The organism is Micromonospora sp. NBC_01392, assembly GCF_045040125.1.
Taxonomy (GTDB): Bacteria; Actinomycetota; Actinomycetes; order Mycobacteriales; family Micromonosporaceae; genus Micromonospora.
The window spans coordinates 6,675,204-6,730,304 of the sequence record NZ_CP109549.1; the positions used below are offsets into that span (position 1 = coordinate 6,675,204).

60 protein-coding genes (2 of these 60 running past the window's edge) are annotated in these 55,101 nt (G+C 73.7%); 25 read left to right on the top strand and 35 right to left on the bottom strand.

From position 1 onward, the window contains the following. From OG767_RS29200 to OG767_RS29210, 3 genes are all read left to right on the top strand, one after another. On the top strand, window positions 1-846 hold the 3' portion of the coding sequence (locus OG767_RS29200) for an ECF subfamily RNA polymerase sigma factor, BldN family (protein ID WP_405091344.1). 126 nt of this gene lie to the left of the window's left edge; the window shows 846 of its 972 coding nt (coding positions 127-972); its start codon lies off the left edge, out of view; it ends in the stop codon at window positions 844-846. A gap of 292 nt (window positions 847-1,138) precedes the next feature. Next, window positions 1,139-1,999, top strand: coding sequence for a DUF5667 domain-containing protein (locus tag OG767_RS29205; protein ID WP_405091345.1), 861 nt, complete (start codon window positions 1,139-1,141; stop codon window positions 1,997-1,999). Window positions 2,000-2,101: 102 nt separating this feature from the next. After that, a complete protein-coding gene (locus tag OG767_RS29210; protein ID WP_281938306.1) occupies window positions 2,102-2,977 on the top strand; it encodes an HAD family phosphatase in 876 nt (291 codons plus the stop codon). An 8-nt stretch (window positions 2,978-2,985) separates the two neighbouring features. Here OG767_RS29210 and OG767_RS29215 read toward each other — a convergent pair whose 3' ends face one another. From OG767_RS29215 to OG767_RS29265, 11 genes are all read right to left on the bottom strand, one after another. Continuing rightward, the gene (locus tag OG767_RS29215) at window positions 2,986-3,843 is read right to left on the bottom strand and encodes a lysophospholipid acyltransferase family protein (RefSeq protein ID WP_281938619.1); all 858 of its coding nucleotides are present in this window, start codon (window positions 3,841-3,843) and stop codon (window positions 2,986-2,988) included. A gap of 302 nt (window positions 3,844-4,145) precedes the next feature. Continuing rightward, window positions 4,146-5,219 carry an NAD-dependent epimerase/dehydratase family protein gene (locus OG767_RS29220; RefSeq protein ID WP_405091346.1) on the bottom strand — a complete coding sequence of 358 codons (1,074 nt, stop codon included), beginning with the start codon at window positions 5,217-5,219 and terminating at the stop codon, window positions 4,146-4,148. Window positions 5,220-5,338: 119 nt separating this feature from the next. Next, window positions 5,339-5,440 carry a 30S ribosomal protein bS22 gene (locus OG767_RS29225; RefSeq protein ID WP_007465623.1) on the bottom strand — a complete coding sequence of 34 codons (102 nt, stop codon included), beginning with the start codon at window positions 5,438-5,440 and terminating at the stop codon, window positions 5,339-5,341. Window positions 5,441-5,659: 219 nt separating this feature from the next. Then, window positions 5,660-5,869, bottom strand: coding sequence for a helix-turn-helix domain-containing protein (locus OG767_RS29230; protein ID WP_013288759.1), 210 nt, complete (start codon window positions 5,867-5,869; stop codon window positions 5,660-5,662). A 191-nt stretch (window positions 5,870-6,060) separates the two neighbouring features. Next, complete coding sequence (locus OG767_RS29235; protein ID WP_107162558.1) at window positions 6,061-7,245, bottom strand: ABC transporter permease; 1,185 nt, start codon at window positions 7,243-7,245, stop codon at window positions 6,061-6,063. After that, entirely contained in the window at window positions 7,242-8,099 is an 858-nt protein-coding gene (locus tag OG767_RS29240) for an ABC transporter ATP-binding protein (protein ID WP_405091347.1), read from the bottom strand. The genes OG767_RS29235 and OG767_RS29240 overlap by 4 nt, the downstream gene beginning before the upstream one ends. Then, complete coding sequence (locus OG767_RS29245; RefSeq protein ID WP_405091348.1) at window positions 8,096-9,493, bottom strand: efflux RND transporter periplasmic adaptor subunit; 1,398 nt, start codon at window positions 9,491-9,493, stop codon at window positions 8,096-8,098. Before OG767_RS29245 ends, OG767_RS29240 begins: the two co-directional genes overlap by 4 nt. A gap of 49 nt (window positions 9,494-9,542) precedes the next feature. After that, window positions 9,543-10,892: a hypothetical protein gene (locus tag OG767_RS29250; RefSeq protein WP_405091349.1), complete on the bottom strand. Its 1,350-nt coding sequence runs from the start codon at window positions 10,890-10,892 to the stop codon at window positions 9,543-9,545. A gap of 518 nt (window positions 10,893-11,410) precedes the next feature. After that, window positions 11,411-11,878 (bottom strand): YrdB family protein, encoded by a 468-nt coding sequence (locus OG767_RS29255; protein WP_405091350.1) that lies wholly within the window; start codon window positions 11,876-11,878, stop codon window positions 11,411-11,413. Continuing rightward, entirely contained in the window at window positions 11,875-12,444 is a 570-nt protein-coding gene (locus OG767_RS29260; protein ID WP_357298334.1) for a WHG domain-containing protein, read from the bottom strand. The genes OG767_RS29255 and OG767_RS29260 overlap by 4 nt, the downstream gene beginning before the upstream one ends. Next, entirely contained in the window at window positions 12,437-13,231 is a 795-nt protein-coding gene (locus tag OG767_RS29265; protein WP_405091351.1) for an alpha/beta fold hydrolase, read from the bottom strand. The genes OG767_RS29260 and OG767_RS29265 overlap by 8 nt, the downstream gene beginning before the upstream one ends. Before the next feature lie 77 nt (window positions 13,232-13,308). Between OG767_RS29265 and OG767_RS29270 the strand changes: the two genes are divergently transcribed. Continuing rightward, window positions 13,309-13,713: a VOC family protein gene (locus OG767_RS29270; protein ID WP_405091352.1), complete on the top strand. Its 405-nt coding sequence runs from the start codon at window positions 13,309-13,311 to the stop codon at window positions 13,711-13,713. A gap of 1 nt (window position 13,714) precedes the next feature. On the opposite strand, the gene OG767_RS29275 is transcribed toward OG767_RS29270, so the two are convergent. Continuing rightward, window positions 13,715-14,635, bottom strand: a complete 921-nt coding sequence (locus OG767_RS29275; protein ID WP_405091353.1) for a proline dehydrogenase family protein — start codon at window positions 14,633-14,635, stop codon at window positions 13,715-13,717. 130 nt (window positions 14,636-14,765) lie between these two features. Between OG767_RS29275 and OG767_RS29280 the strand changes: the two genes are divergently transcribed. The 3 genes from OG767_RS29280 to OG767_RS29290 are packed head-to-tail and all read left to right on the top strand — an operon-like array spanning window position 14,766 to window position 16,792. After that, window positions 14,766-15,038 carry a hypothetical protein gene (locus tag OG767_RS29280; RefSeq protein ID WP_405091354.1) on the top strand — a complete coding sequence of 91 codons (273 nt, stop codon included), beginning with the start codon at window positions 14,766-14,768 and terminating at the stop codon, window positions 15,036-15,038. A gap of 1 nt (window position 15,039) precedes the next feature. Further along, window positions 15,040-16,206 carry a glutathionylspermidine synthase family protein gene (locus OG767_RS29285; RefSeq protein WP_405091355.1) on the top strand — a complete coding sequence of 389 codons (1,167 nt, stop codon included), beginning with the start codon at window positions 15,040-15,042 and terminating at the stop codon, window positions 16,204-16,206. A 19-nt stretch (window positions 16,207-16,225) separates the two neighbouring features. After that, window positions 16,226-16,792, top strand: coding sequence for a CGNR zinc finger domain-containing protein (locus tag OG767_RS29290; RefSeq protein ID WP_405091356.1), 567 nt, complete (start codon window positions 16,226-16,228; stop codon window positions 16,790-16,792). A 169-nt stretch (window positions 16,793-16,961) separates the two neighbouring features. Here OG767_RS29290 and OG767_RS29295 read toward each other — a convergent pair whose 3' ends face one another. Continuing rightward, a complete protein-coding gene (locus OG767_RS29295) occupies window positions 16,962-17,768 on the bottom strand; it encodes a sugar phosphate isomerase/epimerase (RefSeq protein ID WP_199199899.1) in 807 nt (268 codons plus the stop codon). A 76-nt stretch (window positions 17,769-17,844) separates the two neighbouring features. Then, window positions 17,845-18,789: a Ppx/GppA phosphatase family protein gene (locus tag OG767_RS29300; RefSeq protein WP_405091357.1), complete on the bottom strand. Its 945-nt coding sequence runs from the start codon at window positions 18,787-18,789 to the stop codon at window positions 17,845-17,847. A 74-nt stretch (window positions 18,790-18,863) separates the two neighbouring features. On the opposite strand from OG767_RS29300, the gene OG767_RS29305 reads away from it, so the two are divergent. Beyond that, window positions 18,864-19,670, top strand: coding sequence for a hypothetical protein (locus tag OG767_RS29305; protein WP_107160412.1), 807 nt, complete (start codon window positions 18,864-18,866; stop codon window positions 19,668-19,670). A 45-nt stretch (window positions 19,671-19,715) separates the two neighbouring features. On the opposite strand, the gene OG767_RS29310 is transcribed toward OG767_RS29305, so the two are convergent. After that, window positions 19,716-20,294: a TetR/AcrR family transcriptional regulator gene (locus tag OG767_RS29310; RefSeq protein ID WP_405091358.1), complete on the bottom strand. Its 579-nt coding sequence runs from the start codon at window positions 20,292-20,294 to the stop codon at window positions 19,716-19,718. Window positions 20,295-20,433: 139 nt separating this feature from the next. On the opposite strand from OG767_RS29310, the gene OG767_RS29315 reads away from it, so the two are divergent. Then, window positions 20,434-21,087, top strand: coding sequence for an NADPH-dependent F420 reductase (locus tag OG767_RS29315; protein ID WP_405091359.1), 654 nt, complete (start codon window positions 20,434-20,436; stop codon window positions 21,085-21,087). A gap of 54 nt (window positions 21,088-21,141) precedes the next feature. Here OG767_RS29315 and OG767_RS29320 read toward each other — a convergent pair whose 3' ends face one another. The 3 genes from OG767_RS29320 to OG767_RS29330 all read right to left on the bottom strand — a co-directional run bounded on the left by OG767_RS29320 (window position 21,142) and on the right by OG767_RS29330 (window position 24,267). Beyond that, the gene (locus OG767_RS29320; RefSeq protein ID WP_405091360.1) at window positions 21,142-21,696 is read right to left on the bottom strand and encodes a hypothetical protein; all 555 of its coding nucleotides are present in this window, start codon (window positions 21,694-21,696) and stop codon (window positions 21,142-21,144) included. Window positions 21,697-22,281: 585 nt separating this feature from the next. Further along, complete coding sequence (locus tag OG767_RS29325) at window positions 22,282-22,965, bottom strand: response regulator (RefSeq protein WP_405091361.1); 684 nt, start codon at window positions 22,963-22,965, stop codon at window positions 22,282-22,284. 21 nt (window positions 22,966-22,986) lie between these two features. Further along, window positions 22,987-24,267, bottom strand: a complete 1,281-nt coding sequence (locus OG767_RS29330; RefSeq protein WP_405094342.1) for a sensor histidine kinase — start codon at window positions 24,265-24,267, stop codon at window positions 22,987-22,989. A gap of 190 nt (window positions 24,268-24,457) precedes the next feature. Between OG767_RS29330 and phoU the strand changes: the two genes are divergently transcribed. After that, window positions 24,458-25,102 carry a phosphate signaling complex protein PhoU gene (phoU, locus tag OG767_RS29335; RefSeq protein WP_281938341.1) on the top strand — a complete coding sequence of 215 codons (645 nt, stop codon included), beginning with the start codon at window positions 24,458-24,460 and terminating at the stop codon, window positions 25,100-25,102. Window positions 25,103-25,212: 110 nt separating this feature from the next. On the opposite strand, the gene OG767_RS29340 is transcribed toward phoU, so the two are convergent. Then, complete coding sequence (locus OG767_RS29340) at window positions 25,213-25,980, bottom strand: phosphoglyceromutase (RefSeq protein WP_405091362.1); 768 nt, start codon at window positions 25,978-25,980, stop codon at window positions 25,213-25,215. A gap of 150 nt (window positions 25,981-26,130) precedes the next feature. Between OG767_RS29340 and OG767_RS29345 the strand changes: the two genes are divergently transcribed. Together OG767_RS29345 and OG767_RS29350 are read left to right on the top strand one after the other, a co-directional pair. Next, complete coding sequence (locus OG767_RS29345; protein WP_405091363.1) at window positions 26,131-27,456, top strand: MDR family MFS transporter; 1,326 nt, start codon at window positions 26,131-26,133, stop codon at window positions 27,454-27,456. 80 nt (window positions 27,457-27,536) lie between these two features. Then, on the top strand, window positions 27,537-28,787 hold the full coding sequence (locus OG767_RS29350; protein ID WP_405091364.1) for an MFS transporter: 1,251 nt from the start codon (window positions 27,537-27,539) through the stop codon (window positions 28,785-28,787). A 369-nt stretch (window positions 28,788-29,156) separates the two neighbouring features. On the opposite strand, the gene OG767_RS29355 is transcribed toward OG767_RS29350, so the two are convergent. The 3 genes from OG767_RS29355 to mshA form a co-directional block, all read right to left on the bottom strand. After that, window positions 29,157-29,978, bottom strand: coding sequence for a hypothetical protein (locus OG767_RS29355; RefSeq protein WP_405094343.1), 822 nt, complete (start codon window positions 29,976-29,978; stop codon window positions 29,157-29,159). Window positions 29,979-30,166: 188 nt separating this feature from the next. After that, window positions 30,167-30,700 carry a YbjN domain-containing protein gene (locus tag OG767_RS29360; RefSeq protein ID WP_357300155.1) on the bottom strand — a complete coding sequence of 178 codons (534 nt, stop codon included), beginning with the start codon at window positions 30,698-30,700 and terminating at the stop codon, window positions 30,167-30,169. Window positions 30,701-30,745: 45 nt separating this feature from the next. Next, on the bottom strand, window positions 30,746-32,107 hold the full coding sequence (gene mshA, locus OG767_RS29365; protein WP_405091365.1) for a D-inositol-3-phosphate glycosyltransferase: 1,362 nt from the start codon (window positions 32,105-32,107) through the stop codon (window positions 30,746-30,748). A gap of 171 nt (window positions 32,108-32,278) precedes the next feature. Between mshA and OG767_RS29370 the strand changes: the two genes are divergently transcribed. Together OG767_RS29370 and OG767_RS29375 are read left to right on the top strand one after the other, a co-directional pair. Beyond that, window positions 32,279-33,040 (top strand): SDR family NAD(P)-dependent oxidoreductase, encoded by a 762-nt coding sequence (locus OG767_RS29370; RefSeq protein ID WP_405091366.1) that lies wholly within the window; start codon window positions 32,279-32,281, stop codon window positions 33,038-33,040. A gap of 62 nt (window positions 33,041-33,102) precedes the next feature. Then, window positions 33,103-33,903: a class I SAM-dependent methyltransferase gene (locus OG767_RS29375; protein WP_405091367.1), complete on the top strand. Its 801-nt coding sequence runs from the start codon at window positions 33,103-33,105 to the stop codon at window positions 33,901-33,903. Here OG767_RS29375 and OG767_RS29380 read toward each other — a convergent pair. Beyond that, window positions 33,887-34,927: a UDP-N-acetylmuramate dehydrogenase gene (locus tag OG767_RS29380; RefSeq protein WP_405094344.1), complete on the bottom strand. Its 1,041-nt coding sequence runs from the start codon at window positions 34,925-34,927 to the stop codon at window positions 33,887-33,889. The two genes, OG767_RS29375 and OG767_RS29380, sit on opposite strands and share 17 nt — an antisense overlap. A gap of 127 nt (window positions 34,928-35,054) precedes the next feature. Here OG767_RS29380 and OG767_RS29385 point away from each other — a divergent pair, with 127 nt between their 5' ends. From OG767_RS29385 to OG767_RS29415, 7 genes are all read left to right on the top strand, one after another. After that, on the top strand, window positions 35,055-35,810 hold the full coding sequence (locus OG767_RS29385; protein ID WP_405091368.1) for a maleylpyruvate isomerase family mycothiol-dependent enzyme: 756 nt from the start codon (window positions 35,055-35,057) through the stop codon (window positions 35,808-35,810). Between the two features lie 178 nt (window positions 35,811-35,988). Next, a complete protein-coding gene (locus tag OG767_RS29390; protein WP_405091369.1) occupies window positions 35,989-37,296 on the top strand; it encodes an extracellular solute-binding protein in 1,308 nt (435 codons plus the stop codon). Between the two features lie 68 nt (window positions 37,297-37,364). After that, complete coding sequence (locus OG767_RS29395) at window positions 37,365-38,354, top strand: carbohydrate ABC transporter permease (protein WP_107160442.1); 990 nt, start codon at window positions 37,365-37,367, stop codon at window positions 38,352-38,354. After that, entirely contained in the window at window positions 38,351-39,184 is an 834-nt protein-coding gene (locus tag OG767_RS29400) for a carbohydrate ABC transporter permease (protein WP_107160444.1), read from the top strand. Before OG767_RS29395 ends, OG767_RS29400 begins: the two co-directional genes overlap by 4 nt. After that, the gene (locus OG767_RS29405) at window positions 39,181-40,548 is read left to right on the top strand and encodes a GH1 family beta-glucosidase (protein WP_405091370.1); all 1,368 of its coding nucleotides are present in this window, start codon (window positions 39,181-39,183) and stop codon (window positions 40,546-40,548) included. The genes OG767_RS29400 and OG767_RS29405 overlap by 4 nt, the downstream gene beginning before the upstream one ends. Before the next feature lie 19 nt (window positions 40,549-40,567). After that, the gene (locus OG767_RS29410) at window positions 40,568-41,575 is read left to right on the top strand and encodes a LacI family DNA-binding transcriptional regulator (RefSeq protein WP_405091371.1); all 1,008 of its coding nucleotides are present in this window, start codon (window positions 40,568-40,570) and stop codon (window positions 41,573-41,575) included. Window positions 41,576-41,668: 93 nt separating this feature from the next. Continuing rightward, window positions 41,669-42,574, top strand: coding sequence for a GNAT family N-acetyltransferase (locus tag OG767_RS29415; protein WP_405091372.1), 906 nt, complete (start codon window positions 41,669-41,671; stop codon window positions 42,572-42,574). 65 nt (window positions 42,575-42,639) lie between these two features. Here OG767_RS29415 and OG767_RS29420 read toward each other — a convergent pair whose 3' ends face one another. Both OG767_RS29420 and OG767_RS29425 read right to left on the bottom strand, forming a co-directional pair. Then, window positions 42,640-43,155, bottom strand: coding sequence for an O-acetyl-ADP-ribose deacetylase (locus OG767_RS29420; RefSeq protein ID WP_405091373.1), 516 nt, complete (start codon window positions 43,153-43,155; stop codon window positions 42,640-42,642). 48 nt (window positions 43,156-43,203) lie between these two features. Further along, entirely contained in the window at window positions 43,204-43,995 is a 792-nt protein-coding gene (locus OG767_RS29425) for an EI24 domain-containing protein (RefSeq protein WP_405091374.1), read from the bottom strand. Between the two features lie 108 nt (window positions 43,996-44,103). Between OG767_RS29425 and OG767_RS29430 the strand changes: the two genes are divergently transcribed. Then, window positions 44,104-45,132, top strand: coding sequence for a helix-turn-helix transcriptional regulator (locus tag OG767_RS29430; protein WP_405091375.1), 1,029 nt, complete (start codon window positions 44,104-44,106; stop codon window positions 45,130-45,132). On the opposite strand, the gene OG767_RS29435 is transcribed toward OG767_RS29430, so the two are convergent. Then, window positions 45,123-46,037 carry an SDR family oxidoreductase gene (locus tag OG767_RS29435; protein WP_405091376.1) on the bottom strand — a complete coding sequence of 305 codons (915 nt, stop codon included), beginning with the start codon at window positions 46,035-46,037 and terminating at the stop codon, window positions 45,123-45,125. The genes OG767_RS29430 and OG767_RS29435 overlap by 10 nt on opposite strands. Before the next feature lie 75 nt (window positions 46,038-46,112). Here OG767_RS29435 and OG767_RS29440 point away from each other — a divergent pair, with 75 nt between their 5' ends. Next, window positions 46,113-46,784 (top strand): DNA polymerase beta superfamily protein, encoded by a 672-nt coding sequence (locus tag OG767_RS29440; protein WP_405091377.1) that lies wholly within the window; start codon window positions 46,113-46,115, stop codon window positions 46,782-46,784. A 1-nt stretch (window position 46,785) separates the two neighbouring features. On the opposite strand, the gene OG767_RS29445 is transcribed toward OG767_RS29440, so the two are convergent. The 5 genes from OG767_RS29445 to OG767_RS29465 form a co-directional block, all read right to left on the bottom strand. Next, a complete protein-coding gene (locus OG767_RS29445) occupies window positions 46,786-47,523 on the bottom strand; it encodes an alanyl-tRNA editing protein (RefSeq protein ID WP_107160463.1) in 738 nt (245 codons plus the stop codon). Between the two features lie 11 nt (window positions 47,524-47,534). Then, window positions 47,535-48,422, bottom strand: a complete 888-nt coding sequence (locus tag OG767_RS29450; RefSeq protein WP_405091378.1) for an alpha/beta fold hydrolase — start codon at window positions 48,420-48,422, stop codon at window positions 47,535-47,537. Further along, window positions 48,419-48,733 (bottom strand): DUF2516 family protein, encoded by a 315-nt coding sequence (locus tag OG767_RS29455; protein ID WP_396773706.1) that lies wholly within the window; start codon window positions 48,731-48,733, stop codon window positions 48,419-48,421. Before OG767_RS29455 ends, OG767_RS29450 begins: the two co-directional genes overlap by 4 nt. Before the next feature lie 72 nt (window positions 48,734-48,805). Continuing rightward, window positions 48,806-49,510 (bottom strand): hypothetical protein, encoded by a 705-nt coding sequence (locus tag OG767_RS29460; RefSeq protein ID WP_405091379.1) that lies wholly within the window; start codon window positions 49,508-49,510, stop codon window positions 48,806-48,808. Next, a complete protein-coding gene (locus OG767_RS29465; RefSeq protein WP_405091380.1) occupies window positions 49,507-50,163 on the bottom strand; it encodes a helix-turn-helix domain-containing protein in 657 nt (218 codons plus the stop codon). Before OG767_RS29465 ends, OG767_RS29460 begins: the two co-directional genes overlap by 4 nt. 112 nt (window positions 50,164-50,275) lie before the next feature. Here OG767_RS29465 and OG767_RS29470 point away from each other — a divergent pair, with 112 nt between their 5' ends. Beyond that, complete coding sequence (locus OG767_RS29470; protein ID WP_405091381.1) at window positions 50,276-51,073, top strand: alpha/beta fold hydrolase; 798 nt, start codon at window positions 50,276-50,278, stop codon at window positions 51,071-51,073. Window positions 51,074-51,159: 86 nt separating this feature from the next. Here the strand turns inward: OG767_RS29470 and OG767_RS29475 are convergent, their stop codons facing one another. From OG767_RS29475 to OG767_RS29490, 4 genes are all read right to left on the bottom strand, one after another. Then, window positions 51,160-52,119: an asparaginase gene (locus OG767_RS29475; RefSeq protein WP_405091382.1), complete on the bottom strand. Its 960-nt coding sequence runs from the start codon at window positions 52,117-52,119 to the stop codon at window positions 51,160-51,162. Window positions 52,120-52,213: 94 nt separating this feature from the next. Continuing rightward, window positions 52,214-53,041 (bottom strand): 3-keto-5-aminohexanoate cleavage protein, encoded by an 828-nt coding sequence (locus OG767_RS29480; protein WP_405091383.1) that lies wholly within the window; start codon window positions 53,039-53,041, stop codon window positions 52,214-52,216. A 112-nt stretch (window positions 53,042-53,153) separates the two neighbouring features. After that, the gene (locus OG767_RS29485; protein WP_405091384.1) at window positions 53,154-54,263 is read right to left on the bottom strand and encodes a YgfZ/GcvT domain-containing protein; all 1,110 of its coding nucleotides are present in this window, start codon (window positions 54,261-54,263) and stop codon (window positions 53,154-53,156) included. Next, a complete protein-coding gene (locus tag OG767_RS29490; protein WP_405091385.1) occupies window positions 54,260-54,691 on the bottom strand; it encodes a Fur family transcriptional regulator in 432 nt (143 codons plus the stop codon). The genes OG767_RS29485 and OG767_RS29490 overlap by 4 nt, the downstream gene beginning before the upstream one ends. Window positions 54,692-54,828: 137 nt before the next feature. Between OG767_RS29490 and OG767_RS29495 the strand changes: the two genes are divergently transcribed. Then, window positions 54,829-55,101, top strand: partial view of an aminotransferase class IV gene (locus tag OG767_RS29495; protein ID WP_405094345.1) — the start only. It continues 585 nt past the right edge of the window; 273 of the gene's 858 nt are visible here — the first part of the coding sequence; it begins with the start codon at window positions 54,829-54,831; the stop codon falls past the right edge of the window.

Sequence of the window (55,101 nt, forward strand, 5' to 3'; positions counted from 1 at the left end):
AGACGGACCCGCAGCCGCGCGCACCACGGCAACGAGGCGCCGCTGCGCCCGGCGTCCCCCGGCGGCAACGCGAAACCCTCCGCCGGGCGCGTCGGCGCCCCACCCCGCCCGGCCGTCCCGCCGGCCCAGGCCCGCCGCGGTGACGCGGCGACCAGCGCCGAGCCCCCCGCTGCCGAGACCGCGGTGCTGCCGGTGGTGACCGTCGGCGACACCGCGGTGCTGCCGGCCGTCCCGGCCGCCACGCCGGCCACCGGCTTTCCGAGCCGCCCCGACCCGTCCGACCCGGCCACCGAGGTCTGGACGCTCGTCGAGCGGGCGCAGGCCGGCGAGTCCGAGGCGTTCGGCCTGATCTACGACCGGTACGTCGACACCGTCTTCCGGTTCGTCTACTTCCGGGTCGGCAACCGCCAACTCGCCGAGGACCTCACCTCCGACACGTTCCTGCGGGCGCTCAAACGCATCGGCAGCTTCACCTGGCAGGGGCGCGACCTGGGCGCCTGGCTGGTCACCATCGCCCGCAACCTGGTCGCCGACCACTTCAAGTCCGGGCGTTACCGGCTGGAGGTGACCACCGGCGACGTCCTCGACGCCGACCGGGAGGACCGCGGTCCGGAGGGCAGCCCGGAGGCGGCGGTGGTCGAGCACATCACCAACGTCGCCCTGCTCACCGCCGTCAAGCAGCTCAACCCGGAGCAGCAGGAGTGCATCGTGCTCCGGTTCCTGCAAGGCTTCTCGGTCGCCGAGACGGCCCGTGCCATGGGCAAGAACGAGGGCGCCATCAAGGCTTTGCAATACCGGGCGGTACGGGCGCTGGCCCGGCTGCTGCCCGACGGCTTCCAAGCCTGACCCCGCCGCATCCCCGTCCCGCCCACCGGCCCGACGCCGGTGGCTGACGCGTGCCCGGCGCGCTCGCGACCGCCGTCACACCCGGTTATTTCGCCCCCGAACGGCCCGTAACCGGCGACCGGCGCGAACCGTTTCTCCGGGTGCGACCAGTGGTTGTCCCGGCGTCCCCCGGGCCCACCCGGTCCGGCGGGTCAGGTCGGCCGTCCCGGTCGGCACTCGGCCACACGCTGCCACGGGTCGCTGGTGACGACGACGGCCGCCCGGCCGTGACCAGCGAGAGGGGGTGCCCGCGGTGGACAGCGACCTCTTCTCCGGTCGGCGAGCCGAGCGCTTCGCGCAACTCCTCGACGAGGCCAACGGCGGACGCCGACACCACGTCCGGTCCCGCGCCGACGGCGAACTCACCGCGCTCGTGGGAGTGACCCGCCGGCTCACCGTCGAGCGGCCCACCGTCGAGGTCGACGCCGACTTCCGCACCGGCCTGCGCGCGATGCTGGTGGCCACCGCCGACCGTGAGGGCGTCCCCGCCACCACCGACGCCGGCGCCAGCACCGGCGGGCTCGGCGCGCTGCTGCCCGCCATCACCGGCCGCCGGGCGCGGGCCCGGGGCGCGATCCTGGTCGGCGTGGCCGCCGGCGCGATCGCCCTCTCCGGCATCTCCGCCGCCAGCGAGAACGCGCTTCCCGGCGACGCGCTGTACGGCATGAAGCGCTCCACCGAACGCGCCCAGCTCGCCCTGGCCAGCTCGGACATCAGCCGCGGTCAGCTCTTCCTCGACTTCGCCCGGACCCGGCTCGACGAGGCCGCCACGGTCCGCGACGACCGGCTCGGCTTCAGTGCCGTCCTGGACGACATGGACGCGGACACCCGCCAGGGCGTACGCCTGCTGACCACGGTGGCCGCGCAACGCTCCGACCCGACCGCGCTGGACGCCGTGGACACGTTCCTCGCCGGTCAGCGCCGGGTGGTCAGCGGCCTGCTCGCCCGGCCCGACCACGCCGACCGGGACCGCACCCGCCGCTCGCTGGCCCTGCTCGACGCCGCCGGCCGACGCGCCGACGCGCTGCGCGAGACGATCGCCTGCGGGCTGCCCGCGCCGACCGCCAGCGACACGCTCGGGCCGGCGCCGGCCACCTGCCCCGGCGAACGCTGAGCGCGCGGCCACACTTCCCCCGACGGACACCCGACCGTCACGAGACGCCGGATACGGTGGACGCGGCACGCGTACCAGGGTCGTCGAGGGAGGGAGGTCGCGGTGACCGGGTCCCGCAAGGTGACGGTCAGCACCGACGTCCACGGGCACACCGCCGGTTGGGCGGAGACCCCGGCGGCACCCGCGACCACGATCGCGCCGGACCCGACGGCCGCCGCCTTCTTCGACGTGGACAACACGATGATGCAGGGCGCGTCGATCTACTGGTTCGCCCGCGGGCTGGCCGCCCGGAACTACTTCACCGCCGGTGACCTGGCCCGGTTCGCCTGGCAGCAGGCCCGGTTCCGGCTGCTCGCCACCGAGCACGCCGGGACGATGTCCCAGGCCAAGGAGGCCGCGCTCGCCTTCGTGCAGGGCTGGCGGGTCGACGACGTGGAGCGGCTCACCGAGGAGATCTTCGACGAGCTGATGGCGCCGCGCATCTGGGCCGGCACCCGCCGGCTGGCCCAGCGTCACCTCGACGCGGGCGAGCGGGTCTGGCTGGTCAGCGCCGCCCCGGTGGAGATCGGCCGGGTGATCGCGGCCCGACTCGGCCTGACCGGCGCGATCGGCACGGTGGCCGAGGTGGTCGACGGGGCGTACACCGGCCGGCTGGTCGGCGATCTGATGCACGGGCCGGCGAAGGCGGAGGCGGTGACCCAGCTCGCCGCCGTGGAAGGGCTCGACCTGACCCGCTGCGCGGCCTACAGCGACTCCGCCAACGATCTGCCGATGCTGTCCGCGGTGGGCCGCGCGGTCGCGGTCAACCCCGACCCGGCGCTGTCGCGGCGGGCCCGGGAGCGGGGCTGGGAGGTCCGTGACTTCCGCACCGGCCGGCGGGCCGTCCGCATCGCCGTGCCCTCGACCGCCGCCGCCGGGCTGCTCGCCGGCGCGGTGACCGCCGGGCTGGCCCTGCACCGCCGCCGCCAGCGCGCCTGACCCGGCGCTCAGGGGCCGAACGGGTCCGGACGGCGTTCGAGCAGCTTGTGCAGCGTCTGCTGGATGGTCTCCCGCACCTGGTCGGCGAGGTTGAACACGACAAGCGGGTCGTCCGCGGAGTCCCGCAGGTGCGCGGTCGGGATCGGCGGGCAGAACTCGATCAGCCACTTGCTCGGCAGCGGCACCATGCCCAGCGGGCCCAGCCAGGGGAACGTCGGTGTCACCGGGAAGTACGGCAGCTTGAGCAGCCGGGCGAGCGGCTTGATGTCGGCGAGCATCGGATAGATCTCCTCGCCGCCGACGATGGCCACCGGCACGATCGGCGTGCCGGTGCGCAGCGCGGCGGAGACGAAGCCGCCCCGGCCGAAGCGCTGGAGCTTGTAGCGGTCGGAGTAGAGCTTGCCGATGCCCTTGAAGCCCTCCGGGAACACGCCGACCAGCTCGCCGTTGCCGAGCAGCCGTTCGGCGTCCGGGTTGCAGGCGACCGTGCCGCCGGTCTTGCGGGCCAGCTCGGACACCACGGGCATCCGGAAGACCAGGTCGGCGCCGAGCAGGCGAAGGTAGCGGTGGCTCGGATGCCGGTCGTGCAGCGCCGCGGAGAGGATCAACGCGTCCAGCGCCACGGTGCCGGAGTGGTTGCCCACCACCAGGCCGGCGCCCTCGGCCGGCACGTGCTCCAGGCCGCCCACCTCGGTGCGGAACCAGTCCCGGTAGAGCACCCGGACCAGCGGGTGGAAGACCGCGTCGGTGAGGTCCGGGTCGAAGCCGAACTCGTCCACCTCGTAGTCCCCGGCGAGCCGGCGGCGCAGGAACGCGAGCCCTCGCGCCACCCGGCGGTCCCACTGGTCCCCGGGCCGGTCGCCCACCGCCGGCCCGGACGGGCCGGTCCCGGGGGTGACGCTCTCCGCCACCGCCGGCCCCGCCACGGCCTTCTTCGCGACCGCCTTCTTCGCCACGGTCTTCTTCGCCACGGTCTTCTTCGCGACCGGGCGGGTGGTCGGCTCGTCGGCGGAGGTGTCCGGCTCGTCGGCCGGCTCCGGGGGCGCGGGCGGTCGGGCGGCCGGCGCGGTGACCGGCCGGTGCCCGTTGCGCCGCGCCGGCTCCGCGTCCGGCCCGGGCCCGGTCGGGGGTACGTCGAAGCGGGCGTCCCACCGCTCCGGTGTGCTGCTCACGAGCGCTCCCGAACGGTCGAGCGGACCTGACGGATGCTCTCCAGCACCAGTTGCTCGGCCGCGGCGAGCTGGTCGCGGGTCACCACCACCCCGCCGTGGTGGGCGCGGACGAAGTCGTCGAAGGCGGCGGCGGTCGAGCGGGGGGTGAAGCCGAACTCGCGCTCCAGCCGGGTGGTGTCCACCACCCGACCGTGCACGAAGAGGTCGACCTGGTCCAGCCCGTACCGGCCGAAGCCCAGGGTGCGGGCGACCGCGGCCACCCCGGCCAGGCCCGGTTCCAGCACCGGCACGGCCACCCGGCCGGCCCGGCGGATGGCCTGTGACAGCGACAGCACGCCCGGACCGGCCACGTTGAACGTCCCCGGGTGCTCCTCGGCGACCGACCGGTGCAGCACCGTCAGCGCGTCGTCGATGTGCAGGAACTGCAGGCGCGGGTCGCGGCCGAAGATGGTGGGCACCACCGGCTGCGCGAAGTAGCGGGTGAGCGTGGTGTCGGCCGTGTAGCCGATGAACGGCGCGAAGCGCAGCACGGTGGCGGTGACCTCGGGCCGGCGGCGGCGGAAGCCGCGAACGTACCCCTCGATGTCGAGGATGTCGCGGCCGAACCCGCCGCGCGGCACCTCGCGCGGCTCGGTCTCCTCGGTGAAGACGGCCGGGTCGCGGAACGACACCCCGTACGCGGCGGTCGACGAGCGGACCACCAGCCGGCGCAGGCGCGGCGCGCGCTGGGCGGCGGCGAGCAGCTGCATGGTGCCGATGACGTTCTGTTCCTTCATCGCCGCCCGACCGCCGTGCTGCGGGTCGGGCGCGGTGACCAGCGCCAGGTGCGCCACGGCGTCGACGTCGAGGTCGATCAGGAGACCGCCGAGCGAGTCGAGGTCGAGCCGGACCAGCTCGACGTCGGAGAGCAGGTCGGCCAGCTCGGGGTTCGGCGGGGCCGGGTCGACGCCGATGACCCGCTCGATGCGTGGGTCGGCGGCGAGCCGGGCGGCGAGGTTGGCGCCGAGGAACCGGCCGACCCCGGTGACGACGACGACCCCCGGGGCACCGGAGGTGCCACCGGGGGTCATGTCGTGCGCCTTGCGCGGCAGGCAGGATCGAGCCGGAACGTCCGCGGCCTGATCACCTGAGCCTCCGAGGGTCGACAGTTGGCAAGTGGTGCCGGTGCCGGGTCAGCGCCCGGCCCCGGTCACTTGCCGAGACGGCGACGCTGGACGCGGGTCTTGCGCAGCAGCTTGCGGTGCTTCTTCTTAGCCATGCGCTTGCGGCGCTTCTTGACCACCGAGCCCATACGACAGCCTTTCGATGCAACGTGCGGGGCGGACCGGGAGGCACCACCAACGCGGTGGCGCCGTGCCCGCTTGCGGACAACGGACCGGACCAGCGTGGTGGGCCGGGCACACCAGGAGCGATCACGGTCGGGCTCCAGGGTAGCCGGAGTGCGTCAGCAGGACCAACGCGCCCCCGTCGATGCCCCTTTTCGTCGCACTCGGCGGGCGTCACCGAGGGCTCAGGCGGACTCCTGGAACGCGCCCCGGAGATATTCGTGCACGGCGTGCTCGGGCACCCGGAACGAACGACCGACCCGCACCGCGGTCAGCTCACCGCTGTGCACGAGACGGTAGACCGTCATCTTGGAGACCCGCATGACCGTTGCCACCTCGGCGACGGTCAGGAACCTGACATCCGACAGCCGTGCGTCGGACTGCGACCCGGCCATGGCTCACCGACCCATTCCCGTGCCCGGCGCGTGCCACCGGGCAGGTGCTCCCGCCTCGACGAGCGACGCGCGTGTAATGAGTACGGTAGCGGGACGGCTGTGACCTGCGCGATCCCTTCCGTCCTTTGATCATGGCCGGGCGGGCGTCCGTCGGGGCTTTTTCGCCCGGACGGGTGGCGCGTCCGGATCGCCTACTCGGCGCGCAACGCCACCACCGGATCGAGCCGACCGGCCCGCTGCGCCGGCACCACGCCGAACACGATGCCCACCGCCGCCGAGACGCCGAACGCCAACGCCAGCGACCACCAGGTGATCGCGGCCGGGATCGGGGAGAACGCGTCGACGAGCAGCGCGGTGCCCACCCCGAGCGCCATCCCGGTCAGGCCACCGATCGAGGTGAGCAGCACCGCCTCCAGCAGGAACTGCACGCCGATGTCCCGGGGCCGGGCGCCGACCGCCTTGCGCAGGCCGATCTCGCGGGTGCGCTCGCGTACCGAGACCAGCATGATGTTGGAGACGCCGACGCCGCCGACCAGCAGCGAGATGCCGGCGATCGCGGCCAGCACGCCGGTGAGCACGCCCAGGATGTCGCCGAGCACACCGAGGATCTGCTGCTGGGTGACGGCGCTGAACTCGGTGTCCGGGTGCCGGCGGGACAGCTCCGCGACGATCCGCTCGCCGAGCTGGTCGATCCGCTCCCGGTCCGGCGCCTTGACCGCGATGCCGTCGATCCGCTGGGTGCCCCACAGCCGCTGCGCGGCGGTCACCGGGACGTGCACCTCGTCGTCCCGGTCCACGCCGAGGCTCTGCCCGAGCGGGGCGAAGACGCCGATCACCCGGAACCGTACGCCGGCCAGCGTGACCTGCTGGCCGAGCGGATCACGGTCGGGGAACAGCGTCCGGGCCACCGACGCGCCGAGCACCGCCACCCGGCGGCTGGTGTCCACGTCGGCCCCGGACAGGTAGCGGCCCCGGGCCAGCGACCGGGTGAACACCGACGGGGTGGTCTCCAGCACGCCCTGCACGGTGGTGAAGTCGGACCGGTTGCCGGCCCGCGCGGTCGCGCCGGAGGCCACCGTCACGGCCACCCGGCCGGGATCGCCGACCACCCGGGAGACGGCGTCGACGTCCTTGAGGTCCAGCGGCGACACCACCGGCGCGGTGCCCACCTCGATCTTCCCGGGCACCACCAGCAGCAGGTTCGAGCCGAGCCCCTCGACCTGCTGCTCGACCTGCCGCTTCGTGCCGGTGCCGATGGCCACCAGGATCACCACCGAGGCGACCCCGATGATCACGCCGAGCATGGTCAGCAGGCTGCGCATCCGGTTGGCGCGCAGCGCGTCCAGCGCCACCCGCCACGCCTCGGCCACCCTCACCGGGCCGCCCCGTCGCCGGCACGCGGAAGGCGTCCGGTGGCTCCGGTGGCGCCACCGGAGCCACCGGACGGGTGCCCCGGGCCGCTTCCGGACGCGGACCGGGGCTCCGCGCTGGGAGCGGGATCCAGTGTCGCAGGTCCGTCCGCGTCGTCCGACCCCGGTCGATCATGAGCGGTGTCGGACCGGATCAGCCCGTCCCGGACCGCGATCCGCCGACGTGCGCGGGCCGCCACCTCCTGGTCGTGCGTCACCATCACCAGCGCCACCCCGGACTCCGCGTTCAGCCGCTCCAGCAGCTCCAGCACCGCCTCGCCGGTGACGCTGTCGAGGTTGCCGGTGGGCTCGTCGGCGAGCAGCACCGCCGGCTCGGTGACCAGCGCCCGGGCGATCGCGACCCGCTGCTGCTCGCCCCCGGAGAGCTGGTTCGGCCGGTGGTGCAGCCGGTGCCCCAGCCCGACCCGGCCCAGCATCGCCGCCGCCCGTTCCCGCCGCTGCCGCGCCCCGACGCCCCGATAGACGAGCGGCAGCGCCACGTTGTCCACCGCGGACGTCCGGGCCAGCAGGTGGAACGCCTGGAAGACGAAGCCGATCGTCTCGTTGCGCAGCGTCGCCAGCTCCGGCGCGGTCAGCGTGGCCACGTCCCGGCCACCGATCACCAACCGGCCACCGGTGGGCCGGTCCAGCCCGCCCAGCAGGTGCATCAGCGTGGACTTGCCGGAGCCGGAGGGCCCGATCACGGCCACGTACTCGCCCTGGTCGATGGTGAGCGACACACCGCGCAGCGCGGACACCGACACCCCGTCCAGCTCGTACGCGCGCGAGACGTCGACCGCCTCGACCGCGGCGACGGTCACGGCAGCTCCTGGCCGTCGCGCACCTGGTCGGCGCCGCGCACCACGACCCGGTCGCCGGCCCGCACCCCGTCGACGATCTGCACCAGATCCTGCCCCTGCACGCCGACGGTCACCGGCACCCGGTCCGCCCGGCCGCCCCGCAGCACCCAGACCGCGTCCCGCCCGTCGGCGGAGAAGACCGCCGAGGCCGGCACCGCCACCGCGTCCGTCGCCTCCCGGACCCGGAGCCGGACCACCGCGTTCATGCCCGGACGGGGCGCCGGGGCGGCCTCCTCGCCGAGCCGGCCGGCGCCCAGGTCGAGCCGGACCCGGTAGGTGACACCGCCCCGGGCGGAACTGGTGGGCAGCACGTCGACCGAACGGACCGTCGCCTCGTACGTCGCGCCGGTCACCGCGTCCAGCTCGACCGAGGCGGGCACCCCGGCGCGGACCAGCAGCACGTCCGTCTCGTCCACCTCGGCGAGCAGGCCCAATCGGCCGATGTCCACCACGGTGAGCACCGGCGTGCCGGCGGTGACCCGGCCACCGGCCGGCACCGCGTCGTCGACCCCGGCCGGCGGGCCCCCACCCGACCCGGCCGCGCCCAACGCCGACGGGTCGAGGCCGGGCACCCCCGCGCCGCCGGCCGCGCCGAGCAACCCGGCCAGGTCGGTCGGCGTCGCCGCCCGGGTGCCGCCCGGCTGCACCACGCCGGCGATCGGGGCGCGCAGCGTCAACGCGTCGACTGTCGCCTTCGCCAGGTCGTACGCCTGCTGGGCCTGGAGGCGCTGCGCGGCCGACAACGCGCCGACGGCGCTGTTCAGGCCCGCCACGCCGCGCTGCACGGCGGCGACCGCGCGGTCGGCGGCGCGGGCGGCCGACGCGTACTGCCGCTGCGCGGACTCGACCTGGAGCAGCAGCGCGGCCCGGGCCTGCGGGTCGCCGACCTTGCCGGCAGCGGCCCGCGCGGCGGCGAACGCCTCGTCGGCGGCCCGGTCGGTGCCACGCCGGTTGCCGCCCAGGTCGCCGACGCCGACACCCCGGCCGGCCCGCTTCGCGGCGCGCAGCGCGTCCCGCGCCTGGGCGAGGCGCTCCCGCGCGGACGGCGAGTCGATCACCGCGAGCACCTGGCCCCGGGTGACCCGCTGTCCGGGCTGGACCTTCAGGCCGGCCACCGTGCCGTCGGCGGGGGCGGTGAGCGTCGCCGCGGCCCGCGCGGTGACGGTGGCCGGCGCGTCGATCACCTCGGTGACCGGCGCGCGCCCCACGGCGGCGACGCTGACCGCGGGCGTGTCGTCGCCGCACCTGGCGGCGGTGGTGCCGGTCAGCGCGACGGCGGCGAGGAGGGCGGTGACGAGACGGGGGCGGCGGGCCGCGGGCAGCCGCGGCGAGGGGGTGCGGGCCACCCGGCCCATGCTACGACCCGTCGACCGGTGTCGACGCCTCGGCGCGTCGGGTCGCCGCTCAGCCGGCGGCCGACCGGACGTAGGCGACGCAGTCGTCGTGCAGCGCCGGCCACGGATCGCCGAACACCTCGTCGGCGGCCTCGTCCGGGGCGCGGCGCTGGTGCACCACGGCCCGGAAGAAGTCCAGCACCCGCTGCTCGCCGTACCTGTCGACCAGGTGGCGCACCGCCAGGTACCCGACGCCGTAGGCGCCGCCGACCCGGTCGTCGGTCGCGTCGTCGGCCGGCGCCACCGCGTCCAGTCGGCCGGACCAGCCGCTCCGGAGCAGCTTGCGCACCTCGGCCAGCCCCTCGTAGCGGTCCACCGGCTGGCCGTCCGCGCCGGCGTACTCGGCCAGCCCCTCCACCAGCCACCAGTCCGCGCGGTCCGCGTAGCCCTGGTCGGGCAGCGAGGCGGCGTGCGTCAACTCGTGCCGGAGCAGGTCGTCGACGCCGGCCGGGGCGAGGCTCTGCGCGTTGAGCACGACGTCGTGGCGGCCCCCGCCGACACCCACCGCGTAACCGGCGGTCCACTTCGGCCGGCCACCGCCGTACCAGCGCTGCCACTCGGCCTTGCCGGCGTAGTAGACCAGGTACCGGTCCGGCGGCGGGCCGACCGCGTACCGGTCGGCGGCCCGGGCGGCGGCCTCGGCGCGGGCGAGCAGGCCGGGCAGCTTGGCCCGCTGGGCCGGCGTGGTGGCCACCAGCGCCCGCCTACCGACCGCCACCGCCAGGTCGTCCACCTCCCACGGGCGTACGCCGGTCGGGTCCGTCCGGGACGGCTCCACCGCCACCAGCCGCGGCTCCTCCCCCACCACCCGCCATCGGGTGCCCAGCTCCGCCGTGCTCGGCGCGCAACCCGGCACCACGAAGCAGTAGCCCACCGTCACGGTCAGCCGCCACTGGCCGGGCTGCCCGTCCACCGCCACCGGCACCCGTTCGGTGCCGGGCCGCCACGTCGTGACCCGGAGCGCCCGCAGCGCCGCGTACCGCCGGGTGAGCGCCGGCCGCGCGCTCGGCTCCGCCACGGCGAGGAAACCGGCCTTGTCGCCGCGCAGCAGCGCGCTGCCCTGCCGGTCGAGCTGCGTGACCATCCGCGCGGCGAGTTGCCGCTCGGCCGCCGTACCGGGCGCCTCCCGGCCCGCCGTCTGCTGGCCGGCCGCGTCCGGCGCGAGCTGCCGCAGGAGTACGCCGGGCACCGCGCCCGCGACCAGCCCCAGGGCCAGCCCGAGCACGGTCCAGAGCGGCCACCGCCGCCGCGTCCCGGTCGCCAGGGCCGGGGCGGGCACGACGGGTACGACGGCCGTCTGCGCCGCCGTCGGGGTGAGTGGGGCGGGCGGGGCGACGTCCGGCACGGCCGGGCTCGACACCGGCGCAGTCGGTGCCGGCGTGCTCGGTGCCGAAACGGTCGGCTCCGACGCAGACGGCTCCGACGCAGGTGGTGCCGTGGCAGGTGGTGCCGTGGCAGGTGGTGCCGTGGCAGGAAGCTCCGGGGCAGGAAGCTCCGGGGCAGGGGTCGGGTTCGGCTCCGGGGCCTCCGGCTTCTCAGCCGGCTCCGCACCGGGCAGGGGCGGAGCCGGCGTCACGGCGGGTCCGGATGCGCTCGCCTCGATGGCCACGACCGGGCTCGGGCCGGGGCCACCGGCCCCACTCGGGTCGGACGCGACCGGGCTCGGGCCCGCGGCCACCGACGGCGGGCCGGCCACGGTCGGTCGAGGGATGACCGGGTGCGACGGGGACGGATCGTCCGTCGAGGTTTCTGCTGCCGGAACGGGGTGTGTCGACGCCTCGTCGACATCGGCCTGTGGGCACTGCCCCGCGCCGTCATTCCCGGCGCTCGGCTCGTCGCCGTCGGCTACCCGGCCGGAGGGCTTGTCGTCGCCGTCGGTCACCGGCGAAGGGTACGACCAATCGGGCGTTCCGGGAAAGAGTCCTGCGAGTGTCCCTTCGCTCGCATCTCGCACCAGATCTTGGAAGGAAATGGCCCTCGCAGGGGCCCTCCGCTTCCAAGATCTGCCGTGCCCCGGTCGGGTGCGGCGCGGGTGAGGAGCATCTTGGTGACAGCCCAGAGGAGCACGAGCACCGCGCCCGCAGGGAAGTGGCCGGTCAGGGTCAGCAGGACTCCGCCGGTGAGGAAGCAGGCGGACTGGACGCCGAGCTTGGCCGGGGCCGGCAGCCGCACGGTGGCACGGGGCGAGCAGAACAGCCCCCAGACGACGGCCATGACCAGTGGGGCGCCCAGGCCTGCGAGCAGCCGCACCGGCCAGCCGGCGTCGAGCGTGCCGCCCCAGAAGCCGGCCGCGGCCAGCAGCGCCACCTCCAGCAGGAAGATGCCGCCCAGCAGCGCCGCCTTCACCGGGACCGCCAGCCGCGGTACGCGAGGTCGAGCCCGTCGATCATCCGGTCGAACGAGCGGTCGACGTCCCGGGGCAGGCCGAATCCGCCCGCCGCCTCGAGCGTGACGAACCCGTGCACGGTGGCCCGGAACATCCGGGTGGCGTCGACGGCGGCGTCCCCGTCGATGCCGTACCCGCGCAGGATCGCGAAGATCGCGTCGACCGCGCGTTCGGCGGCGGCCAGGTGCTCGGGGTCGGCCGGGTCGGGCGCGCGCTGGGTGGCCGGGTAGCGGCCGGGGTGCCGCCGGGCGTACCCCCGGTAGGCGGTGGCGACCGCGCGCAGCGCGTCGTCGCCGGCCCGGCCCGCGGCGGCGCTGGTCAGCACGTCGGCGATCTCGGTGGTGGCGAGCACGGCGAGCTTCTGGTGCAGCGCGTCCACGCCCCGCACGTGCTTGTAGAGGCTGGGCAGCGCGACGCCGAGCCGGCCGGCGAGCGCGGCCAGGGTGAGCCGGTCGTGGCCGACCTCGTCGGCCAGCACGGCGGCCTCCCGGACCACCGTCGCCGGGGTCAGGCCGGCCCTAGGCACGCGCCGTCACCGCCAGGAACTCGATCAGGTCGGCGGCGGTGGCGTCGGGCTGGTCGGCGTGCGGGTAGTGGCCGGAGTCGGCGATCATGCGCGCCTCGGCGACGGCGAACTGCCGGCGGGCGGCCCGTGCCTCGGCGCCGGGGTCGGGGAAGTCCGGGTCCTTCGTGCCCATCAGCACCAGCACCGGCTGCCGCACCGAGCGGGCCCGCGCGGTCCAGTGCGGGTCGACCGGCGCGACCACGCCGCGCACCGCGTCCATCCGGCCGCGCAGCTTGGCGACCAGTTCCTTCCGGTACGCGGCGTCGTCGGCCGGCCGGCCGCAGGGGAAGAGCGTGCGGTGGAACATCCCGAACAGTCGTGGGCTGCGCAGCACGGCGGCCTGGAGCGCGCGCATCACCGGGTTCGGCTTCGGCTGGCTCACGAACGGGCTGATCTGCACGATGCCACTGACCAGCTCCGGCGCGTCGGCGGCGGCGAAGACCACGCCCGCCCCGCTGGAGGAGCTGCCGACCAGCGTGGCCGGTCCGCCGTCCAGCTCGCGCACCACGGCGAGCAGGTCGCCGCCGACCTCGGCCGGGGCGTACGTGGGCCAGTGCGGGCTGGAGTCGCCGTGCCCGCGGACGTCGATCGAGGCGACCCGGTAGCCGGCCGCCACCAGCAGCGGCACCAGGTGGCGGAACGCCGCCCGGTTCTCCCCCATGCCGTGCGCGAGCACCACCAGCGGCCCTGCGCCGTGCACCTCGTACGCGATCGTCCCGCCGTCCCGCGCCACCTGGCTAATCTTCATAGCCAAAAGGCTAATGGCATTAGCTTTGCGCGTCAAGGCTTGACCTCAACCCGACCTGAGGTCGGACGATCACCGACATGCCGATCTCCGCCGACACCCACGTACGCCTGACGCGGCCCAGCCGCGACCTGGCCGCAGCCGTCCGGTTCTGGGCCGACGGCCTTGGCCTGGACGTGCTCTACCGGGGCGCGCCCGACGGGCCGGGCGAGCACGACCTGGTGATGCTCGGCCTCCCCGGCGCGGCCTGGCACCTGGAACTGGTGGGCGGCGCGACGCTGACCGTCGAACCCCGTCCCACCGAGGAGGACCTGTTCGTGCTCTACCTCGACGGCCCGGTGGAGGACGGCCTGGTGACGAGACTGGAACGGGCCGGCGGGACCAGGGTCTCCGCCGGCCCGTACTGGGACAGGTGGGGGATCACGTTCGCCGACCCGGACGGCTACCGCCTCGTGCTCTGCACCCGGACCTGGTCGAACGACTGACTCACTTCTTCGACATCACCGCACGGCCGAAGAACGCCAGGTTGGCCGGGCGCTCGGCCAGCCGGCGCATCAGGTAGCCGTACCACTGGTCGCCGTAGGGGACATAGGTGCGCACCGTGTAACCCTCGCCGACCAGACGCTGCTGCTCCTCCGGGCGGATGCCGTAGAGCATCTGGAACTCGAAGCGGCCCGGGTCGCGGTCGAACCAGCGGGCCCGGTCCTCGCCGATCGCGATCAGGCGCGGGTCGTGGGTGGCGAGCATCGGGTAGCCGTCGCCCGCCATCAGCACGTTCATGCAGCGCACGTACGACTTGTCCACCTCGCGGGCGGACTGGTACGCCACCGACTCCGGCTCCTTGTACGCGCCCTTGCACAACCGCACCCGGGACCCGGCGGCGGCCAGCTCGCGGCAGTCCGACTCGGTCCGCCGCAGGTACGCCTGGAGCACCGCGCCGGTCGCCGGGTGGTCCTTGCGCAGCTTGGCCAGCACGTCCAGCGTCGAGTCGGTGGTGGTGTGGTCCTCCATGTCCAGCGTGACGGTGGTGCCGGCCGCGTCGGCCGCCACGCAGATCTGCCGCGCGTTGTCGTACGCGAACTGCTCGTCGAACGCCTGGCCGAGCGCGGACAGCTTCACGCTGACCTCGGCGGCCGGGGTGAGGCCGGCGGCGCCGAGCAGACGCAGCAGGGTGAGGTATTCGTCCCGGGTGGCGTTCGCCTGCTCCGGGGTGGTGGTGTCCTCGCCCAGGTAGTCGAGGGTGACCGCTTGGCCGTCGCCGACGAGTGCGCGGGTCGCGCGCAACGCGTCGTCGGTGCCGGCGCCGGCGACGAACCGGCGGACGACGTCCCGGGTGAACGGGGCCGTCGCGACGAGCCGCTCCACCTGGGATGACCGGGAGGCGGCGAGGATGACGGAACGGAGCATGAGCCGAGCGTAACGCCCACCCCCACACCCGCGCCGGGCACGTGCAAGGAGGGGCCCCCTGTTATCGCTAGGCGATAACAGGGGGCCCCTCCAATCACACCGACTGGCGACGATCAGCTACAACGTTCACGTGGAACGACACCCCCGCCGCCGGCTCCGCTCCGCCACCGTGCAGCTCGGTGCGCTGACCGCGCTGGCGCTCGCGCTCTCCGGCTGCAACAACGGCTACGACGACGACGATGACGACTGCGCCCTCGGGCCGGCCGGCGGGGGCGGTGACACCGTCGCGGTGGCGCTGCGGGTCCCCGCGCCGGCCGCCGCGCGCGGCGACGTCGCCCCGACCACCGCCGCGCTGCCCGACCGCGGCGGCTTCGGCACCTTCCTCGCCTCCTGCGGCGGCTGACGTGCGCCGCGAGGCCAGCACGCCGCGCCCCGACTGGGACGACACCATCCGGGCCCAGGGCCTGGTGTACGTCGACACCGAGCTGCCCGACGGCGAGATCATGTCGTACTGGGACGAGACCGCGGCGTACGCGTTCACGCTGGACGAGGTGCTCCGGCTGGAGGAGGCGACCGAGGAACTGCACCGGATGTCGGTGGCCGCCGCCGAACACGTGGTGGCCCGCCGCCGCCACGCCGAGTTCGGCATCCCGGAGTGGGCCGCCGAGGCGGTCGCCCGCTCGCTGCGGGAGGCCCCGCCGACGCTCTACGGCCGCTTCGACCTCGCGTACGACGGCAGCTGGCCGCCGAAGATGCTGGAGTACAACGCGGACACCCCGACCGCGCTGGTCGAGGCCAGCATCGTGCAGTGGTACTGGCTGGAGCACACCCACCCGGACGCGGACCAGTGGAACAGCCTGCACGAACGGCTGGTCGGCGCGTGGGCCAAGATCGGCGCCGGGCTGCACGACCCGCGCGTGCACGTGCTCTGGTCGAACGAGGAGGAGTCGGGCGAGGACCAGATCACCGCCGGCTACCTCGCCGAGACGGCCCGCCAGGCGGGGCTGGACGTGACGCTCATGCCGATCCAGCGGGTCGGCTGGGACGGGCGGCGCTTCGTCGACGCCGACGACCGGCCGATCACCACCTGCTTCAAGCTCTACCCGTGGGAGTGGATGCTCGCCGAGCCGTACGGGCCGCCGGCGCTGGACCCGGGCACGCCGACCACCTGGATCGAGCCGGCCTGGAAGCTGCTGCTGTCGAACAAGGCGCTGCTGGCCGTGCTCTGGGAGCTGTACCCCGGGCACGAGCTGCTGCTGCCGGCGTACCTGGACTCGCCGCGCGGGATGTCCGAGTACGTGGCCAAGCCGTTGCTCGGCCGCGAGGGCGGCTCGGTACGCATCGTGACCGGCGACACCGAGATCACCAACCCGGGAATCTACGGCGACGAAGGCTTCTGCTTCCAGGAGTTCCGCGCGTTGCCCCAGTTCGACGGCAACCACATGGTGCTCGGAAGCTGGGTCGTCGACGGCGCGTCGGCCGGCGTGGGCGTACGCGAAAGCGAGAGCCTCATCACAGACGGTTACGCGCGGTTTCTGCCCCACTACATCGACGCGCCGCGTCCGCGCTGAGTCGTCTACCGTTGGTCCCGTGAACTTCGACGCGTACGCCCGGACCGGGGTCGAGCTCGTCAACGCCCGGCTGGACGACCTGGAGGGCCTGCGGGCCCTCTTCCCGGACGAGAACGCCTGGATGCGCGACGAGGTCGCGGAACGGGACCTGGCGATCTTCCGGCGGGCGCAGAAGCGCCTCCGGGACGTCTTCGAGTACGGCACGTCGGGGCGCGACGCCGACGCCGTCACGGAGTTGAACGCGCTGCTGGAGGCGTTCCCGGTGCAGCCCCGCATCTCCGGGCACGACTCCTCCGACTGGCACATGCACGTGACCAGCCGGGGCGCGTCGGTCTCCGCGGAATACCTGGCCGGCGCGGTCTGGGGCCTGTCGGTCTGGCTCTGCGAGTACGGCAGCGCCCGGTTCGGCGTCTGCGCGGACGAGCGCTGCGGCAACGTCTACCTGGACACCTCGTCGAACTGCTGCCGGCGGTTCTGCTCGGAGCGCTGCGCCACCCGCTCGCACGTGGCGGCGCACCGGGCCCGCAAGCGCGCCGCGGTCGGCGAGCAGCCGGTGCCAGCCCAGCCGCTCGCCCCGGTGAGCTGACCTCCGGGCCGGCGGCCGGTTCCGGGGCCGCCATGCCGGGTGCCGGTGAAGCCGACGAACCGGACGGCAGGCGTCGACCGGGACCGGCCGGTCAGGCGTCGACCGGGGAGGGGCCGGTCAGGCGTCGACCGGGGAGGGGCCGGTCAGGCGTCGACCGGGGAGGGGCCGGTCAGGCGTCGACCGGCGAGGGGGCGGTCAGGTTCGCGCGGGCGAACTCCAGCGCCTCGCGCAGATCCGCCTCACGGACCGCGCGGCTCTTCGCGCCCCGGGTGGTCACCTCCACCGCCACGGAGCCGGTGAAGCCGCGGCCGGCCAGCGAACGGAGCAGCTCCGCGCAGGGCTGGCCGCCCCGGCCGGGCACCAGGTGTTCGTCCCGCCCCTCGCCGGTGCCGTCACCCAGGTGCACGTGCGCCAGCCCGGCGCCCATCCGGTCGGCCATGGCCAACGCGTCGGTGTGCGAGGCCGCGCAGTGCGACAGGTCCAGCGTGTAGGAGGCGTAGCCGGTGTCGGTCGGGTCCCAGCCCGGCACGTACGGCACGAACTGCCGGCCGGCCATCCGCACCGGGAACATGTTCTCCACCGCGAAACGGAGCCCGCCGAACCGCCCGGCGGTGGCCTCCAGCCCGTCGCCGAACGTCCGCGCGTAGTCCCGCTGCCAGGTGAACGGCGGGTGCACCACCACGGTCGGCGCCTCCAGCGTCTCGGCCAGCTCGGCGGCCCGGCGCAGCCGCTCCCACGGGTCGGCGCTCCACACCCGCTGGGTGACCAGCAGGCACGGCGCGTGCACCGAGAGCACCGGGATGCCGTAGTGCTCGGCGAGGCCGCGCAGCGCGCCCGCGTCCTGGCTCACCGGGTCCGTCCAGACCATCACCTCGACGCCGTCGTAGCCGAGCGCGGCGGCGAGCTGGAACGCCGCCGCGGTCCGTTCGGGAAAGACCGAGGACGTGGACAGGAGCACCGGCACGCGGGAAGTCACACCCCTCAGGGTAGCCGCCCCCGCCAGGAGGCATCGGGACGAGCACCCGCAAAGCGCCCGAAGCGAGCGCCCCGGATCACATCGGCGCGAGCTGATCCAGCCGACGCAGGATGACCCCCTCCCGCAACGCCCACGGGCAGATGTCCAGGCTGTCGACGTCGAGCCGGCGCATCACCGCCTCGGCCACCACCGCACCGGCGAGGAGCTGGTGGGCCCGCTGCGTGCTGACCCCCTCCAGCTCGGGCAGGTGGGCCGGCGGGATGTGCCGGACGAACCCGAGCACCTGCCGCAGCCCGGTGCGGGTCAGGCTGCGCCGGGCCCAGAGACCGGCGCCGGACGGCGCGGCGCCGGCCAGCCGGGCCAGCGTGCGGAACGTCTTCGAGCTCGCCACCGGACGCTCCCAGCCCACCTCGGTCAACTGCTTCACCACCGGGTCGAGCTGCGCGTCCACGTACTCCCGCAGCCCTTCCACGGCCTCGGCGGACGGCGGCAGCAGGCCGGCCGGATCGACCGCCAGCCGCTCCCGGCTGAGCCGGCCCGCGCCGAGCGGCAGCGAGACCGCGACGTCCGGATGCTCGTCGATGCCGGCGGCCAGCTCCAGCGAGCCGCCGCCGATGTCCATCGCCAACAGCCGGCCGGCGGACCACCCGAACCACCGCCGCACCGCGAGGAACGTCATCCGCGCCTCGTCCGCGCCGGAGAGCACCTCCAGGCGTACGCCGGTCTCGTCGCGGACCCGGGCCAGCACCTCGCCCGCGTTGGTGGCGTCCCGGACCGCGCTGGTGGCGAACGCCAACAGGTCCTCGGCGCCCAGCCCGTCGGCCGCCGCCCGCGCCATGCCGACCGCCTTGACCAGCCCGTCCGCGCCCGCGTCGGTCAACGCGCCGTCCGGGCCGATCTGCTCGGCCAGCCGCAGCACCACCTTCTCGGAGTGCGCCGGCCAGGGGTGCGCGCCGTGGTGGGCGTCGACCACCAGGAGGTGCACCGTGTTGGAACCGACGTCGAGGACACCCAGTCGCATGGGAAAGACCCTAGGGGCAACACGTTTCGTCGGCTCGCCGGCCGGGCGGGGAGAGCACGCGTACGCTGGTCCGGGTGACAGGGCAGATCGAGCTTCGCGTGCTGGTGGACGACCCGGACGACCCGCGCAGCCGCGAGGTCGGGCTGGATTTCCCCCGGGAGTGGATCGAGTTCGTCGACCCGGCCGACCCGAAGCACGTCGTCCGCGCCGACCTGACCTGGCTGCTCTCCCGCTGGACGTGCATCTTCGGTCAGGGCTGCCACGGCATCGTCGCCGGGCGGGCCGCGGACGGGTGCTGCTCGCACGGCGCGTTCTTCACCGACTCCGACGACGAGAAGCGGGTCCGGGCGGCCGTCAAGCGGCTCACGCCGGAAACCTGGCAGCACTTCCGTCGTGGCTTCAAGAACTGGACCGAGAACGACACGGTCGACGGCAAGACGCCGGCCCGGCGCACCGCCACCCGGGACGTGGACGCGCCCTGCGTGTTCCTCAACGACGCCGACTTCCCGGCCGGCGGCGGCTGCGCGCTGCACGCCCAGGCGCTGCGCGACGGCGTGCACCCGCTGGAATACAAGCCCGACGTCTGCTGGCAACTGCCGGTCCGCCGGGACCAGGAGTGGCACAAGCGGCCGGACAACACCAAGGTGCTCATCTCCACGTTGGCCGAGTTCGACAGGCGCGGCTGGGGCGCGGGCGGGCACGACCTGGACTGGTGGTGCACCTCGTCCACGGACGCGCACGTCGGCGCCGAGCCGATGTACGTCTCCTACGGCCCGGAGCTGACCGCGCTGATCGGCGCCCCCGCGTACGCGAAGCTGGTCGAGCTGTGCGCCGCCCGCCACCGCCAGGGCCAGATCGCCCCCCACCCGGCCAGCGAGTAAGGCCGGGCCCCCTCTTAACGCCTCCGGTAGAGCAGCGCGCCCCGCTCAGCGTTTCGGGAGCGCCGCGTCGATCAGAGCGCGGGCGCTCCGCTTCGCCGCGTCGGCGATCGCCGGATCACCGTCGAGGACGCCGCCGGCCAGGCCGCCGTCGAGCAGCAGGGTGAGTTGGCGGGCCAGCGACTCCGGCTCGGCCGCGCCGGCCTGCCGGGCCAGGCTGGTCACCCAGTCCCGGACCGCGTTCTTGTGCGCGACGGTGCGGGCGTGCACCGGGCTGCCGGACGGTGTCTCCGCAGCGGTGTTGATGAACGCGCAACCGTGGTAGCCCTCCCGGCGACAGGCTCCGCCGAGCGCGTCGAACATGCCGACGAGCTGCTCGCGCGGGTCGGCCCCGGCGGCCTCCGCCGCTGCCCGCAGCGCCGCCGACCAGGCCAGGTCGACCTTGTCGAGGTACGCGAGCACCAGATCGTCCTTGCTCGGGAAGTGCTTGTAGAGCGTGGCCTTGGCGACGCCCGACTCGGCGATGACGGTGTCGACCCCGACGCCGCGCGGCCCGTACGCGTAGAACAGCCGGAACGCGGTCTCCAGGATGCGTTCCCGGGCAGCGCCGGCAGGGGTGCGGGCCATGGTTCCTCCTCGTTCTGCGCCGCAGAGTCTACAGACAGGTACGTCTCCTCGAGCCTGTTAGTAGACAGACCTGTCTGTTAGTCTGTGCGTACCGAGCACGTTCCGCGAAGCTCGGCCGAGACCGGAGGACGAATTCGACATGCGCATCGCAGTACTGGGCACCGGCATGGTGGGCCGGGCCATCGCCGCCCGCGCCGCCGAGCTGGGCCACGAGGTGACCGTCGGCACCCGGGATGTCGCCACCACCCGGGCCGGGAGTTGGGGTGAGTGGGCCAGCGGCCATCCGGGGATCGCCCTGGCCGGGTACGCCGACGCCACCGCCGGGGCGGACCTGGTCGTGAACGCCACCAACGGCGACGGATCCCTCCCCGCCCTCGACGCGGCGGGTGCGGAGAACCTGGCCGGCAAGATCCTGCTCGACATCGCCAACCCACTCGACTTCAGCCAGGGCTTCCCGCCCACCCTCTCGGTGCTCAACGACGACTCGCTCGGCGAGCGGATCCAACGGGCGTTCCCGCGTACCCGGGTGGTGAAGGCGCTCAACACGCTCACCGCCGACCTGATGGCCCACCCCAAGCAGCTCGCCGAGGGCGACCACACCGTCTTCGTGTCGGGCGACGACGCCGACGCCAAGGGCGTGGTCACCGAACTGCTCACCAGCTTCGGCCACACCGACGTGCTCGACCTGGGCGACATCACCACGGCGCGGGGCACCGAGATGCTGCTGCCGATCTGGCTGCGTCTCTACGGCCGACTGGGCACGCCGCTGTTCAACGTGAAGGTCGTGCGCTGAGCGCACGCAGAAGGCCGGCACCCCTGTCCGGGGTGCCGGCCTTCACGCTCGGTCTTACTTGGTCCAGTGCTTGTTGACCAGGTCGGTGGCCTGCTTCTCCCACTGCGCGTACGCATCCGGGTAGGCCGACACCTGCACGGTCTGGGCGGCCTTGGTCAGCGGCATGTCCTGCCAGCCGTCGACCTGCTTCAACCCCTTCAGGAACGCCAGGGTCGAGTACTCGGGGTCGGTGATCTGCTCGGGGGTGCCCCAGCCGGAGGAGGGGCGCTGCTGGAACAGACCCAGCGAGTCGTGGTCGTTGCGGTCGCCGAGGTGGCCCAGGTTCTCCAGCTTTGACTCCTGCAACGCGGTGGCGATCGAGATGACCGCGGCCCGCTCCGGCAGCCCGGCCTTCTTCGTCGCCGCGATGATCGCCTTGACGTTGGCGGTCTGCTCGTCGTTGAGGTTGATCGTGGACTGCTCACCCTGCACGCTCGCGACCGCGACCGGCTTGGCAGCCGTGGCCGCGTGCGCGGACTCGACGTGACCGGCGATCGGACCGGCGAACACACCACCGGTGAAAGCCAGACCAGCAATACCCAGAACGCTCTTACGCAGCATCGTGTTCATCAGGGGGCTCCATTCGGGGGTCAACGCACCGGGGGGGTGCGGGCACCGTCAGGCGCACAAGAAAAGTTCTGGCTGCTCGCGGGGGTGGGGGCCTCGTCGCGGCGCCGGAACTGTGTGCAACGACCGGGGGTCCACCGTCATTCCCAGAGGGCTGGCGGGCGCTTGCCTTCCTCGGCCGTGCACCGGGATACAACGCCGCGACCCCCCGACCCATTCCACCGTCAGGGTGCCGCCCACCACCACCCAACCGGACAAACCACGCACCGGGCCCGTTCGGCAGCACACGACCGGCACCTTGGAGCGCCCCCGTTCCACCCACCGGCCCACGCCGCCCTCAGCGGAACACCCACGGGTGCCTCAGGGCCGCCCAGACACCCCTGACGTTCCACCCACCGAAAACTCCGCGCCCCACATCCGACTAAAGCGCCAGCGATCATGAAGTTGACCGGACCTGGCGCCCGATTTGTCGGCGCCAACTTCATGATCGACGCAGGCGGGGCAGGCGGGGCAGGCGGGCCGGCGGGCAGGCGGGCAGGCGGGCAGGCGGGCGGGCGGGCAGGCGGCGGGGCGAGAGAGTCGGGGTGGTTACGGCTCGAACTTGTAGCCCAGGCCCCGGACCGTGACGATGTAGCGGGGCGCGGACGGTTCCGGCTCGATCTTGGAGCGCAGCCGCTTCACGTGCACGTCGAGCGTCTTGGTGTCGCCCACGTAGTCGGCGCCCCAGACCCGGTCGATGAGCTGCCCCCGGGTGAGCACCCGGCCGGCGTTGCGCAGCAGCAGCTCCAGCAGCTCGAACTCCTTGAGCGGAAGCTGGACGCTCGCGCCCTCCACGGTCACCACGTGCCGCTCGATGTCCATCCGGACCGGGCCGGCGGCCAGCGTCGGCGCGCCCGACTCGCTCGCCTCGGTGCTCTGCCGGCGCAGCACCGCCCGGATCCGGGCGACCAGCTCACGGGGCGAGTACGGCTTGGTCACGTAGTCGTCGGCGCCGATCTCCAGGCCGACCACCTTGTCGATCTCGCTGTCCCGGGCGGTGACCATGATGATCGGGACGTGCGACCGCTGGCGGAGCTGGCGGCAGACCTCGGTGCCCGACATCTCCGGCAGCATCAGGTCGAGCAGCACGATGTCGGCGCCGGTCCGGTCGAACTCGGTGAGGGCGGAGGTGCCGGTCGCGGCGACCGAGACCTCGAACCCCTCCTTGCGGAGCATGTAGGACAGGGCGTCGGAGAACGACTCCTCGTCCTCGACCACCAGTACGCGGCTCAACGGGTGTTTCCTTTCCTGTGGTCAGACCTGCCGGAGCTCGGCCGGGCCGGCCTCGATCCCAGCGGAGGCGAGTGTCGCCTCCAGGTCGTCCGGGGGGCGGGCAGGCAGCCGGAGGGTGAACGTCGAGCCCCCACCAAGGGTGCTCGACACATCCACCCGACCGCCATGGTTGCTGGCGATGTGTTTCACGATGGCCAGCCCCAGGCCGGTGCCACCGGTCGCCCGGGAGCGGGCCTGGTCGGCGCGGTAGAAGCGCTCGAAGATCCGGTCGACGTCGTTCGGGGCGATGCCGATGCCCTGGTCGGCCACCGCGATCTCGACGTGTTCGTCGGTGGCCCGCGTGGTCACCCGGACCGTGGTGTCCTCGGCCGAGTAGGTGACCGCGTTCTCCACCAGGTTGGCCACCGCGGTGGCGAGCTGGCTGTCGCTCCCGTACGCGGTCAGGCCCCGCTGCCCGGCCACGACGATCTCCACCCGGCGGGCGGTGGCCGCGGTGCGGGTCCGGTCGACCACCTCGGCGAGCACCCAGTCCAGCGAGACCGGCTCGGGTGGGGGTTGGGGTTCGGCGCCTTGGAGCCGGGTCAGCTCCAGCAGCTCCTGCACCAGCCGGCCGAGCCGGGTCGACTCGTGCTGGATCCGCTCGGCGAACCGCCGCGCGGCGATCAGGTCCTCGGACAGGCCGGGCCCGTCGTCGACGGCCGGCTCGGTGGCGTCCACCAGCGCCTCGGCGAGCAGTTGGAGCGCGCCGATCGGGGTCTTCAGCTCGTGGCTCACGTTGGCCACGAAGTCGCGGCGGACCCGGGCCAGACGGTGCGACTCGGTGACGTCGACCGCCTCGATCGAGATGAAACCGGCGCCGAGTCCCATGGCCCGCAGGTGCACGCCGAGCGGGTTGTCACCGGCGCTGTCGCGACCTCGGGGCAGGTCCAGCTCGATCTCGCGACGCACGCCCGTGCGGCGGACCTGACCGGCCAGCGTACGGATCAGCGGGTGCGCCGCGATCGAGCCCGGTGTCGCCCCGGCCCGGAGCAGGCCCATCGCGCGGGCCGCCGGGTTCACCAGCACCGGCACGTCGTTCGGGTCGAGCACCACCACGCCGGCGCGCAACGAGTCGATCGTCTTGCGGCCGAGCCCGGAGAGGCCCCCCTGCGCTTCGTCCGGAATCGTCGGCCTCCCTGCGTCACGGCGGGCGGTCCCGCCGCCCCGCGACGCCCACCGGCGCCGCCACTGCCCCACCGGCCCGGACAGCATCGACCCGGCGACCAGTCCGGTCACCAGCGCCACGGCCACCGCGATGGCCACTGCCCACTCCACCCGGCGATCGTAGGGTCATTGTTAACCCAGGGATCGGTCAGAAAGGGATGAATCACTCTCGCTTCCGGGAATGTTCACCCACGGGTCCCGCGTCGTTCATCCGCGTTCACCCTGGTGCCGGCCGTCCGGCCTACCGTGGGGCGCGCACCTGCTCATGCCGTACCCGAAGGAAGTGACGATGCGCGACGAGTTCCGGGCCGACCTGCAGATTGTCAGCCAACTGCTGGTGGACATGGCCGAGGCGGTGCGCGCGGCCATGCGGCAGGCCACCAGAGGGCTGCTCACCGCGGACCGCGTGGCGGCCGAGACGGTGATCGCGCGGGACGCCGAGATCGACGATCTCTACCGGCACGTGGAGGAGCGGGTCTGCGACCTGCTGGCGCGGCAGGCCCCGGTCGCCTCCGACCTGCGGGCCATGATCACCGCGTTGCACGTGGCGGCCGACCTGGAGCGGATGGGCGACCTGGCCGACCACGTGGCCAAGACCGCGTTGCGCCGGCACCCCTCCCCCGCGGTGCCGGCCGAGCTGCGGCCGGTCTTCACCGACATGGCCGGTATCGCGGACCGGATGGCCGAGAAGATCGGCGCGGTGCTGGCCAAGCCCGACGCGGACGTCGCCGCCGAACTGGACCGCGACGACGACGCGATGGACGACCTGCACAAGAGCCTGTTCGGCGTGCTGCTCGGCGACGACTGGCCGTACGGGGTGGAGACCGCGATCGACGCGACGCTGCTGGGCCGCTTCTACGAGCGCTTCGCCGACCACGCGGTGAACGCCGGAGAGCACGTGGTCTACCTGATCACCGGCTCCTCGTCCGCCTGACCCAACCCGCACCGGGGGGCGGAAGGGGCCCCTTCTCAACAGGGGAGTGTTGAGAAGGGGCCCCTTCTCTACCAGAGGCGTTAGCAAGGGGCCCGGCCTTACATCAGCGGTCAGCGGCCCTGGTTGGCTACGGCGGCGGCAGCCGTCTTGGCCGCGTCGGGGTCCAGGTAGGTGCCGCCGAGCACCTGGGGGCGCAGGTCGGCGTCCAGGTCGTAGCGCAGCGGGATGCCGGTCGGGATGTTCAGCTTGGCGATGGCCTCGTCGGAGATCTGGTCGAGGTGCTTCACCAGGGCGCGCAGCGAGTTGCCGTGCGCCGCCACCAGCACCGTCCGGCCGGCCAGGATGTCCGGCACGATCGAGTCGTACCAGTAGGGCAGCATCCGGTCGACGACGTCCTTGAGGCACTCGGTGCGCGGCATCAGCTCGGTCGGCAGCAGCGCGTACCGGGGGTCGCCGACCTGCGACCACTCGTCCGCGTCGTCGATCGGCGGCGGCGGCGTGTCGTACGACCGGCGCCAGAGCATGAACTGCTCCTCGCCGTACTCGTCCAGGGTCTGCTTCTTGTCCTTGCCCTGGAGCGCGCCGTAGTGGCGCTCGTTGAGCCGCCACGACCGGCGCACCGCGATCCAGTGCCGGTCGGCGGCGTTCAGCGCCAGCTCGGAGGTGCGGATCGCCCGGCGCAGCAGGCTGGTGTGCACCACGTCCGGCAGCAGGCCGTGCTCACGGAGCAGTTCGCCGCCGCGCCGCGCCTCGTTCTCGCCCTTCTCGGTCAGGTCGACGTCCACCCAGCCGGTGAAGAGGTTCTTGGCGTTCCAGTCGCTCTCGCCGTGCCGCAGCAGGACCAGCGTCCCGATGGTGGGCCCTTCGCTCGCAGTCATGCCGATCATCCTGCCGTACCGGCCCGGTGGACACGCGGGGACCGGTGGTGACGACCACCACGTGGAAATGCGGGTGACCGGCGTTCCGGCAGGCCACTAGGTTGTAAGGCATCCAAGTTTGATCGGTCATTACCAACGGGGGCGTCGGGGATGCGGACGGTACAGGGCTGGTTCCGGGACACGGCGGGCGGCTTGCCGCGTTCCTTCTGGTACCTCTGGACCGGCACGCTGATCAACCGGCTCGGCTCGTTCGTGCTGATCTTCCTCGCCATCTACCTGACCCGGGAGCGGGGCTTCTCGGCGGTCCAGGCCGGCCTGGTGATCGGCCTCTGGGGCGTCGGCGGCGCGATCGGCACCACGGTCGGCGGCACACTCACCGACCGCTGGGGGCGACGGCCCACGCTGCTGACCGCGCACCTCGGCGCGGCCACCATGATGGTCGGGCTCGGCCTGGCCCGCCCGCTCTGGGCGGTGGCCGCGGGCGCGCTGCTGCTCGGCCTGTTCGCCGAGGCGGCCCGCCCGGCGTTCGGCGCGATGATGGTCGACGTGGTGCCGGAGAAGGACCGGCTCCGCGCGTTCTCGCTCAACTACTGGGCGATCAACCTCGGCTTCGCCTGCGCCGCCGTGCTGGCCGGCCTCGCCGCCCAGGCCGGGTACCTGCTGCTCTTCCTGGTGGACGCGACCACCACGCTGGTCACCGCGCTGATCATCTTCACCCGGGTCAAGGAGACCCGGGTCGCGCTGACGGTCGTGGTCGCCAAGGGCGCGGTGGTTCCGGCCGGCGCGCTGCGCACCATCCTCCGGGACCGGGTCTTCCTCGGCTTCGTGGCGCTCAACCTGTTCGCCGCGCTGGTCTTCCTCCAGCACATCTCGATGCTGCCGATCGCCATGGGCGACTCCGGGCTCAGCCCGGCCACCTACGGCTCGGTGATCGCGCTCAACGGCGTGCTCATCGTGGTCGGGCAACTCTTCGTGCCCCGGCTCATCTCCGGCCGCAGCCGGTCGCACGTGCTGGCGTTGTCCGCGCTGATCATGGGCGTCGGGTTCGGGCTGACCGCGTTCGCGGACACGGTCTGGCTCTACGGCCTCACGGTGCTCATCTGGACGCTCGGCGAGATGCTCAACTCGCCGTCCAACGCCACCCTGATCGCGGAACTGTCGCCGGCCGCGCTGCGCGGTCGCTACCAGGGCGTGTTCTCCCTCTCCTGGCAGCTCGCCGGCGCCAGCGCGCCGATCCTCGGCGGCCTGCTCCGGGAGCAGGCCGGCAACACCGCGCTGTGGCTGGCCTGCGCCGCGATCGGCGCGCTGACCGCGATCACCCACCTGATCTCCGGCCCGGCCCGGGAACGGCGGGCCGCCCAGCTCCGCGCCGCCGGCACCCCGGTCGCGCCGGTCACCCTCACCCGCACCCCGGCGCCGGAGTCGGCCGAGGCCGCGGCGGCGTCCCCCGCCGCGCCGGTCCGAGCCGGTTCCTGAGTACGCCCGCCCGCGCCCGCCGCCGACGCGGTCGCTACCGTGTCGGAAGAAATCAGTAAGGAAACCTTCCTGGAGGACGGGTGCACGGCCTACGGCGCTGGTGGGACGACACGGCCGGCGGGCTGCCCGCCACCTTCTGGTACCTCTGGTCCGGCCTGCTGATCAACCGGGCCGGCGCGTTCGCGCTGCTGTTCCTGTCGCTCTACCTCACCGCCGCGCGGGGCGCCTCGCCGTCGCTGGCCGGGCTCGTCGTCGGCGCCTACGGGATCGGCGGCGCGGCCGGCACGCTGCTCGGCGGCGTACTGGCCGACCGCTGGGGCCGGCGGGCCACCCTGCTCGCCGCCCACCTCGCCGCCGCCGGGCTGATGGCCGCGCTGGCGTTCAGCCGGCACCTGGCGGTGATCGCCGTGCTGGCCACGCTGGTCGGGGTGGCGCACTCGATGCCGAGCCCCGCGTTCGTGGCGGCCATCGTGGACGTGGTGCCGGAGGCCCGCCGGTCCCGCGCGTTCAACCTCCAGTTCTGGGCGTTCAACCTGGGCATGGCGGTCGCCTCGCTGCTGGCCGGGGTGCTCGCCGAGGCGAGCTTCCTGGCGCTGTTCCTGGTCGACGCCGGGGCCACCCTGGCGGCGGCGGTGGTCATCGCGCTCAAGGTGCCGGAGACGCTGCGTCACCGCCCGGCGGTGACCCCGGAGGCGGTGGTGGGGCGGCGACCCGGACTGCACACCGCGCTGACCGACCGCACCTTCCTCACCTTCGTCGCGCTGACGTTCCTGCTGGCGGTGCTGACCATGCAGACGTCGACGATCATGCCGCTGGCGATGCGCGCGGACGGCCTGCGCCCGTCGGCGTACGGGCTGGTGGTGGCGCTCGGCGGGGCGCTGATCGTGGCCGGGCAACTCTTCGTGCCGCGGCTGATCGAGCCGTACCGGCGCTCGACCGTGCTGGCCGTCTCGACCGGGCTGATGGCGCTCGGCTTCGGCACGCTGACCGTCGCCGACGGGCTGCCGCTCTATCTGGGGGCGGCGGTGGTCTGGACCGCCGGGCAGATGCTCGCCGCGCCACCGAACGCGCAGATCAACGCGGATCTCGCGCCACCGGAGCTGCGCGCCCGTTACCAGTCGGTGTTCTATCTGACGTTCCCGGCGGCGTCCTTCGTGGCGCCGGCGCTCGGCGGGCTCAGCCTGGAGCGGCTCGGCGACCGGCACTGGCTGGTGGTGGGCGGGCTGGGCCTGCTGGCCGCCGCCGGCCACCTGATCGCCGGGCCGCCACGGGAACGCCGGGTCGCCGCGCTGCGGGCCGCGTCCCGACCGGTGGCCACGATCCGCCGGTGAGAACGGCCGAGCGCCCACCCCGACCCCCGTCGAGATGGGCGCTCGCACCGTACGCCCGGCGGCGGCGGGCGACACTCACCCCCGTAAGCGTCGCCCGCTCGCGCCGCCGGTTTCCCCGGGCGGCACCGTCCCCCAACGGTGTGCTCCGCCCGATCTTCGCGTCGCGCCTGCGCGGATCTGATCGATCCGCCGCTCCCCCGAACGAAAACAAGCGGGACGCGGTGCAATAAAGTTAGTTCGCCCGGATTCCGGATTCAACCCGGATCGCTGTCTTACCCGTCACAGCACCCGTGTCGGGAATCCGGCTTCCCTGCTGCGGCCTCCCGGGGTGGCCAACACGCGGATTCCCGCCGGCCATTCCCGTAAACCTCAGCCGTCCTCGCGATTCGGGTTCTCGGTACGGAAGAAGTTGCTCTGCCGGCCGTCCCGCAGCTGCTCCTGGTAGATCAGATTGAGCCGCCGTGAGTCGAACGTCCGGAACCAGGCGTCCCAGGTGATCTCCCGGAGCCGGCTGCTCTCCCGGTAACCCGGCAGGTTGAACGTCAACACGCCGGGCCGGTCGCCCCGCTCGGTGCCGGCGATGGTGGCCGGTTTCGCGCCCCGGGCCCGCGCCCAGCGCTGGATCACCTCGTGGTTGCGGGTCACCAGGCTGCGCCCCGGGCGCTCCGGGCGGTCCGCGAGAGACGTGATGAGCTGGGACGATCCGATCGACCGACTGGACGCCGGCCCGCGCGTCGGCGCGGCCTGCGCCCGTGCCGGAGCCGACTTCCGTGTCGGCGCCGCCTTCGCCCGGGAGGGCACTGCCCCGGTTCGCGCCGGTGTCGCCTTCGCGCGGACGGGAGCCGCCTTCGCGCGGGACGGGGTCGCCTTCGCGCGGACGGGGGCCGCCTTGCGCGTACCCGTCGCCTTGGCCCGGGCGCCGGTGGCCCGGGTGGCCGGCGCGGCCTTGGCCGCGGAGGTGGCCGTCCGGCGGGCCGGCGTGGTCTTCCGGGCGGCGGTCTTCTTCGCGGCGGTGGTCTTCTTCGCCGCCGCCGGCCGACCGGCCGGGCCGGTGCTCCGCCGGGCCGCGCCGCCGCGCCCCTCCGCGCGCATGGTGCGCGCGAGCGTCCTCACCAGCTCCGGCTTGCGCAGCGTGGAGGTCCCGGAGACCCCGCGCCGGCGGAGCTGGCCCCGGATGTCGTCGACCTTCATCCGGGAGATCTCGGACTCCGACACCTTCGGGGTGTTCGGCGTCCGGTTACCGGTGTGCCGCTTGGTCCGGGTCGCGGTCGTGCCGCGACCTGAGCTGTTGCGCTGAGCCATGGGACACGCTCCTCGACAGTCCGTCCTCGGCGCGCGGCGGGTCCCGATGCTCCGCACCGCGCGAGGCGGCATACCCGTCAGGCGGGCCCTGAACCTCCGGCGGCCGGGCCGGCCGGGGTCGACGGCTCGAAGAGGTGGGCGAACGCGGCCAGGTTGGCGGTCGACTCGCCGCGCTTCACCCGCCACTCCCACTCCCGGCGGATGGCGGTCCCGAAGCCGATCTCCAGCATGCTGTCGAACGACTCGTCGGCATAGGTCAGCACGGAGCCGAACAGGCGGTCCAGCTCGTCGGCGTCGAGCCCGGCCAGGTTGACCCGGCCGGTCAGGTAGACGTCGCCGACCGCGTCGATGGAGAACGAGACACCGTACATCCGCGCGTTGCGCTGCAACAGCCAGGCCCACAGCTCCTCGCGGCGCTCGTCGGGCTGGCGCATCACGAACGCCTCGATCCGCAACGCGTGCTCGCCGACGATCAGGTTGCAGATCGTCTTGAGCTTGTGCGTGCCCGGCAGGGTCACCGCGTACGACGCCTCGCCGGTGGACTCCCACTCCAGCTCGCGCTCCGCGCAGACGGCCTCGATCAGCGCGGCGACCTCACTCGTACGGCTCATCGCGTCCACTCTACGGTCGGCCGGGCCTCCTCGCCCGACGGGCGGTCACCAGGAGCAGCTCAGCGCCGGGTCGCCGAGCCGGCCGGCCAGCCGGGCCCGGTGCTCGGTGATCGCCTCCCCGTAGACCGCGAGCAGCCCGGCGACGGTCCGGTGCCAGGAGAAGTCGCGGGCGTGCCGCTCGGCGCCCCGGGCCAGCACGGCGCGACGCCTCCGCTCGGGCAGCAGGCGGGCCAGGGCGTCGGCCCAGTCGACCGGGTCGTGCCCGTCGATCAGCATCCCGCTGACGCCGTCGCGTACCGCGGTGACCAGCCCGCCCACGGCGGCGGCCAGTACCGGCGTGCCGCAGGCCTGCGCCTCCAGCGCGACCAGCCCGAACGACTCGTTGTGCGACGGCACCGCGACCAGGTCGGCGGCGCGGTAGAGCGCGGGCAGGTCGTCGCCGGTCCGGGGCGGGAGGAAGCGGACCCGGTCGGCCACGCCGAGCGAGTGGGCCAACTCGATCAGCGCGGTGGGCCGGTCCAGCCCGCTGCCGCTGGGGCCGCCGCAGATCACCACCGTCAGCTCGTCGGCGAGTGCCGGATCCCGTTCGCGCAGCGCGGCGACGGCGCGGACCAGCACGTCCGGGGCCTTGAGCGGCTGGATGCGGCCGACGAACGCGACCACGTACCCGTCGACCGGCAGGCCGAGCCGGCGGCGAGCGGCCCGGGTCGCGGCCTCCCGGTCACCGGCGGCCGGGCGGAACCGGTCCAGGTCCACGCCGGGCTCCACCACGGCCACCCGGTCGGGGTCGGCGGCGTACCTGTCGAGCAGGTCGCGGGCCTCCACCCGGGTGTTGGCGATGAGCCGGTCCGCCTCGGCGACCACCTGCTCCTCACCGATCACCCGGGCCTTCGGCTCCGGCCGGTCCCCGGCCGCCAGCCGGGCGTTCTTGACCTTGGCCAGGGTGTGCGCGGTGTGCACCAGCGGGACGCCCCAGCGCTCCTTGGCCAGCCAGCCGACCTGGCCGGAGAGCCAGTAGTGCGAGTGGATCAGGTCGTAGTGGCCGGGCGGGCGGGCCGCCTCGGCACGCAGCACGCCGGCGGTGAACGCGCAGAGCTGCCCGGGCAACTCCTCCTTGGTCAGCCCTTCCAACGGCCCGGCGGTGACGTGCCGGACGGTCACCCCGGGCGCCATCTCGACCACCGGGGGCAGGTCACCGGCGGTGGCCCGGGTGAAGATCTCCACCTCGACGTCGGCCTCGGCCAGCCGCCGGGCGACCTCCAGGATGTAGACGTTCATGCCGCCCGCGTCGCCCGTGCCGGGCTGGTGCAACGGCGAGGTGTGCACCGACAGGGTGGCGATGCGACGCGGCCGGGGCCACGGCAGGGCACCTCGCTGACGACCGACACCGGTGTGCACATCCGCCACGTCCGCTCCCTCTGTCACGGTTGATGCCGTCCCGCACGACCGGCGCCTCTCGGTCAACCCGTACGCCGGGTGTCATCTTCCCCATCGGGGTTCGGAAATGCCTGTCGCGGGTTCCCGGGCGTGACGGACCTCATCACGTCGCGGGCCGCGACGGCGGGAGAGAATGACCGGATGACCTCAGTCGCCATCGTCACCGGAGCGTCCAGCGGGATCGGCGCGGCCACCGCCCGCCGACTGGCCGCCGAGGGTTTCCACGTGCTGGCCGCGGCGCGGCGTACCGACCGGCTGGCCGCGCTGGTCGCCGAGATCGAGGCGGCCGGCGGCACGGCCACCGCGGTGGCGTGCGACGTGACCTCGGACGAATCCGTCGCCGGCCTGGCCGCCGCCGCGGACGCCGCGCCCGGGCCGGTCACGCTGCTGGTGAACAACGCCGGCGGCGCGCGCGGCCTGGACCCGGTCGAGACCGCCGACATCGGTGACTGGCAGTGGATGTACGACGTCAACGTGCTCGGCACGCTGCGGGTCACCAAGGCGCTGCTGCCCGCGCTGGAACGCTCCGGCGCCGGCACCGTGGTGATCGTCAGCTCGACCGCCGGGCACGTCGTCTACGAGGGCGGTGGTGGCTACACGGCGGCCAAGCACGCGCAGACCGCGATCGCCGGCACGCTCCGCCTGGAGTTGTGCGGCCGGCCGGTCCGGGTGGTCGAGATCGACCCGGGCATGGTGCGGACCGAGGAGTTCGGCCTGGTGCGGTTCGACGGTGACGCGGAGCGCGCCGAGGCGGTCTACGCCGGGGTGGCCGAGCCGCTTGTCGCCGACGACGTGGCCGACTGCGTCGCCTGGTGTGCCACCCGCCCGCACCACGTCAACGTCGACCGGCTCGTGGTCCGCCCGCTGGCCCAGGCCGCGCAGCACAAGGTGCACCGGGTCTAGCGTGAAGCGCGAGGAGTGAGCCGGGTCTGCGAGCCCCGCAGTCGCGAACCGGGGAGGCGCTGATGAAGCCCCTGGGCGTCGTCACCCGGGGCACGACGAACCCGAACCGGCTCCGGCGGGTGGACAACTGGATCGTCGGGGCCTGCGGCGACGCGCTCCGCGCCGCCGCCGACCCGCTCGTGGTGGACCTCGGCTACGGCGCCACCCCGGTCACCCCGGTCGAGCTGCGGGCCCGGCTCGCGACCGGCGTCCGCGCGGACGTGCGGGTGGTCGGGCTGGAGATCGATCCGGTACGCGTGGCCGCCGCGCAGCCGGCCGCGGACCCGCCCGGGCTGACGTTCGCCCGGGGCGGCTTCGAGCTGGCCGGGTTGCGCCCCGCCCTGGTCCGGGCGTGCAACGTGCTGCGCCAGTACGACGAGAGCGAGGTCGCCGACGCCTGGCGCACGATCACCGGGCAGCTCGCGCCGGGCGGGCTGCTGGTCGAGGGGACCTGCGACGAGCTGGGCCGGCTCGGCGCCTGGGTGCTGTTGGACGCCACCGGCCCGCGCACGCTCACGCTGGCCGCGAAGCTGACCACGCTGGAGAGCCCGGCGTCGCTCGCCGAGCGGCTGCCGAAGGCGCTGATCCACCGCAACGTGCCGGGTGAGCGCGTGCACGAGCTGTTCGGCGCGCTGGAGCACGCCTGGCGCTCGGCCGCCGGCTACGCCCCGTTCGGCCCCCGCCAGCGCTGGCTGCGCACCGTGGCCGCCCTGAAGGAGGCCGGCTGGCCGGTCCAGGACCGCCCCCGAGCCTGGCGCCACGGCTACCTGACCCTCCCCTGGCCCGCCATCGCCCCCACCGACGGGGTCAGATGGTGCAGTTGATCAGGACGGGCTCGGGGTGGAGGGGGACGCCGAAGTGGGCGTGCACGCCGTCGCGGATCTCCCGGGCCAGCGCCACCAGCGCGGCGGTGCTGGCGGTGCCGGACCGGTTGGTGAGCGCCAGCGTGTGCTTGGTGGAGATGGCGACGCCCTCCGGGCCGGCGTACCCCTTGCCGAAGCCGGCCTGCTCGATCAACCAGGCCGCGCTGATCTTCACCACGTCACCGGCGCCCGGCCAGGCCGGCGGCTCACCCACGCCCAGGTCGGCCGCGCGCGCCCGGAGCAGCTCGTACGCCTCGCGGTCGAGCACCGGGTTGGTGAAGAACGAGCCGACCGACCAGGTGTCCGGGTCGGCCGCGTCGAGCACCATGCCCTTGCCGGCGCGCAGTCGACGCACGGTGGCCCGGGTGTCGGCCAGTGGCGCCCGGTCCCCCACCTCGACGCCGAGCGCGCGGGCCAGCTCGGCGTAGCGGATCGGGGCGGACAGCGGCGAGCGGGTGAGCCGGAAGTCGACCGAGAGCACCACCCAGCGGTCGCTGTACTTGAAGATGCTGCCCCGGTAGGCGAACCCGCAGTCGGCCGCCGGGATGTGGACCACCTCGCGGTGCGCGCGGTCGTACGCCTCGACCGCGACGATCGTGTCGGCGACCTCCTGGCCGTACGCGCCGACGTTCTGGATCGGCGTCGCGCCGGTCGAGCCGGGGATGCCGGAGAGGCACTCCAGGCCGGCCCAGCCGCGCTCGACGGTGGCCGCGACCAGCTCGTCCCACGGCTCGCCGGCGGCCACGCGTACCGTGACGGTGTCGCCGTGCTCGGCGACGACCGTGAGGCCCCGGGAGCGGACGAGCACGACGGTGCCGGGGAAGCCCTGGTCGCCGATCACCACGTTGCTGCCGCCGGCCAGCACCAGGACGGCCTGGTCGCGGGCCTCCGCCGCGCGCACCTTCGCCACCAGATCGGCGGCGTCGCCGGCGATCTCCAGCCGCCCGGCCGGGCCGCCGAGCCGCAGCGTGGTGTAGCGCGCCAGGCTGGCCGGATCGGTCGGCCCGGCGGCGGTCGTCGGTTCGGCGTAGACGTCTGGCACGCCTTTCACCCTAGGCTGAGGGGTAGCCGTGGCACCCACTGGTGGCCCGGTCACCCCCGGGAGGATGGCGATGAGCAGACTGCACCACACGAAGGACTTCTGGATCGGCGCGTTGCGGACGGAGGGGCCCGCGTTCGCCACGGCGGTGGCGGAGGCGCCTCCCGAGACACCCGTGCTGTCCTGTCCCGGCTGGACGGTCACCGATCTCGCCCATCACCTGAGCCGCGCCTACCTCTGGGTGGGCACGGTGCTGACCGCCGGTGGCACCGCCCGTCCGGAGCGGCACGAGGTGGAGCCGCCGGCCGGTCTCACCCCGGCCCAGTGGTACGCCCAGGAGTACGAGCGGCTGACCGCGCTCCTGGAGGGGCTGGACCCGGAGGCGCCGGCGTGGAACTTCGCGCCCCAGCCGAAGAAGGCCGGTTTCTGGCCGCGCCGGGTGGCGCACGAGACGGCCGTGCACCGCTGGGACGCCCAGCTCGCCATCGGCGCGGGTGACCCGATCGAGGCCAAGCTCGCGTCCGACGGCGTGAGCGAGGTGCTGGACACCTGGCTGCCGGCGGGCCGGCGGGTGCGGTCCGGCCAGTGGCACGGGGTGGTCCAGTTGACCGCCACCGACGCCGCGCAGGAGTGGTACCTGCGGTTGCGGGGTGAGGGGGTCGCGCTGCTGGACACCGCGACGATCCTGGACCACGACGACCACCGGGCGCGGGCGCAGGTGACCGGCACGGCAAGTGATCTGCTGCTGGCGCTGATGGGCCGGATCAGCTTCGACACGCTGGGCGTGGCCGGTGACCGCACCCTGCTGGAGGGGCTGCGGGCGGGCTGACCGAGGCTGCGATACCGGGCGGAGAGGGGCGGGAACGGCTCCTCTCCGCTTTTTTCGGGCAGTAAGAGAGCGCTCTCTTGACAGGATCGAGGGCATCGACCACGCTCTCGTGAGAGCGCTCTCTGAGTACCGGAACCGCCCTCCACCACCAGTTACGACCCCGAGAGGTCAGGACAGCATGCTCACCTTCACGCGCCGTCGACTGGCGGCGGTGGCCCTCGTCGCCGCCACCGCACTGCTCGGCACCACCGGCTGCGGCGGCGGCGACGAGGCCGCCTCCGACGGCCCGGTCACGCTCACCGTCGACACCTTCGGCCAGCTCGGCTACGCGGACCTCTACCAGGAGTACATGGCCAGCCACCCCGACGTGAAGATCGTCGAACGGGGCACCGGCAGCAACCTCGACGAATACTCCCCGAAGCTCACCCAGTGGCTCGCCGCCGGCAAGGGCGCCGGCGACGTGGTCGCCATCGAGGAGGGGCTGCTCGTCGAATACAAGGCCAACCCGCAGAACTTCGTGAACCTGCTCGACCACGGCGCGGCCGACCTGAAGGGCAACTTCCTCGACTGGAAGTGGAACCAGGGGCTCACCGCCGACGGCAAGCAGCTCATCGGCCTCGGCACCGACGTCGGCGGCATGGCCATGTGCTATCGCAAGGACCTGTTCGCCAAGGCCGGCCTGCCCACCGATCGGGAGGCCGTGTCCAAGCTGTGGCCCACCTGGCAGGACTACGTCAAGGTCGGCGAGCAGTTCACCGCGAAGAAGACCGGCGCCGCGTTCCTGGACGCCGCGACGAACACGTTCAACACCATCCTGCTCCAGACCGCCGGCAACACCACCGGCTACAGCTACTACGACACCAGCAACAACCTCGTCGTGGGCAGCAACCCGGCGGTACGGCAGGCGTACGACACCACCATGGACATCATCGACTCCGGCCTCTCCGGCAAGTACGGCTCCTGGTCCGAGGAGTGGGTCTCCGCGTTCAAGCAGTCGAAGTTCGCCACCATCGCCTGCCCGGCGTGGATGACCGGCGTGATCGAGGGCAACGCCGGCCCGGCCGCCAAGGGCAAGTGGGACATCGCCCAGATCCCCGGTAACGGCGGCAACTGGGGCGGCTCCTTCCTCGCCGTGCCGAAGCAGAGCAAGCACCAGGCCGAGGCGATCGAGCTGGCCAAGTTCCTGACCAGCGCCAAGGGTCAGATCGGCGCGTTCAAGCTCAAGGGCCCGCTGCCCTCGTCCCCGCAGGCGCTGGCCGACCCGGCGATCGTCGACTCGAAGAACGCCTACTTCTCCGAGGCCCCGGTCGGCAAGATCTTCGCCGAGGGCGCCAAGAACCTGAAGCCGGTCTACATGGGCCCGAAGAACCAGGCCGTCCGCACCGAGGTGGAGAACGCCGTGCGCACCGTGGAGCTGGGCAAGCGCTCCCCGCAGCAGGGCTGGACCGACGCCGTCACCAACGCCGAGAAGGCCGCCGCCAAGTAACCCGAGCAGCGCGTGCGGGCGGTCCCGGCGACGGGTGCCGCCCGCACGGCGGAAAGGAGTTCCGGGTCATGGCAGTCCAGCTCGACGCCCGCCCGCCGGTCGCACCGGCCCCCCGGCACAGCCGTCCCGTCCGGGGCGCCCGGCTCAGCCGGTTCGACACGAAATACTCGCCGTACCTGTACATCGCCCCGTTCTTCCTGCTCTTCGGCGTCTTCGGGGCGTACCCGCTGGCGTACACGTTCTGGGTCTCGCTGCACGACTGGGACCTGCTCGGCGCGGAGCACCCGTTCATCGGCCTCGACAACTACAGCCAGCTCCTCGCCGACCCGGACTTCTGGCACTCCGTGGTCAACACGCTGGGCATCTTCGTCATCTCCACGGTCCCGCAGCTGCTGGCCGCACTCTGGCTGGCCAACCTGCTCAACCGCCAGCTCCGGGCCCGCACCACCTGGCGGATGGCGGTGCTGGTCCCGAACGTGACCTCGACCGCCGCGGTGGCGATCGTGTTCGCGGTGCTGTTCGGCCGCGAGTTCGGCATGATCAACTGGCTGCTCGACCACGTCGGCGTGAGCGCGATCGACTGGAAGGCGAACAGGTTCGCCGCCTGGGTCGCCATCTCCACCATGGTCGACTGGCGGTGGACCGGCTACAACGCGCTGATCTTCCTGGCCGCCATGCAGGCCATCCCGCGCGACCTGTACGAGTCGGCGTCGATCGACGGCGCCGGCCGGGCCCGGCAGTTCTGGTCCATCACCGTGCCGCTGCTCAAGCCCACCATCATCTTCGCGGTCATCATCTCCACCATCGGCGGCCTGCAACTCTTCACCGAGCCGCGGATGTTCAACTCCGGCACCAACGCGATCCGTGGCGGGCCACTGCGCGAGTCGCAGACCGTGACCATGTACATGTTCGAGAACGCGTTCGCGCCGCACTACAACTTCGGTTACGGCTCCGCCATCGCCTGGCTGCTCTTCGCGCTGATCGCGGTGGTCGCGGCGATCAACGTCCTGCTCCTGCGCCGGCTCGGCGGCGGCTCCCGCAAGGAGGTCTCCCGATGACCCGCGTCTGGTCGGCCAGCCGGCTCACCTACCTGGCCCTGGGGCTGTCGGCCCTGCTGTCGATCTTCCCGATCTACTGGATGTTCGTGGTGGCCAGCCGCACCAGCGACGCCATGGGCCAGGTCCCGCCGCCGCTCACCCCCGGCGGCAACCTGGGCGCCAACATCGCCCGGCTGTTCGACAACACCGACGCGTACTTCCTCACCGGCCTGATCAACTCGACGATCGTGGCCGTCACGGTGACCGTCTCGGTGGTCTTCTTCGCCACGCTGGCCGGGTTCGCGTTCGCCAAACTGCGCTTCCGCGGACGCAACGCGCTGCTGCTGGTCATCGTCGCCACCATGATGGTGCCCACCCAGCTCGGCGTGATCCCGCTCTACCTGCTGATGACGAAACTGAACTGGAACGACCGGCTGCCCGCCGTGATCGTGCCGGCGCTGGTCACCGGCTTCGGCGTGTTCATGATGCGGCAGTACGCCGGCCAGGCGGTCAGCACCGAGCTGATCGAGGCGGCCCGGATGGACGGCTGCAACACCGCCCGGATCTACTGGAACGTGGTGCTGCCCGCGCTGCGCCCGGCCGCCGCCGTGCTCGGCCTGCTCACGTTCATGACCACCTGGAACGACTTCCTGTGGCCGTACGCGGTGCTCAACGACCCGGAGAACCCCACCGTGCAACTGTCGCTGCGGGCCCTCTCCGACGGTTACTACCAGGACATGTCGCAGGTGTTCACCGGCACGGCCATCGCCACGTTGCCGCTGCTGCTGGTCTTCGTCCTGTTCGGCCGCCAGATCATCGGCGGGATCATGGAAGGTGCGGTCAAGGCATGACGGATCTCCGATTTCCCGAGGGCTTCGTCTGGGGCGCGGCCACCGCCGCGTACCAGATCGAGGGCGCCGCCCGCGAGGACGGCCGTGGCCCGTCGGTCTGGGACACCTTCAGCCGTACGCCGGGCGCGGTGCACTCCGGCCACACCGGCGACGTCGCCTGCGACCACTACCACCGGTACGCCGAGGACGTCGCGTTGATGGCCGAGCTGGGGCTGCGCGCGTACCGGTTCTCGGTGGCCTGGCCCCGGATCCAGCCGGACGGCACCGGCCCGGTCGAGCCACGCGGGCTGGACTTCTACGACCGGCTCACCGACACGCTGCTGGCGCGGGGCATCGACCCGATCGTCACGCTCTACCACTGGGACCTGCCGCAGTCGCTGGAGGACCGGGGCGGCTGGACCGTCCGGGAGACCGCCGAGCACTTCGCCGACTACGCGGTCGCGGTGCACCGCTGCCTCGGTGACCGGGTCCGCACCTGGACCACGCTCAACGAGCCGTGGTGCTCGGCGTACCTCGGCTACGGCAACGGGGTGCACGCGCCGGGCCGGCAGGACGCCGGGGACGCGTTCCGGGCCGTACACCATCTGCTGCTCGGCCACGGCCTGGCCGCGCGGGCGCTGCGCGCGGCCGGCGCGGAGACGCTCGGGATCACGCTCAACCTGGCCGACGTGCAACCGGCCGACGCCGCCAGCGCCGCCGACGCCGAGGCGGTACGGCTCGTCGACGGGCTGCACAACCGGATCTTCCTGGACCCGCTGACCGGCGCCGGCTACCCGGAGGACGTGCTGGCACACGTCAGCCGGATCGTGGCGACCGACTTCGTGCGGGACGGCGACGAGAAGATCATCGCCGCGCCGCTGGACCTGCTCGGCCTCAACTACTACTCGCCCACCTACGTCGCCGGGCGGGCGGACGGCGCGGGCGGCAGCGCGTACCCGGGCACCGAAGGCGCGGTCGAGTTCCTGCCGGCGGCCGGGCCGCTCACCGACATGGGCTGGGCCATCGAGCCGGCCGGGCTCACCCGGCTGCTGGAACGGGTGGCCGCCGACCACCCCGGGCTGCCGCTGATGATCACCGAGAACGGCGGCGCGTTCCCGGACGCCACCCGGGACTCCTCGGGCCGGGTGGCCGACGCCGACCGGACCGCGTACCTCGACGGACACCTCCGCGCCGCGCACCGGGCCATCGCCCGCGGGGTCGACCTGCGCGGCTATCTCGTATGGTCGTTGCTGGACAACTTCGAATGGGCCGAGGGTTACCGGAAGCGGTTCGGGATCGTCCACGTCGACTACCTGACCCAGCGGCGCACACCCAAGCAGAGCGCCCGCTGGTACCAGGAGGTGATCGCCCGGAACGGGCTGTGACGAGGTGGTGGTAACGGGGATGACGACGGCACAACGGCCGACCCTGGAGGCGGTGGCCCGGCGGGCCGGCGTCTCCCGGGCCACGGTCTCCCGGGTGGTCAACGGCTCGACCACGGTCGCCGAGTCGATCCAACAGGCGGTCCGCCGGGCGGTCGAGGAACTCGGGTACGTCCCGAACCTCGCCGCCCGCAGCCTGGTCACCCAGCGCACCGACTCGGTCGCGCTGGTCATGCCCGAGGCGGCCACCCGGGTCTTCTCCGACGACCAGGTCTTCCCCGGCATCATCCGGGGCGCCGCCCAGGAGCTGGAGGCGGCCGACAAGCAGCTCGTGCTGATGCTGGCCGGCTCGCCGGCCGGGCACGAGCGGGTCGAGCGGTACACCACCGGGCGGCACGTCGACGGCGTGCTCTTCGCCTCGCTGCACGGCGAGGACCCGCTGCCCGGCCGGCTCGCCCGGCTCGGCATCCCGGTGGTGTGCAGCGGCCGGCCACTCGGCGGCGCCGACGTGCCGTACGTCGACGTGGACCACACCGGCGGGGTGACCCGGGCGGTGGAGCACCTGATCGCGACCGGCCGGCGGCGGATCGCCACCATCGCCGGCCCGCAGGACATGGTCGCCGGCATCGAGCGGCTGATCGGCTACCGCACCGCGCTCACCGCCGCCGGGCTGCCGGAGCTGGTCGCGTACGGCGACTTCACCCGGGAGTCCGGCACCGCCGCGATGCGCGAACTGCTCGCCGCCGACCCGGAGCTGGACGCGGTGTTCGCCGCCTCCGACCTGATGGCGCACGCCGCCCTGCGGGCCCTGCGCGAGGCCGGGCGGCGGGTGCCCGAGGACGTCGCGGTGATCGGGTTCGACGACATCGAGACGGCCGCCTACACCGAGCCGCCGCTGACCACCGTGCGGCAGCCGATAGTGGAGCTGGGCCGGGCGATGACCCGGCAACTCCTGCGCATCGCCGCCGGCGAGCACGTCGAGCAGGCGCTGATGCTCCCCACGGAGCTCATCCTCCGCGACTCCGCGTAAGGCGGGGCCCCCTGTTAACGCATTCTGCATAGCAGGGGGCCCCGCTTAACAAACCGCTCGCGGCGTCGACGTGGGGTGGCTAGCGTCGCCCGGATGAGTGAAGCCCTGATCCGGCCCGCCCGCGTCGACGACGCGCCCGCCGTGGTGGCGCTGCGCGCGCTGGTCTTCCCCTACCTGGTACGCGGTGTCGAGTCGACCCGCCGGATGATCGGCCAGCCGCCGCCCGGCGAGGACTGGGCGGCCTGGGTCGCCGAGGCGGACGGGCAGGTGGTCGGTTGGACGTCGGCGTACCGCAACACGCAGACCTCGACGCCCGGGGTCGGTGAGATCTCCACGCTGCACGTCCACCCGGGCCATCGCGGCCGGGGCACCGGCACCGCGCTGCTCGACACCGCGCTCGACCATCTGCGGACGCTAAGGTCGACCCGGGTCCTCACCCACGCCCGCGCCGAGTCGCTCCCGTTCGCGCAGCGGCACGGCTTCACGCCCAGCCGGGAACTGCGCTACTCCGCGCTCGACCTCGACCCGGCCCCACCGGCGCCGGAGCCGCCGCCGGGCGTACGGCTGCTGCCGACCGCCGGGCTCGACCCGCGCCGGGTCCACCGGGTGGACTCCGAGTCGGCCCGCGACGAACCGGGTGACGTGCCGACGGACGCGCTCGGCTACGACCTCTGGCTCCACGAGTGCTGGGAGAACCTCGGGCTGGACCGGGAGGCCAGCACCGTCGCCGAGATCGACGGCGAACTGGTCGCGGTGAGCCTGGTGAAACGCGACGGCGACCGGATGTGGTCGGACTTCACCGGCACGCTGCCCGCGTACCGGGGTCGGGGGTTGGCCCGGCTGACCAAGCAGGCCGCGCTGCACGCCGCCGCCGCGCGCGGGGTGCGGACCGCGTACACCTCCAACGACGAGGCGAACGCGCCGATGCTGGCCATCAACGCGGCGCTCGGCTACCGGCCGGTCGACAGCCAGTGGTCGTGCCGGCGCACGCTCACCTGAACCGCCCGGCAACCCGGTGGCCGTGCCGGCGCACGCGCTCAGCGTCGTGCCGGCGCACGCTCAGCTCAGCGCCCGGCGGCGACCCGCACCGCGGTCGCGTACGCGTCGGCGCCGAACAGCACCAGCCGGGCCTCGACCAGGTGCGCCGGGTCGGCCGCGTGCAGCACGGTCAGTGCCTGCGCGACCGCGTCCTCGACCGGCCAGCCGTAGATCCCGGCGGAGATCAGCGGGAACGCGACGGTCAGCGCGCCCAGTTCGTCGGCGACGCGCAGGCTGTTGGCGTAGCAGTCGCGCAGCAACGCCGAGCGGTCCTCGCGCGGCGAGAAGACCGGCCCGACGGTGTGCACCACCCAGCGCGCCGGCAGGTCGCCGGCGGTGGTGGCGACCGCCTGCCCGGTCGGCAACCCTCGCCCGTAGCGGGAGGCGCGCAGTGCCCGGCACTCGGCCAGGATCGCCGGCCCGCCCCGGGCGTGGATCGCGCCGTCCACGCCCCCGCCGCCGAGCAGCGACGAGTTCGCCGCGTTGACGATCGCGTCGACCTGCTGGGCGGTGATGTCGCCCTGGATCAGCACCGTGTCCATGGTGTCAGCGCTCCTCGTCCATGGTGTCAGCGCTCCTCGTCCATGGTGTCAGCGCTCCTCGACGTGCTGGCCGAGCGACCGGCGGGTCAGCAGAGCGGCCCCGGCGACGGCGGCCGGCATGACCAGCACCGCGCCGAGCGGGATCAGGAAACACAGGAAGACCGCCACCCCGAAGCCCAGCGCGGTCGGCCGGTCCGCCCGGAGCGTCGACCGCCGGTCCGGCAGCCGCATCCCGCGCCGCTGGAACGGCGCGCCGACCAGCTCCAGCGCCAGGAACCAGCCGCCGACCAGGGCGCCGACCACCGGCACCACCGTCTGCCCCACCAACGGGATGAAACCGGCCACGAACAGGGGTACGCCGACCAGCGCGGAGATGGCCACCAGGCGCAACGAGTCGGCGATGCTGCGCCGCATCGAGGCCCAGAACGGCACCTCCACCATGCCCGGGGTGCCGCCGAGGCGGTCCTCGACCCGCTCGGAGATGGCCTCGTAGAACGGGTCGCCGACGGCCAGCGTGACCGCGGTGAACGTGAGCACCCCGACCAGTGCGGCCACCCCGACGACGGCCAGCCCGGCGGCGACCCGCAGCAGCCCGCGCGCGGTCGACGACCAGTCGTCGGCGAACGGGGTGAGCCAGGCGGCCAGGTCGTCCACGAAGTAGAGCAGGGTGGCGAAGAGGGCCAGGTAGAGCACGCCGGAGATGAGCGCCGGCACCACGCCGAGCAGCATCAGTTTCGGGCTGCGGACGTACATGCCGAAGCCACGCAGCAGCAGGCCGGCGCCGCCGAGGAAGCGGGTCGCCGCGCCGGTGACGGGCGCGACGGTACGGGAGGCGTTCACGACGGCACAGCCTAGTGGGCTCACACACCCCGCCCGGGTGAGGTGTAAGGAGGGGCCCCCTCCAATCCCTATGCGTTAAGAGGGGGCCCCTCCTTACACAATGGGTGGGTGCGTGCGTCGCGGCTGATCTCGTTGGTGCTGCTGCTCCAGTCCCGGGAGACGATGACGGCGGCCGAGCTGGCCCGCGAGCTGGAGGTCTCGGAGCGCACCGTCTACCGGGACGTGCTGGCGCTCTCCGCCGCCGGGGTGCCGGTCTACGCCGACCGGGGCCGGGCCGGCGGCTACCGGCTGCTCGGCGGCTACCGGACCCGGCTGACCGGGTTGAGCCGCGACGAGGCCGAGGCGTTGTTCCTGGCCGGGCTGCCCGGGCCGGCCGGCGACATGGGACTGGCCGACGCGGTGGCCGCCGCCGAGTTGAAGGTGCTGGCCGCGCTGCCGCCGAGCCTGCGGGACGCGCCCGCGCGTACCGGTCAGCGGTTCCACCTGGACGTACCCGGCTGGTTCCGGGAGAGCGCGCCGCCGCCCCGGCTGGCCGAGCTGGCCGGGGCGGTCTGGCGGGACCGGACCGTCGAGCTGCGCTACCGGCGCGGTGACCGGGAGGTGACCCGCACGCTGGCGCCGTACGGGCTGGTGCTGAAGAACGGCGTCTGGTATCTCGTCGGCCGCGTCGGCGACGGGTGGCGGACGTACCGGGTGGACCGGGTGGTCGACGTCGAGGTGGGCCCGGAACGCTTCGACCGGGACGAACGCTTCGACCTCGGCGCGTACTGGCGGGAGCAGGCCGGGGCGTTCCTGCGCGACCTGCTGCGGGACCGGGTCACCGTGCGGCTCGGGCCGGCCGGTCTGCGGGTGCTGCGGCACCTGGTGGACGCGCCGTTCGTGTACGAGGAGGCGGTCGCCGCGGCCGGCCGGCCCGACGGGCAGGGCCGGCTGGTGCTCCGGCTGCCCGTCGAGTCGGTCGACGTGGCGTACACCCAACTGCTGGCGCTCGGCCCCGAGGTGGAGGTGCTGGCGCCGCCGGAGCTGCGGGCCCGGTTCGCCGAGGCGGCCCGCCGCGCGGCGGCGCTGTACGCGGACCCGCCGCCGGACGCCGGGCCGCCCGGAGACGGACCGTCCGGGGACGCCGGTCAGCGGTAGCCGGTGTCGTCGGCCGGCTTGCCCGGCGCGACCACCTCGTCGTGGTAGCGGGCCCAGTGTGGGCGGGTGCCGTCGAGGTCGGTGAAGCCGTACACCTGGGCCAGCCCGCCGCTGTCCAGCGACTGCCCGTTCCAGCGGTGCCGGTCCGGGTCGGCGGCCAGCGCGACCACGGCCCGCCCCACGAAGGCCGGCGTCTCGGACATGACGAAGTGCCTGTCGGTCTTCGCGCCGTCGCGCCAGTTGGCAGCAGTGACGCCGAAGTGCTCCAGCATCGCCTCGGAGCGCAGCCAGCCGGGCGTGAGCGCGACGGCGGTGCCGCCGTGCGGGGCCAGTTCGTGCGCCTGGGTGAAGCCGAGCCGGTTCACCGACACCTTGGCCAGGTCGTAGAAGACCGAGAGGCGGTACGCCGTGTCGTTGTACGCCTTCGTGCCGTCGCCGATCTCGACGACCAGCCCGCCCGGGTTGCGGATCAGCAGCGGCAGCGCGAAGTGGCTGGTGATGATGTGGGTGTCGACGGCCAGCCGCAGCGTCCGGAAGCCGGCGTCGAGCGGCTGCTCCCAGACCGGCTTCTCCCAGGTGATCAGCGGGTCCGCGCCCCAGATGTCGTTGACCAGCACGTCGAGCCGGCCCTGCTCGGCGTCGATCCGCTCGACCAGGCGGCGTACCTGTTCCGGGTCGAGGTGGTCGACGGCGACCGCGATGCCGGTGCCGCCGGCGGCGGTGACCAGCTCGGCGGTCTCCTCGATGGTCTCCGGCCGGTCCATCTCCGAGCGGCGGTCCCGGGTGGTGCGGCCGGTGGCGTAGACGGTGGCTCCGGCGGCGCCGAGCTGGACGGCGATCTGCCGGCCGGCGCCCCGGGTCGCGCCCGCGACGAGCGCGACCTTTCCGGTCAGTGGTGAGTTCATGGGTTCACCGTGTCACCGATACCTGACAGCCGAAGTCCGGTTTCCCGACGACTGTGGATCGGCGATCATGACGGCATGCACCTGCTGCTCTCCGGCATCGTCGGCTCGGTCGCGTACGGGTTGGCCGGCCCCGGCTCGGACACGGACCGGCTCGGCGTCTTCGCGGCGCCGACGGTGGCGTTCCACGGCCTGCGTCCGCCCCGGGAGTCGGTGGTCACCACCGAGCCGGACGTCACGCTGCACGAGGCCCGGAAGTACGCGCTGCTGGCGCTGAGCGGCAACCCGACCGCCACCGAGCTGATGTGGCTGCCGGACGACTGCTACGAGACCCGGACCGGGTTCGGCGATCGACTGATCGGCATCCGGGCGGCGTTCCTCAGCGCGCCCCGGGTCCGGGACGCCTATCTCGGCTACGCCGCCCAGCAGTTCCGGAGGCTGACCACCGCGCCGGCGGACGTGGGCGGCCGGCGACGGTCGGCCAAGCACGCCCGGCACCTGGCCCGGCTTCTGCACCAGGGCCGGGTCCTCTACGCCACCGGCGTGCTGGAGATCCGGCTGGCCGACCCGGAGTGGTTCCGGGCGTTCGGCGAGCGGGTGGCCGGTGGCGCGCTGGCCGAGGCGCAGGCGCTGGTGGCGAGCGCCGAGGCGGACTTCGCCCGGATCCGCACGCCGCTGCCGGAGCGCCCGGACGAGGAGCCGGTGGAGCGGTGGCTGCTCGACGTCCGGGCGGCCCACCTACCGCACTGACTCAGTCCGCCAGGCGGACCCGGACCCGGCGGTTGGCCCGGCCCTTGCTCTCCACCTTGACCACCTGGACCTTGCCGATCTGGGCGGTGGAGGCGACGTGCGTGCCGCCGTCGGCCTGCACGTCCAGCCCGACGATGTCGACGATCCGCACCTCCTGCTCGTCCGGCGGGATCAGGTTGGACTGGGTCCGGATGATGTCCGGCAGCGCCAACGCGTCGGCGCGGGGGAGCACCCGGACCGCGACCGAACGGTCGGCGGCCACCTCGGCGTTGACCAGCTCCTCGATGCGGGTCTTGAAGTCCGATGGCACCTCGGGGAGGTTGAAGTCCATCCGGGCCTCGCCCGGTTCCATGTTGCCGCCGGTGACCAGCGCGCCGAAGTCCCGGAACACCACGCCGCAGAGCACGTGCAGCCCGGAGTGGGTCCGCATCAGCATGGTCCGGCGGGCGTCCTCCACCGCGCCGGTGACGTCGACGCCGACCGGCGGCACCGGATCACCCTCGGCGGGGATCAGCCACAGGTCGTCGCCCTTGCGGGTGCCCACGATCCGGGTCTGTACGCCCTGCCAGAGCAGCACCCCGTGGTCCGGTGGCTGGCCCCCGCCGCCCGGGTAGAACGCCGACCGGTCCAGCACGATGCCCTGCTCGGGGTCGGCCGCCAGCACCCGGCACGTCCACTCGCGCAGCGTGGGGTCGGCGAGGTCGAGGCGGTGCGTACGGCCGTGGTGTGTGACGCCCATGCCGCCCGACGTTACCCGTTGAGGAACGACGAGACGCGCTCCCGTACGTCGGCGCGTTCGGTCCAGAGGACGCCGGGCCGGTCGTACACGTGCAGGGTGGCGGTCGGCAGCGCGGCGGCGAGCTGCTCGGCGACGGCGACCGGGTGCAGGTCGTCGTCGACGCAGCCGATCACCAGCGCCGGGGCGGTGACCGCGGCGAGCGCGCCGGCGTCGTCCAGCGGGGCCTGGCCGGGCAGGCTGGCCAGGCCGGGCGCGAGCCCGTCGCGCAGCAGTTGGTCGAGCCGTTGCCGCAGGTAGGCCCAGCCGGCCGGGGTGTTGCGGACCGACGGTGGCAGCTCCAGCGACACCACCTCGGCGAGCGCGTGCGCGTCGCCGTCGGCCACCGCGTCGAGCAGGCCGGTGAGGCGGGCCCGCGCCACCTCGCCGCGCGGCGCGTCCAGCACCGCGGGGAGGAAGAAGACGAGTTTCTCGAAGCGTTCCGGGCTCTCGGCGAGCAGCCGGCACAGCGCGCCCGCGCCGAGGCTGGCGCCGAACGCCCGGGTGGCTCCGCCCAGGTCGGCGACGGCCCGCAGGTCACGGGCGAGGTCGAGGTAGGTCCACGGCCCGGGTGGGGAGTCGGACCGGCCGTGCCCGCGGAACTGGAAGAAGACCCGCCGGCCGGTGACGCCGCTGCCGAACGGCCGGGTGGTGGCGATGCCGTTGCCCAACCCGTGCGCGAACACGGTGACCGGATCGCCGACGCCGGTGACCAGGCGTTCCAGGCTCACCCCGTGCGGGGTGTCGACAAGTTCGGTGTCCGGCTCGGGCAGCGCGGGCCGGCCGGTCCGTGGCCCGCCGGGGCCGGGACCCCAGGTGCGGGGGCCGCCGTCCGGCGGCGGGGGCCAGCGAAAACCTCTCACCAGGACCCTCGGCCGTCGTGCAGGTCCCGTAGGCCGGGTCGCACGTCGAGCAGGTAGATGAGGCCGGCCGCGATGCCGACCAGTCCGAAGAGGCTGATCGGGCCGAAGCCCAGCAGCGTCAGCAGCAGGCAGACCGCCAGGATGGCGACCCAGCCGCCCTTGGGCAGCGTGCCGAGCGCGGCGAAGCCGTCGCCGCGCTGGGTGATCGCATGCACCAGGGCCACACCCTGGATGACCAGGGCGAAGACGAGCAGGATCAGCTGAATCACATTGCGGACTTCGAACGCGAAGATCGGCGCGGCGTAGGCCATGTCGGCAAGCTTATGCCGAGACCCCGGAAACGTCCGACAGGACGCTGTCCGGGGTCTCGGTGGAGAGTCGGGTCACTCGGCGGCGGGGCGGGTCCGCTTCGTGGCCTTCGGCAGCTTCGCCGACGGGGTGGCCGGCTTGCCGGCGGCGGCCCGGGTGGCGGTCGCCTTGGTGGCCCGGGTCCGCTTCACGGCGGCCGGCTTGGCGGCCATCGCCTCGGCGACCTCGGCCGGGCTCGGTACCTCGGTCTTCGGGGCCTCGGTCGCCCCGGTCTTCGGGGCCAGGGTCGACACGGCGGCCGGGGCAGTCTCGGCGGTCGCCTCGATGTCGGCGTTCACCGTGTCGGCGGCCTCCAGCACGCCGGCGCCGACGACCCGCTCGCCCCGGGCGACCAGCTCGGCGTACGCGGCCAGGGCGCGCTCCTGCGCGGCGTACGCGCCGGCCACCACGGCCGCGGCGTTGCGGGTGGCGGCCTCGCGGAGCTTGTCCAACTGGGCGGCCTCGCGGAGCTTGTCCAGCTGAGCGGCCTCGCGGAGCTGGTCGAGGTCGGTGGAGCGCAGCCCGGTGGCGGTCAGGTTGGCCGTCTTCAGCGTCTCGGTGGCCTTCTGGCGCAGCTCGTAGCCGGTGCCGACGGCCTTGCCGCCGAGGTCGGCCACGACCCGCGTGCCCAGGCCGCTGACCACGGTGGGCAGCTTACGGAGCTGCTCCAGGGCCAGCTCACCGGCGCCGGCGGCGGCGTAGAAGGGGGCGGGGATGCGGTTGGTCTTCGGCTGGGTCATGACTGCTCCTCTTCGGCCGCACCGGCGGCCTTCCGGGCCGCCCGGCGGGCGGTCGTGCGTTCACGGGCGGCGGTGGCCGGCGCGGGCGCGGGGCCCGCCTCGGTGACGGCTACCGATTCGAGGACGGCCTCGGTCGGGGTGCCGTCGGGTGTCACGGGGCCGGTCGCGGCCGGCGCGACGGTGGCCGGGGCCTCGGGCGCGGCAGCCGGCTCGGCGGGCTCGGCGACCTCCGCAGCCTCCGCCGGCCCGGGCGTGGCAGCCGTCGGCTCGGTGGGCTCCACCGGTCCGGCCGTGCCGGTCGCCTCGGCCAGGCGCGCGTTCTCCCGGCGGAACGTCTCGTAGATCTGGGTGAGCGACTGCTTCTGGGCCATGGTCAGCTCGGCGTCGACCGCGATGGCCGCGAGCACGCCCTGCCCCTCCTTGTCGTCCAGCAGTCCGGCTCGCAGGTACATGGCCGGGGTGGAGACGCGTAGCGCGCTGGCGAGCTGCTGGAGCACCTCGGCGCTCGGCTTGCGCAGCCCGCGCTCGATCTGGCTCAGGTACGGGTTGCTGACGCCGGCCTGCTCGGCGAGCTGACGCAGTGAGATCTTCGCGTTGCGCCGCAGGTCGCGAATGAACCCGCCGACATCGGGAAGGTCCTTGCTGGTGGCCATGACTCAACGCTAGCGCGCGCTGCTAGCTGCTGCAAGCAAAGTGCTAGCCAGAGTTAGCGACGTCACCCGAAGTCGGTTGCGGGTTCGGTGTCCGCCTCCGTACCGTTCCGCCGTGACGAAGATCGAGATCAACGGTGCGACGCTCGCCTACGACGAAGCGGGCAGCGGCAGCGCCGTGGTGCTGCTCCACGCCGGCATCGCGGACCGGCGGATGTGGCGCGACCAGGTGCCGGCGCTCGCCGCCCGGCACCGGGTGATCGTCCCGGACCTGCGCGGCTACGGCGAGTCGGAGCTGCCGCCCGAGCCGTTCGCCCACCACGACGACGTGGTCGGGCTGCTCGACGCGTTGGGCGTCGAGCGGGCCGCGCTGGTGGGCTGCTCGTTCGGCGGCCGGGTCGCGGTGGACACCGCGCTGGCCCACCCGGATCGGGTGAGCGCGCTGGCGCTGTTCGGCGCCCCGCTCTCCGGCCACGAGTGGTCCGAGGAGACCGAACAGCTCTGGGAGAACCTGGTCGGAGATGTGGACCCGGAGGACTTCGGGGCCACCGCCGCCGGCGAGGTGCGGTTCTGGGTGGTCGGCCCGAGCCGGCAGCCGGCCGACGTCGACCCCGAGTTGATCCGGTTCGCCGAGGAGATGGACCGCCGGGCACTCGCCGCCGAGCAGGCGCTCAGCGCGATCGAGGTGGGCGAGCTGGACCCGCCGGCCGTCGACCGCCTGGGCGAGCTGCGGATGCCGGTGCTGGCCGCGGCCGGCGCCGACGACATCCCCGACATCCGCCGCCTGGCCGACCGCATCGCCGCCGAGGCCCCCCACGGCGTACGCCTCCCCGACATCCCGAACGCCGCCCACCTGTTCCCCCTGGAGCACCCCACCGAGGTCAACACCGCCCTCCGCACCTTCCTCCCCTGACCACCCCTCGTTGATCTTGCACTTGCTGCCCCGGCAAACCGGGCACAACGGGCGGGACAGGGGCCGCAAGTGCAAGATCAGCGGGGTCACCAGAGGGGGCGGACGGCGCCTACCGGGAGGCCGCCGCCCAGCAGGGGCACCTCGGCGTACTCGGTGAGGATGGGGGCGGTCAGGCCCAGGCGGGTCAGGGCGGAGGTCAGGACCGGCATCCTCGGGCGGGCGGCGCCGTCGTCGATCTTGAGGGCGACCGCGCCGACACCCGGGACCGCCGCCGCGATCACCCCCTCCGCGCCGATCTTGGCGAGCAGACCGGGTACGCCACGCATCAGCCGGGTGTCGTCGGCCTGGGTGCCGCCGACCAGCTCCGGGTACGCGCGCATGGCGTCCGCCACGGTCCGCTCCACGGTGCCCGGCTCGGCGGTGACCAGACGCAGGAAGGCGCGCGCCAGCCCGGTCACCGACACGGCGTGCACGGGTGCGCCGCAGCCGTCCACCCCGATCGTCGCCGCCCGCTCCCCGGTGAACTCCTCCACGGTGGCGGTCAGCCGCTGCTGGAGCGGGTGCTCCGGCCGCCAGTACCCATCCTGCGGCCAGCCGGCGGCCCGGCAGGTCAACAGCATGCCGGCGTGCTTGCCGGAGCAGTTCATCAGCACCCGGGACGGGCCGCCACCGGCCCGCAGCACCGCCTCCCGGGCGGCCTCACCGAACGGCAGGTCCGGCGGGCAGTGCAGCGCCTCCGGGGTCAGGCCGGCGCCCCGCAGCAGCGCGGTGACGCGTTCGACGTGGAACTCCTCACCGGCGTGGCTCGCGGCGACAAGCGCCACGTCCGCCGGGTCGGTCAGCGCGAGCCCGGCCCGGAGCATGCCGATCGCCTGCATCGGCTTGTTCGACGACCGGGGGAAGATCGGCGAGCCGACGTCGCCGGCGCCGGCGACCGGCGAGCCGGCGGCGTCCAGCACCACCACGGAACCACGGTGGACGCCCTCCACGAACCCGGACCGGACCACCTCGGCGAGCGGCACGCCACCCTCGTACGTCTTTCCCACAAGATGGACGGTACCGACGGGACGATCACAGCCGGCAGCGGGGTGACCTGGGACGTCGGCCGCGCGCGTACAGGTCCGGGTGTTTGTGCGCCGCTTACACGCCGAGCAGCGCGCGGGCCTCGGCGGTGGTCAGCGGCGGGCGCTGCGCGAGCTGGGCGAAGCCGACCGCCCGCGCGACGAGCTGCATGTTGGACTCCACCGGGCGGCCCTTCGCGTAGGTGACCGTGTCCTCCATCCCGACCCGCAGGTGACCGCCGGTGGCGAGCGAGGACAGCATCACCGGGATGGTGCTGCGGCCGATGCCGGTGGCCGCGAACGTGGTGCCCTCGGGCAGGTCGCGCAGCATCTGCTGGGCGGCGACGAGGGTGGCGGTGGTGCCCGGCATGCCGCCCGGCACGCCCATCACGAAGTCGACGTGGACGTGCCCGCCGTGCGGCAGGCCGTACTTGCCGAGCAGCCGCTGCAACGCGGTGAGGTGGCCCAGGTCGAAGATCTCGTACTCGGGGACGACGCCCCGCTCCTGCATCCGGGTGTGCAGGTCGACGATGAACTCCCAGCGGTTGAGGAACACGTCGTCACCGAAGTTGACCGTGCCCATGGTGCAGGAGGCCATGTCCGGCCCGGCGTCGAGCACCGCGAGCCGGTGCGCCTCCGGGTCGGTCACCGCGCCGCCGGAGGAGAGCTGCACGATCAGGTCGGTGCTCTCCCGCAGCGCCGACACGGTGTCCCGCAGCCTGCCCTGGTCGAGCGTGGGCCGCGCCTCGTCGTCCCGGATGTGGACGTGGATCACGGCCGCGCCGAGCGCCTCGCACTCCTTGGCGGTCAGCAGCAGCTCGTCGAGCGTCACCGGCAGCGCCGGCACCTCCGCCTTGGCCGACTCCGCACCGGTGGGGGCAACCGTGATCAACGTCCCTGTCGTCATGCCCCGGATCCTAGACCGGCCCCCGGCACCGGGTCGACCGCAGGATTTCCGGCGCGAGCGGCGTCAAGAAGGGAACCTTTCTCTACCGGAGGCGTTAATAGGGGGCCCTTCCTTACACGTCGACGGCGGCGGCGGTGTCGCCCACCATCAGGCGGGCGTCGTCGGGGGTGTTGCGCTTGAGCACGGCGAGCGCGATCTGCCCCAGCTCGTAGTGGTGCACGGCGGTCCCGACGAAGCCGACCGTCCGGCCGTCAAGCGTGACCGGCGTACCGGCGGACGGCGGCTGGTCGGTGGTCACGCCGTCCAGGTGCAGCAGCGCGAGCCGGCGCGGCGGCTTGCCCAGGTTGTGCACCCGGGCCACCGTCTCCTGCCCCCGGTAACAGCCCTTGTCCAGGTGCACGGCCGGGGCGATCAGATCCACCTCGGCGGGGATGGTGCGGTGGTCGGTGTCCACCCCGACCCGGACCCGCCGGGCGGCCACCCGGATCGCCTCGTACGCCCACAGCCCGGCCACCGGCACGCCCGCGTCGCGCAGCGCGGTCACCACGTCGGCCATGGCCGGACGCGGCACCAGCAGGTCGACGCCGAGCGCCACCCGCCGGGCCCAGCCGCCGGACGGCAGCGGCCTGACGTCGTACACCACGGAGGGCCGCGCGGGCAGCTCGCCGGAACGGAACTTCGGACCCGGCACCCCGACCAGGTCGGGTGCGGCCAGGCCGGTGACGCCGAGCGTGCCGAGCGCGTCGACCGCCTCCGGCCCGACCAGCGAGAGCACCGCATGGTCGGCGGTCGCGTCGCGCGGGTCGACCTTGCTGAAGAAGCGCATCTTCTCCAGGTACGACAAAAGCCCGCCGGTCATCCCCGGCTCGGTGTCCAGCCAGGTGGTCTCGCCGTCCTCGACGACCAGCGCGTGCTGCTCGACGTGCCCGTTCGGGGAGAGCACCAGCAGCTCGGTGCCCTGCCCGGGCGCCAGCGCGGCCAGGTGCTGGCTGGTCAGCGTGTGCAGCCAGCCGATCCGCTCCTCGCCGGGCACCGCGACGACGCCCCGGTGCGAGCGGTCGACCAGGCCGACGCCGGTGGCGAGGACGCGCTGTTCGCGCATCGGGTCGCCGTAGTGCGCGGCCACCGGCGCGACGCCGGCCGCCCGGTGGGCCGGCCCGGGCTGGTCCCGGGTCTCCTCGTCGATGGCGTCGGCGGCCACCGCGCCCGCGATGTCGATCATTTGCGTTCCCCGTCCTGTGCGCACCGGCCGCAGACCCCGAAGAGCGCCACGTGCCCGATGTCGACCTGAAATCCGCGCTGCCCGGCGAGCTGGTCGGCGAGCGGCCCGAGCATCTCCGGGGAGATCTCGTCGATCGCCCCGCACTCCCGGCACACCAGGTGCACGTGTTCGTGCTCGCCGGCCGCGTGGTAGGTCGGCGAGCCGTGCGACAGGTGGGTGTGGGTCACCAGGCCGAGCCGTTCCAGCAGCTCCAGCGTGCGGTAGATGGTGGTGATGTTGACCCCGGCCGCCACCTCGCGGACCGCCGTGTGCACCTGCTCCGGGGTGGCGTGCCCCAGATCCAGGACGGCCCGGAGGACGAGCTGCCGCTGCGCCGTGAGCCGCAGCCCGCGCGAGCGGAGCAGTTCCGCCAGGGAGGATTCCGACACCCTCCGATCATAGTTCGGCCGCCGCGCCGGTCCCGGTCGCCGCCGGGGTACGCCGCTACGCTGCGCCGGTGGAGGGTGCTCGGCGGCAGCATGGCCGGCCTGATCGCCGCCCGGGTGCGGAGCGAGGCGCGACCCGGGTGGCGGTGCCCGGCCGAGGGCTGGTCCCGGCCGGCGAGCCGGTGCTGCGCGGCGATGACCGGGGCGTCCTGCACGGCGACGGCCTGTTCGAGACGCTGCACCTGCGCGCCGGCCAGCCCTGGCTGCGCGACGCCCACCTGGCCCGGCTGCGGGCCGGCGCGGCGGCGATCGACCTGCCGCTGCCGCCGGTCGAGGCGCTGGTGGAGCTGCTGGACGCGGTGCGGGTCGGCTGGCCGGCGGAGACCGAGGGCGCGTTGCGGCTGGTCTGCACG

Coding starts and splice junctions, on each gene's coding strand:
- OG767_RS29225 (WP_007465623.1), bottom strand. CDS start 5,440: ATGGGCTCGGTGGTCAAGAAGCGCCGCAAGCGCATGGCTAAGAAGAAG.
- OG767_RS29465 (WP_405091380.1), bottom strand. CDS start 50,163: ATGGCCACCAGCAAGGACCTTCCCGATGTCGGCGGGTTCATTCGCGAC.
- OG767_RS29485 (WP_405091384.1), bottom strand. CDS start 54,263: ATGATCGACATCGCGGGCGCGGTGGCCGCCGACGCCATCGACGAGGAG.
- OG767_RS29460 (WP_405091379.1), bottom strand. CDS start 49,510: ATGACCCAGCCGAAGACCAACCGCATCCCCGCCCCCTTCTACGCCGCC.
- OG767_RS29440 (WP_405091377.1), top strand. CDS start 46,113: ATGCACCTGCTGCTCTCCGGCATCGTCGGCTCGGTCGCGTACGGGTTG.
- OG767_RS29220 (WP_405091346.1), bottom strand. CDS start 5,219: ATGACCCCCGGTGGCACCTCCGGTGCCCCGGGGGTCGTCGTCGTCACC.
- OG767_RS29385 (WP_405091368.1), top strand. CDS start 35,055: ATGAGCAGACTGCACCACACGAAGGACTTCTGGATCGGCGCGTTGCGG.
- OG767_RS29390 (WP_405091369.1), top strand. CDS start 35,989: ATGCTCACCTTCACGCGCCGTCGACTGGCGGCGGTGGCCCTCGTCGCC.
- OG767_RS29355 (WP_405094343.1), bottom strand. CDS start 29,978: ATGAAGGTCGACGACATCCGGGGCCAGCTCCGCCGGCGCGGGGTCTCC.
- OG767_RS29300 (WP_405091357.1), bottom strand. CDS start 18,789: ATGCGACTGGGTGTCCTCGACGTCGGTTCCAACACGGTGCACCTCCTG.
- OG767_RS29345 (WP_405091363.1), top strand. CDS start 26,131: ATGCGGACGGTACAGGGCTGGTTCCGGGACACGGCGGGCGGCTTGCCG.
- OG767_RS29370 (WP_405091366.1), top strand. CDS start 32,279: ATGACCTCAGTCGCCATCGTCACCGGAGCGTCCAGCGGGATCGGCGCG.
- OG767_RS29375 (WP_405091367.1), top strand. CDS start 33,103: ATGAAGCCCCTGGGCGTCGTCACCCGGGGCACGACGAACCCGAACCGG.
- OG767_RS29445 (WP_107160463.1), bottom strand. CDS start 47,523: ATGGGCGTCACACACCACGGCCGTACGCACCGCCTCGACCTCGCCGAC.
- OG767_RS29245 (WP_405091348.1), bottom strand. CDS start 9,493: ATGGGCCGGGTGGCCCGCACCCCCTCGCCGCGGCTGCCCGCGGCCCGC.
- OG767_RS29435 (WP_405091376.1), bottom strand. CDS start 46,037: ATGAACTCACCACTGACCGGAAAGGTCGCGCTCGTCGCGGGCGCGACC.
- OG767_RS29340 (WP_405091362.1), bottom strand. CDS start 25,980: ATGACTGCGAGCGAAGGGCCCACCATCGGGACGCTGGTCCTGCTGCGG.
- OG767_RS29275 (WP_405091353.1), bottom strand. CDS start 14,635: ATGCTCCGTTCCGTCATCCTCGCCGCCTCCCGGTCATCCCAGGTGGAG.
- OG767_RS29265 (WP_405091351.1), bottom strand. CDS start 13,231: ATGAAGATTAGCCAGGTGGCGCGGGACGGCGGGACGATCGCGTACGAG.
- OG767_RS29405 (WP_405091370.1), top strand. CDS start 39,181: ATGACGGATCTCCGATTTCCCGAGGGCTTCGTCTGGGGCGCGGCCACC.
- OG767_RS29230 (WP_013288759.1), bottom strand. CDS start 5,869: ATGGCCGGGTCGCAGTCCGACGCACGGCTGTCGGATGTCAGGTTCCTG.
- phoU (WP_281938341.1), top strand. CDS start 24,458: ATGCGCGACGAGTTCCGGGCCGACCTGCAGATTGTCAGCCAACTGCTG.
- OG767_RS29480 (WP_405091383.1), bottom strand. CDS start 53,041: ATGACGACAGGGACGTTGATCACGGTTGCCCCCACCGGTGCGGAGTCG.
- OG767_RS29415 (WP_405091372.1), top strand. CDS start 41,669: ATGAGTGAAGCCCTGATCCGGCCCGCCCGCGTCGACGACGCGCCCGCC.
- OG767_RS29270 (WP_405091352.1), top strand. CDS start 13,309: ATGCCGATCTCCGCCGACACCCACGTACGCCTGACGCGGCCCAGCCGC.
- OG767_RS29320 (WP_405091360.1), bottom strand. CDS start 21,696: ATGAACACGATGCTGCGTAAGAGCGTTCTGGGTATTGCTGGTCTGGCT.
- OG767_RS29310 (WP_405091358.1), bottom strand. CDS start 20,294: ATGGCCCGCACCCCTGCCGGCGCTGCCCGGGAACGCATCCTGGAGACC.
- OG767_RS29360 (WP_357300155.1), bottom strand. CDS start 30,700: ATGAGCCGTACGAGTGAGGTCGCCGCGCTGATCGAGGCCGTCTGCGCG.
- OG767_RS29400 (WP_107160444.1), top strand. CDS start 38,351: ATGACCCGCGTCTGGTCGGCCAGCCGGCTCACCTACCTGGCCCTGGGG.
- OG767_RS29455 (WP_396773706.1), bottom strand. CDS start 48,733: ATGGCCTACGCCGCGCCGATCTTCGCGTTCGAAGTCCGCAATGTGATT.
- OG767_RS29395 (WP_107160442.1), top strand. CDS start 37,365: ATGGCAGTCCAGCTCGACGCCCGCCCGCCGGTCGCACCGGCCCCCCGG.
- OG767_RS29315 (WP_405091359.1), top strand. CDS start 20,434: ATGCGCATCGCAGTACTGGGCACCGGCATGGTGGGCCGGGCCATCGCC.
- OG767_RS29420 (WP_405091373.1), bottom strand. CDS start 43,155: ATGGACACGGTGCTGATCCAGGGCGACATCACCGCCCAGCAGGTCGAC.
- OG767_RS29410 (WP_405091371.1), top strand. CDS start 40,568: ATGACGACGGCACAACGGCCGACCCTGGAGGCGGTGGCCCGGCGGGCC.